We start from the raw sequence: 56,225 nt of genomic DNA, 5'->3' as shown, positions 1-56,225 counted from the left end.
CAATACTAGATTCATCTGAGAGCAGTACAGTGATTTTTGCCCGATTCGCTGTTGCAATATAAATAACGTAACCAGTTCTGGAGATTACCGTACGCCAGTTGCGGTCGAATTCAGAGCGCAGAACCCGATTGGAATACACTTGGTTTTCCACGCGGACAAGAGTTATAGGCAATTTCACTATTTTCGTTGCAACCACACAGGAAGCGTTCTATGATAACATCAAGGACGGTATTCATTGCAAGAGCCGTAAAAAGGAGTGAAAGACAATGGCAAAAAGCGCAGCACGCAAGCAACGGGAAAAGCTGGCCCGTGAAGGCAAAAGAAACCCAGAGCTCAACAGAAGTATCTTTGCATTCACTGACATGAGACAACGGACGACGAAGACTAAAGCAGAAAAACTGAATCAACAGAAGCACAAAAGGTCGTTATCCTACCAAAGTGATGATGGCCTTTTTTATTTGCGTGCGAAGCTTGCTGTGATCGTTTAACATGGAGGAAGATGGTGTATCTTGTGCTGGGTGGTGGGTGATGGATGAATCGTAAATGGCTTTTTGCCATCCTTTTCATGAGCGTTCTTGGAATTGGCAGTGCGGGCATGGGGATCGTCAAAATGGAAGACTCGATCAAAGCGCAACAGGCAACCCCTCTTCTTCCCACCATGGAAACTACAAATTTAGATTCGCAAGATGCCAATTGGTTTGAAAAATCAGAGGAAAGATCTTTTGAATACCTTGTTCATGATGGAATCTATTACGTTCCGATTGAAGAGGAGCTAAATGAAACCAATCTAGATAGCAAGCTTGGGGTAGTCAGCAGAATAGGCGAATGGGAGGAGTTCAGAGAGGGGGATACTCCCTACTACATCCCGGGCAGTACATACTACACGATAAAAGACGTACCAGATAAGAACAAAATCGCAATCGAAATCGTCAGGAAAGAAAGCAAAAAATATCAGGTGCTGGAAAAAAGTCATCCCGTACCAAAGTGAGGCATGGCATCATGAATAACACCATTCATTCTGAATGCGCGAGAGCCATTCAACATCTCCTCCAGCTGAAGGACCCAAAACGCGAAGACTTTTTGGCGCTGAAAACGTACGGTAATGACCGCTATTCGGCAATGGGCTGGGAGGAGCTGCAGACGTACATCAATGAAAAGACCTTCATCATTGTCGAGCAGTTTGAAAATGAACAAAATATTATGTCCGCCTTGCGTTGGGTAGCGAGAGGATTGCCGGTTTGGCTAGCGATTCGAAAAGTGCGGGCGGATTATTCTGTGTATGGATACAAGAAGTAGCCTGTCTTTGACTGACAGGTTTTTTCTATTCTCAAACAAGCGCTTTCAAAAAAAATATATGCAAATAATAGAAATAATACTGCACTAACGAAAAGATAGGTCTATTATTGTCAGTATCAGCAATATTGGAGGGAGACATCATGACAGAATACTTACTTAGCTTACTACAAATCATTATGATCAACCTGGTCCTGAGCGGCGACAATGCAGTCGTTATTGCTCTTGCCTGTCGCAACCTGAGTCCAGAGCTGCAGAAAAAAGCCACTTTTTGGGGGAGCTTCGGTGCAATCGGACTGCGGATCATCCTTACCTTCATTGCCATTTGGCTGTTGAAAATCCCGTTTGTCCAGGTCGTCGGAGGACTTCTGCTCATCTGGATTGCGGTCAAGCTGTTAAAAGGTGAAGATGAGGACAGTCACATTGGTGGCGGATCGAGCTTTATTGAGGCACTCAAAACCATTATTTTTGCCGATCTGATTATGAGTCTGGACAATGTCATTGCCGTAGCGGGAGCAGCGAACGGGAACCTGGTTTTGGTCATCATCGGTCTTGCCATCAGCATTCCGCTCATCATTTGGGGAAGCCAGCTGCTGATGAAGCTGATGAACCGTTTTCCCATCATCGTATTATTGGGAGCGGCTTTGCTTGGGTATACAGCTGGAGAAATGATTGTAGGAGACAAAGCAGTTGGCAGCTTCCTGGAGGGGGTAATGCCTTCGCTGCATATGATTTTGCCGGTAGCATTGGCACTTCTGGTGATCGTGATTGGAAACTATTTGAAAAGAAAGGAGAAAAATGTGTTAAATAAAGAAGTGACAAATAATCATGCGGAGACACTATAGCTATGGAATATCGCGATTGGTACATTCTCCAAACCTTGTACCAGGAACAAAACATCACAAAAACAGCCGAAAGCTTGTATTTGTCCCAGCCTGCGCTGACCAAAAGACTGCGGCAGATTGAAAAAGAATTTGGCGTTCAGATCGTGCAACGGGGGAGTAGAGGCGTTCATTTCACTCCTCAAGGCGAGTATTTGGCTAAATGTGCGGATGAAATGCTCCTCAGACTGCGCAATATCAAGGAGCATGTCTTGAACATGGGAGACGAGGTCAATGGTACGCTCCGGCTGGGGGTTTCCAACTATTTTGCGCGGTACAAGCTCCCAATGATCTTGAAAAAGTTCAAGGAAGCCTATCCAAACGTAGAGTACAAGGTGATGACCGGATGGAGCAAAGACGTCTACAAGTCCGTGTATAATCAGGACGTACACGTAGGCTTCGTACGGGGAAGCTACAACTGGTCCGATCAAAAATATTTGCTGTTCGAGGAATCGGTCTATGTCGTTTCCACGGAGCCTATTCATATCGACGACCTGCCCACCCTGCCGCGAATCGACTATGAGACCGATCCGATGCTGCGGGCCTTAGTGGACGACTGGTGGACCGAACGATTTTCCCAACCACCACTGATCGGCATGGAGGTCGACAAGGCTGATACATGCAGTGAAATGGTAGCAAACGGTTTGGGGTACGCTATCCTTCCACGAGGCGTGCTGAATGGCAAAGACGATCTGCACATGATTGAGCTGACCACAGCAGAAGGGGAACCGATCAAGCGAAGTACCTGGATGTTTTATCATGCCGACTCAATGGACCTGCAAATGGTCAAGGCATTTGTGCGCTTTATGGAGCAGGGTGAGATAGCATTCATCGATTAAGCAAGGAAAAGGAACTGCTGGGAACTCTCTGAATGGGAGCCGGCAGTTTTTTTGTTATTCACACAAGGAATCGCCAACGATAACCATTTTGTATTTTTGCTGCGAGAACAATTGTTTTACACTAGGTGTACCCCCACCCTAGAAGCTTCATACAACGTCGGATAGTAGGAGAGGGAACGCTTATGCTGCTGCGCATTCTGTTTACATTGCTGCTCGGATCACTGGGAGGCTGGCTGTTTGCTACCATCCACAGCCCACTTCCTTGGCTGCTCGGAGCGTTAGTCACGACAGTTATCTGTAATATGCTTGGAGTCAAAAATCTTTGGATTCCTCGTTGGTTTCGTCAAGTAGGGTTGACAGTGATCGGGATCACCCTTGGTCTGCGAATGACACCTGAAATCGTCAACACGATGACGGGTCACATCGGTTTGATGCTCATCACCACGATTTTGACCATCTTGATCAGTTTGGTAAACGCTTGGATATTTTACAAGGTCTGCCGAGTAGACGGGATAACCGCAATCTTCAGCAATATTCCCGGCGGATTATCGGAAATGGTGTCGGTGGGGCAAACGGCGGGAGGAAATCAACAAGTCATTACGATTTTCCACTCGATCCGTGCGATCAGCGTCGTACTTTGTACCCCTTATCTGGTGACATTTCTGCCTACCCATGCTGCCATACAGACGGCTGCTACAGAACACATGCTGGGGATTGGTCAGACAGTCATGATTCTTGTGGCTGGTGTCATTGGAGCGTTGATTGCGTCACGCTGTTATATACCTGCACCATTCTTGCTAGGTGCCTTGCTCGTAACCGCTTTGATTTCGATGAACACATCGCTTGTGGGAGAGAGTCCTGTGTTGCCAAGCATCTTGGTCCAAGGAGCGCAAATATTCATCGGGGTCAGCATCGGTCTTGGCTTCAAACGAGAGGACATCGCCCAAAACCGCCGATTCTTTCTGTTCGGTCTGATGCATTCTCTGTTCTTGTTCGTCATGGTGATTGCGCTTGCTATCGGTATTTCTTACGTGACTGCTACCGATATCGTGACGGCTATTTTGGCCACGGTGCCAGGTGGACTCGCCGAAATGAGCTTGACTGCCTTGGCGACAGGAGCCGATCCGCTCTTAGTGACGGCGTTTCATCTGTTTCGTTTGGTCCTTGTCCTTACGCTGTTTTCCTTCGGCGCTCGTGCATGGACGAACCGCCACAGCAGGATCAAACAGCCAAAGGAGACCAGCGCCTGACGCAGTGTTAGAGGTCGAATCAATGGCAAGGCCTGTACGTTCCTTGATCGGAACGGCAGGTCTTTTTGGCGTAAAAAAAATGAAAATAATCATAAATATGGTGTTTATCCAAATTATCTGAACAAACTAGGAAGCATTTTTATCGAATGCTATGATCTCCTTAACTTATTTGAAAGCGCTATCAATCGAGGGGGTTATAAAGATGAAAAAATCAAACAAATGGACAAAGTGGACTGGAGCACTCCTCACAACAGCAATGGCACTTAGCCTCGCAGCCTGTGGAGGCGGCGGTGGGCAGACAGCATCCTCTGGAGGAGCTTCTACCTACCCGGAAAAACCTATCTCGGTTATCGCTCCATCGGGGGCAGGCGGCGGCTTGGATAAAACAGCGCGTTCCCTCGCAAAGGTAATGTCAGCAACGAAGCTGGTAGACAAGACGATCTCCGTCGAAAACAAGCCAGGTGGCGGACAGGCTGTAGGCTTGGCTGATTTCGTGACGCAGGACAAGAAAAACAACTATAAGCTCCTGCTTCCCTCTACACCAATCGTCATCAACAATGTGAAAAAAGAAGGAAACAGCCCGCATTCCTACAATGATATGACTCCGTTGGCGCAATTGACCAAAGACTATGGAGCCATCGTGGTAAAGGCTGATTCTCCCTATCAAGATCTGAAATCGTTGATGGAAGCAGTCAAGACAGATCCAACAAAAGTAACTGTTGCAGGAGGATCAGCCCCAGGCTCGCTTGACCACTTGACCTTCCTGATGCCTGCCGTAAAAGCGGGCATTGATCCGAAAACAGTGAAATTCATTTCCTACGATGGCGGCGGAGAAGCAATCGCTGCACTCTTGGGTGGCAATGCTGACGTACTGGCTACAGATGTATCTGGTTCGGGTGAATACTTGAAATCTGGCAAAGTAAGAATCTTGGGCGTTTCTTCCCCTGAGCGCTTGAAAGGTATGTTCAAGGATATCCCGACGTACAAAGAATCCGGTTATGACACGGAGCTGATCAACTGGCGCGGTGTATTTGGACCAAAAGATATGACGCCAGATGCTGTTGCTTACTGGGAGCAAAAATTGAAAGCGATGACCGAGACTCCTGAGTGGAAAGCAGAGCTGGAAGCAAACGGCTGGGACGATGGCTACAAAAACGGTGCAGACTTCAAGAGCTATCTGGGTGAGCAAGAAAAAATGTTCAAGGAAATCCTGAGCTTGCTCGGAATGGCGAAATAAAAAGGTCTGATGGGGGATGGAGACGGAGCGATTCTTCTCCTCCTTCATTCTGGATTCTTGTACGAACAGGAGGGAACATACGTGAGCAAAACATTTGATCGCTTCGCCAGTCTGATTTTTCTCGTGTTGGGCGTAGCATTTGTGGTCGGGAGCCAAAACATCTCGGCGAGCGCTTACGGCAGCAATGTCGGACCAAACATTTTTCCGATGGGACTCGGAAGTCTGCTGATTCTGCTCAGCCTGCGATTATTTTATGAGACATTCACATACAAGCAAGAGGGCAAGATAGAGAAGGAAAAGTTCGATTACAAACGGTTCCTCATCATTCTTGTCGCAGCATTATTCTACGTATTGCTTTTGGAGGAAATCGGCTATGTGATCAGCACCTTCCTTTTCCTTATCGTTGGATTTCAGACGATGCAGAAAGGGAAATGGCTCAACAGCGTGCTTATTTCCGGTGCGTTTTCGTTCGGCGTCTACTTGTTGTACGTGGAAGTTCTCGATGGCACATTGCCCGGTTTACCAACATGGTTAGGCTTGTAGGAGGTGGATGAAATGGGTGCGATTGACTATTTGCTGAACGGATTTGCCACTGCCCTGCAATGGCAAAATATCATCTTTGCGTTTGTCGGTGTCTTGATCGGGACAGTAGTTGGGGTATTGCCAGGGATTGGGCCAATCAGTGGCGTAGCCTTGTTGATTCCGGTGACAGCTTCATTGACGAGTGGACTGCCGCCAGAAGCAGCGGCGACCAGCGCCATTATTTTGCTGGCAGGGGTTTACTACGGAGCGATGTATGGTGGCTCTACCACTTCGATTTTGTTGAATACACCTGGTGAGTCATCTTCTGTCGTTACCGTACTGGACGGATACCCGATGGCTAAGCAGGGAAGAGCAGGAGTCGCCCTCTCCATCGCTGCGATTGGTTCGTTTTTTGCAGGGCTTGTCTCGCTTATCGGTCTGGTATTTTTGGCAGAGCCACTCTCAGAAGTAGCGCTCAAGCTCAGTCCGGCAGATGAGTTTTCGCTGATGATCCTGGGGTTATGTGCACTGAGCGGGCTGGCAGGCAAGTCCGTGACCAAAGCATTGATGATGACGGTTTTCGGCTTATTGATCGCGACGATCGGGCTGGACAATGTATCCGGTGTGGCGCGGTTTACCTTTGATATGCCCGAGCTTTATTCCGGTTTGGAATTTTTGACGATTGCCGTAGGGGTATTTGCGCTTGGGGAAGTGTTCAAGACGATCCTCGAACGGGATGTGAATGAGGGAGAGATCGCCAAAATCTCCCGAATTGTACCGACCAAGCAAGACTTGAAGGAAAGTGCTGGACCGATTCTCCGCGGATCACTGGTTGGATTCTTTAAAGGAATTGTTCCTGGTTCTGGTGCTACACTGGCATCCTTCCTCGCCTATTTGTTGGAAAAGAAAATCAGTAAAACGCCTGAAAAATTCGGCAAAGGGGCAATCGCTGGGGTAGCGGCTCCAGAGTCGGCAAACAACGCAGCTTCTGGCGGGGCGATGATTCCGCTTCTGACCTTGGGGATTCCGGGTACAGGGACGACAGCGGTATTGATGGGCGCACTGATTATGTACAACGTGCAGCCAGGTCCGCTCTTGTTTGAAGATCATCCAACCATCGCTTGGGGCTTGATCGCCAGTATGTTCATCGGAAACGTGATGCTCTTGATCCTCAATATGCCGCTCGTAAAGGTGTTTGCCAAGCTGATTGAGACACCGCCGAAATATTTGATCCCGATGATCGTTGCCATTTCCGTGTTTGGTGTATACGCAGTCCGTGTCTCCGTATTTGATCTGGTCTTGTTGCTCTTCTGTGGATTGTTGGGTTACTTTCTGGCGAAAAACGATTTCCCAATGGCCCCACTTGTTCTTGGCTTGGTCTTGGGTCCGATGATTGAAAACAATTTGCGACGCGCGCTGACGACGTCCAATGGTGATTTTTCTATCTTTATTGAAAAGCCAGTTTCCCTGGTGTTTCTGATTATTGCGGTTCTCTGGATCACCGTTCCCTTGATCATGAAAATGAGAGGGAAGAAAGTAATCGTAAACGAAGAATAGAGGAGGGCGATTCTCATGCGCGATGACAAAAAGATCAAAGAGGAAGTCAAACAGCAGTTCGGTGCGAATGCCGAAAAGTATGTGAATAGCCAGACGCATGCTACGGGAGAGGATCTCGCTCTCCTGACACCTTGGCTGAATCCTTCGTCTGATTGGATGTTTCTCGATGTGGCAACGGGCGGCGGTCATCTTACCAAGGCAATCGCTCCACATGTCGGTCAAGCTTTTGCGACTGATTTGACACAGCCGATGCTTGCAGCCGCACGAAACCATCTGAAGTCTCACGCAAGCAATGTCTTTTATGTAGTTGCGGATGCGGAAGCACTTCCGTTTTTGAGTGAATCCTTTGATGCAGTCGGGTGCAGAATCGCGGCTCATCACTTCCCGAACCCAGAGGCGTTTGTAAAAGAAGTGGCCCGTGTCCTAAAGCCGGGTGGAAAATTTGTGCTGATCGACAATATCGCAGCAGAGGATGAAAAGCTCGATCAATTTGTGAATACACTGGAGAAACTTCGGGATCACAGTCATGTACGAAGCTACTCACGCTCCGAATGGTTAGCGTGGATAGAGCAAGAGGGACTAGTGGAAAGTCATTCGCGCATCCGTAAAAAGACGTTCCCGTATGCGACTTGGGTCAGACGTACGACTGAGACTGAGGAGCAGGTTGAGCAAGTAACGGCGCATATCACAAGCGCCGATGAGGAAATCCAAGCCTACTTCGCAGTTGAAAAAGAAGGAGAGCAAGTCGTTTCCATCCAAGTTGATGAGTGGATGGCGTTGTTTGAGAAACCAGAATGATAAGGACAATGCTCTAAGCTGGTCCCCGCTTATAATCGAGCGGGGGCTTGTTCTTTTTTGTATGGGTACCTAAGTAACGATTCGTAATGATAGAGGGGCTTTCACGACGGTTTTTGGCATTATTTTTTGGGGATATCTTACTCTGTATTTACTATTCGTTTGAATTCGGTCAATATAGAGTACGAATGGTCTATATGAAGGAAAATATGCTACTATAACCACAGGAGGTATGTGATGGATGAGGTTGACCTGAGAATTGTTCAATTGCTCGAGGAAAACGGAAGGATATCTCATGAGGAAATCAGCAAACTGCTGCACATCTCTCGACCGGCTGTCCACCAACGGGTTGCCAAGCTCGAAAAGAATGGCGTTATCAAGGGATACCGAGGCATCATTGACTGGCGAAAATTAGAGCAAAGGCTGAAGGTATTGATCTTCGTCAAAGCAAGATGTCAGGACTTCAAAGAAATCACAGCAAAGATTGTGAACGTTCAGGTACCGAACGTGACCATCATCGAATGCCAGCGGCTCGCGGGAGAGTGGTGTATGATGCTAAAAGTACGTGCGACGGCACCGGAAGATATCACCAATCTGATCGATGAAATGGTACAGTATGACGAAATACTGGAAACCTCCACGACTTTCATCTTGTCGACGATCTACGAGGATGGCTGGAAAGAAATTTGAAAACCAAGGTGGAAACACAATGACAGGAACAAAAGATTCGAAATTATTTGTCGTTACGCTTGCATTGCTAGCGGTCTACCTGTTTTGGGGAGGCACTTATCTCGGAATGAAGATCGCCATTGAGTCGATGCCACCCTTTATTATGGCGGGTTCTCGATTTTTTCTGGCGGGATCGATCCTGTTCCTGATCGGGCGTTGGAAAGGGGCAGAGCTGCCCAGTGCTGCAGAATGGAAGGGAGCAGGAGTTGTTGGGGCGTTGCTGCTTCTCGGAGGTAACGGTGTAGTTGCATGGGCACAGCTCAAGGTACCGTCAGCAATCGCGTCCTTGCTGATCGCTACGGTTCCATTATGGATTCTCGTTTTCAACTGGATCGGTGGCAGCAAGAAGAAGCCAACAGCTGGAGTCATGGGAGGCATCCTATTTGGCTTGGCGGGAATCGCTGTGCTGGTTGTCCATCCCGAGAGCACAAGCAATCAAGGGATGGACACGATCGGAATCTTGGCGCTCCTGTTTGCCTCGATCTGTTGGGCAGTGGGATCGTTGTATTCGCGCTATGCAAAGCTTCCAGCATCACCTGTGATGGCGACGGCCTTGCAAATGATCATCGGAGGAATTTTGCTGGGGATCGCGTCGCTGTTTCTCGACGATTGGACGAAGCTGCATCTATCGGAGATTACCCTGCGGTCCTGGATTGCCTTTGGCTATTTAGTTGGATTTGGTTCCATTGTCGCCTACACGGCGTACATTTGGCTTTTGAAAAATGCAGAGCCTTCCCTGGTCTCCACGTACGCCTATGTGAACCCGATTGTCGCAGTATTTCTGGGCTGGCTGATCGCTGATGAACAATTGACAAGCCAAACCTTGATTGCTGCTGTCATGATCATCGCATCCGTTGTCATCATCACAATGTTTCGGGAAAAGAGTCCAGGTGCGACACAACCGGTAGCAAGAAAAGAAAAAGGGGAGCTTCAGGTTCATAAATGAAGCTACCCCTTCTTTTTGTGATCAGGCATTATTTGGCCGTTTTTTGCGGCACCCAGCGGTATTTTCGTTCCGGACGCCCGACGGTTCCATAGAACGTCTCGACAGTCACTTCATTAACAGAGACGAGAAATTCGAGGTATCTGCGCACCGTCGAATGGCTCATGCCAGCCAGTGCAGCCAGATCATCGGCATTCATGCTTTGGGTGGTCTCCTGCATCTTGTTCCGGATCAGCTTTAACGTCAGCTTGTCGATGCCTTTCGGAAGCGTGGTGACAGTCTCCACGGTTTTGGCAGCAGGAGTGTGTGCGGCTTTTGTAAACAGCTTGTCCACTGCTGTTTGATCAATAGTGGTATGCTGCTGCAACTGGCGTCTCGTATTTGCATATTGCTCCAAGGTAGACATGAATTTATCGATCATAATCGGCTTGATAATGTAGCTGTACGCCCCGCCACGTATCGCTTCTCTCACGGTTTCCACATCGTTTGCGGCTGTGATCATAACCACATCGATCCCGCGAAAATGCTTCCGTACTTCACGCAACAGGTCAATCCCGTTCATATCTGGCAAATAAATGTCCAAGAGCAGAACATCCGGGGTAACGACGTGAAGCATCTCCAATGCCTGTTTTCCAGTCGTGGCCGTGGCAATAATCTGGAATCCTTCCAGTTTACTTGTGAATTGTTCATAGATTCTAGCTGCAATTTCGTCATCTTCCACGATCATGACGGTAATGGGTTTCTCAGACATCATGGATTGCCCCCTCTCTACTTGCTTTGTCCCACTTCTTGGGGACGACTACGGTGAAACGCGCTCCGCCAAGATCACTTTTCCCGAGTGAGATTTGCCCCTCTAACAGCTCGATGGCGTTTTTCACAATAGCCAAACCGAGTCCTCGATTTTCACCTGATTTCGAAGTGACACCGCTTTCAAAGATGTGAGGCTCCAATTCTTTTGAGACCCCATGTCCATTGTCTTCGATGTCAAAAATGATATCGCCACCTAAATCAGTAAAGGATACGTGAACCATTGCGTCAGAGCCTTTGTATTCGAGGGCAGCTTCCATCGCGTTGTCGATCAAATTGCCGAGAATCGTGACCAATACCTTTGTATCCAAGCTGTCAGGTACATTCCCCAAATAGCTGTCCTGATCAATTTCGAGTAATACCTTCAGCTCTTTAGAGCGATTGATTTTCCCTAGCAGACAAGCTGCGATGAAGGGCTCTTTGACTGAACTCATAATGAAGGCGAGAATATCCTGCCGTTCCTTTACTTCATCGCTGATGAGTTCGATTGCTTTGTCATACTCCCTTAGCTTGAGTAGACCGTAAATGGTGTTCAAACGATTTAAATATTCGTGATTTTGTGCACGCATATTGTTCGAAAAGGAACTGATCTTCGTAATTTCTTCGGTGAGCTGCTCGATTTCAGACTCTGGACGAAATGTGAAGACAACACCTCTGATTTCATTATTACTCAAAATAGGAGAGTAGTCGGTTATAAAAATTTCGTGCCCCAGCAAAATTTTGTAGTTCATTTCTTGCGTATTTCGATTGACGGAATGAATGATGTCACGCAATTGTGGACTAGCGATTGACTTCCCTACGGTCAAATCCTCTTGAAGGAGGGAACGAGCGCGTTTGTTCATCGAGACGACACGCCCTTGCATATCGACTGCTACCGTAGCATCGCGGATCGATTCAAGAATAGCTGCTTTTTCCGTAAACAAAAATGAGATTTCTTCTGGTTCCAGACCAAAGATCAATCGCTTGACTCGTCTGGCAATGATAATAGCACCAATAATTCCGATAACCAGCAGCACAAGGGATAAGGCGACGACCCTTTCCTTGTATTCCGCGACCTTTTTCTCTACATCACTCACAACATAGCCGACAGAGGAGACGCCGATGGTTTCGCCTTTCTTGTTGACGATCGGTGTTTTCGCTTTGATGGCTGGACCTGAAATGCCTGTCCCCCGATAAATGACCGAGCGGTTTTCTAAAAAGACGGGGTCATTGCTGGTTCCCATCGGTAATCCAATCTGCTTTAGGTCGTAGTGAGAGTACCGAATGCCGTCCTTGTTTCCAATCACCACATAGCTGGCACCCGTTTCCTTCCGAATGGTTTCGGCTATCGGTTGAATCACTTTAGAAGGGTGATCGTTTTCGAATGCTGCAATGATGCGTTCGTCCATGGCTGACAGCTTGGCGACCGTCATGGCTTGCTGTCCAATATAACGATCCAAAATGTCATCTAATATGAAGGAAAATAAGGCAGTCCCTATCCCCATACTGATCAGGACAACGATGGAAATGAGCAGAACCATTTGGGTCAAGAGGCTGATGCGGGCTTTTTTGGGTGTATGAACCATGGGCAAACCACCTTCGATGACAGATCAAGATGCGATAAATGTATGAAACCGTTTACTCTATTCATTATAACAATAACGCCTTCACATTTGTGACACAAAGTAAAAAGATAACAACACGACAGCCAATAGGTTTATGAAAAAAGTTTTGACAATTTTTTTATAAAAAATTGAACAAAATATGAACAACAAGTGAATATTATGTTACAATAAGAGCATAAAACAAAAACGGTCACGCAAAAAATCTATAATGATAGGGGTTTTGTGTTATGAATAACGATCGAAAAGCAGCAGATGTATTAAGATGGATGGCTTGGACAGTATTATTTGTTGGTGCTGTGATTATGGCTTTCACTGCAAGCGATTTCAGATCGCAGAATTTGCCGTTGATGGTGTCGATCGGATTTTTGATCGCTGGTATGAATATCTTCATTATGAGCACGGTGTTTCGCTTGATGACACTAAAAGGAACTGACGCCTAACAAGTTAAAAATAGTCCCATAGAAATCTCTCATTTTCTTTCTTATAAATGAGAGGTTTTTTTATTTATACGGAATTTTACCGTCAGCCAAATGCGCTGGCGTTTTTTTTTTTTTTTTTTTGATTTTTTTATTAAAAGTGAAAAGAAACCTTGACATTCCAGATTGGGTGAGATGACCAAAAATGGGTGGTGAACTTCATTAGAGGAGAATCCTAACAAGAATATGATCAACTCGTGAATGCTATGTGAACACTTTGTAACAGAAAAGCTACGAAATATTGAACGTCGTTAAAAACGAGTACAAAAGCTCGCTGACTCTGATAGTATGTATATGCGGCAAATAGTGAAGTTCACTTGTGTTAAAAAACCTCTATTGTGAGGAACTCTCGAAAAGTGTGAATACACGAGACCTCTCCATAGAGAGTGACTGCACTATCGACATATGTGAGGCGAAGTTCATCTGAAAGGAACTACGCTCTCAAAGTATTACATGCTCGTTGTTTGTGACTAGGAGGGATTAGGAGAATGAGCGGAGGAAAAATGCTGAGGCATATCCAATTTTGGATCTTGGCAGTGTTGGGCACCGTTCTGCTGACAGGCTGTGGTAGCGAATACCTCGTCTTGAATCCAAAAGGACCTGTAGCAGAAACGCAGTACAATCTCATTATTATTTCCACGATATTGGTCGCTGTCATTATCGTTCCGGTTATTGCGCTTACCGCTTTCATTGTATACCGCTATCGGGATACACCGGGCAATAAAGCAAGTTATAAGCCGGAGTGGGCACACAGTACAACCCTAGAGGTAATTTGGTGGATTATTCCTATTATTATCGTTGCATTGCTGGGTTACTTTACTGTCCGTGATATTTATGTGTTAAAAGAGAACCCAAATAAAGAAGTTGCTCCTATGACCATTCAGGTTACGGCTTTGGACTGGAAATGGATGTTCACGTATCCAGAACAAAATATCGCAACTGTTAACCATCTGGAGATTCCAGCAGGTGTACCGATTCGCTTCCAGGTATCTGCTGATGCACCGATGAACTCTTTCTGGGTTCCAGAATTGGGTGGACAGATTTATGCGATGGCGGGAATGGCTACCGAGCTGTATCTGCAAGCAGATGAACCAGGTACATTCGCTGGATTTAGCTCCAACTTCTCTGGTGAAGGCTTCGCCAAAATGCAGTTTAATGTAGTGGCAAAACCGAAAGAAGAGTTCGATAACTGGGTCAAAGAAGTAAAAGGCACGACACCAGCTATGACGAAGGCAGATTATGAAGAACTCCGCAAGCCTGGCGTGACAGATAAGTTTACGTACTCTGCATTCCCAGAAGGAATGTTTGAAGAGATCGTTGCTAAATATGGCCATGGTCACGATATGGACTATGTCATGGAGAATACCCCTGCGCCTGCAGGTGCGAAGTCTTCTAATGAGACTTCGCAAAATACGCAGCAAAAGACTGAATCGCACAACATGCCTGGAATGAATCATTCCAGTATGAACCACTAGGCGAGAGGGAGGAGGAATACCACGTGTGGGAGAACATTAAGGATTTTGCATCCACGTTCTTTGTAACAGGTGACCCACTGATTTACGGTGCGGACGTATCGATTGTACTGACCATCATTGCGATCGTATTCGTTCTGACTAAGTATAAAAAATGGGGTTGGCTATGGCGTGAATGGTTGACTACAGTTGACCATAAGCGTATTGGTATTATGTACTTGATCGCATCGCTTCTGATGCTGTTCCGCGGTGGGGTTGACGCCCTGCTGATGCGTTTGCAACTGGCATTCCCGAACGTAGAGTTCCTGAACTCGGAACACTATAATGCCATCTTTACAACTCACGGTACGATCATGATTTTGTTCATGGCGATGCCGATGATGTTTGCCTTGTTCAACATGGTAGTACCGCTTCAGCTCGGTGCTCGAGATGTAGCGTATCCGTTCTTGAACGCACTCAGCTTCTGGCTGTTTATGCTCGGTGCGATGCTGTTCAACCTTTCGTTCGTAATCGGGGGCTCCCCGGACGCTGGTTGGTTGTCTTACCCGCCACTGTCACAGAATGAATTCAGCCCTGGACCAGGTCAGAACTTCTATATTTGGGGGATTCAGATCTCCGGTATCGGTAGTTTGGCGACAGGGATTAACTTTATCGTAACGATTCTCAAAATGCGCGCACCTGGCATGAAGCTTTCCAAAATGCCATTGTTTAGCTGGTCCGTATTGTCCAGCTGCATTATGATTATCTTCGCTTTCCCAATTTTGACTGTAACATTGGCTCTGTTGTTCCTTGACCGTTTCGCAGGTGCCCACTTCTTCACAATGGACGGCGGCGGTAATCCGATGATGTACCTCAACCTCATCTGGATGTGGGGTCACCCTGAGGTATATATCGTAGTAGTTCCAGCTTTCGGTATCTTCTCCGAAATCGTAGCTACGTTCTCACGTAAAAAGATTTTCGGTTACAAATCAATGGTTTGGGCGATGATGATCATTGCCGTTGTATCGTTCTTTACATGGGCTCACCACTTCTTCACGATGGGTACGAGCGCAAGTGTTATCGCCTTCTTTGCGATATCAACGATGGTTATTGGGATCCCGACCGGGGTTAAGGTCTTTAACTGGCTGTTTACAATGTACCGTGGCCGGATATCCTTTAAACAACCAATGCTGTGGACCATTGCCTTTATCCCGTGCTTTGTAATTGGTGGAGCGACAGGGGTAATGCTGGCAGTAGCTCCGGCAGACTATCAGTATCACAACAGTTACTTCTTGGTTGCCCACTTCCACCAAGTATTGATCGGTGGGGTAGTGTTCGGTTACCTGGCTGGTATTTACTACTGGTGGCCAAAACTGTTCGGTTTCAAGCTCGACGAGAAACTGGGCAAATGGGGCTTCTGGTTCTGGAATATTGGTTTCTACGTGTGCTTTATGCCGCAATACGCGCTCGGTTTCATGGGTATGACTCGCCGTTACTATACGTACGGTTGGGATCGCGGTTGGGAAGACCTGAACTTGGTATCCACTGTTGGGGCATTTATGATGGGTATCGGTTTCATCTTCCAAGTATGGCAAATCGCTTACAGCATCAAGCATGGTGAGCGCGACACGACAGGCGATCCATGGAATGGTCGTACGCTGGAGTGGTCGATTCCGTCACCTGCACCGTTCTACAACTTTGCTGTTGTACCACAAGTGAAAGAAATGGATGACTGGTGGGCAACAAAAGAAGCAAAAGCAAATGGCACCTATAAAGAACAACCGGCGAAACTGGAGCCGATTCATATGCCGAAGAACTCTGGAATTCCGTTTATCATGTCGAACTTCTGGTTCTTGGTAGGCTTTGGTTTCACATTTGGATGGGTTTGGATGGCCGTTATTGGATTCATTGGAGTATTCGCATGCATGTGGGCACGCTCCTTCCAATACGACACGGATTATTACGTACCGGTGGAGGAAGTGCGTCGCACTGAGGCTTCACTGGGGAGGGTGGTGTAACGATGGCTACGAATCATGACCATGGTCACGGCCACGACCATCATGAAGAGCATGAGCAACTTAAGGTTCTTGGTTTTTGGATTTTCGTTGTAACAGACTGCGTGCTGTTCGGTACATTGTTTGCAACCTATGCGGTAATGATGAATAGCTTTGCTGGCGGACCAACTGGACAGGAATTGTTCCAGCTGCCAGGTGTTATTGCTTCGACCTTTATCTTGTTGACAAGTAGCTTTACCAGCGGTCTCGCTGTCTTGGCGATGAACAAAGGCAATGTCAAGCAGCTGATTGCTTGGCTGGCTGTAACTGGTCTTTTGGGACTGTCGTTCGTAGTGTTGGAAGTTACTGAGTTTATGCACTTGATGAGCGAAGGCGCAACCATGGCGACTAGCGGTTACTGGTCCGCTTTCTACACACTGGTTGGTACGCACGGATTGCACGTAACGCTTGGTCTGTTCTGGATGACTGCGCTGATCATGCAGTTGAAGCGTCGTGGAATCACCGCGGTTACTCGCCGCAAAATTACCAACCTGAGCTTGTACTGGCACTTCCTTGACGTTGTGTGGATCTTCCTCTTCACAGTCGTTTACTTGATGGGGGTGATGTAAGGTGGCACAACATCAAAACCATGGCGGACATCATAGTCACGGATCGATGAAAGAGTACGTGATCGGTTTTATCCTGTCGATCGTGCTCACCATTATCCCACTCGTACTGGTCATGAACCAGATTTTGAGTAAAACGGCGACCGTGATCGCGATCTTGGTAATGGCGGTCTTGCAGTTCGTAGTTCAGTTGGTCTTCTTCATGCACATCCGCGAAGGAGAAAAACCGCGCTACAACGTACAGACATTGATTCTTGGACTTGTGATTGTATTTACAATCGTTGCAGGTTCCCTCTGGATCATGTTGTTTAACAAATATTAATCAGTTAAGAGCGTGGCACAGGCGATTCGTTGCTTGTGCCGCGTTTTTTTTGTTTTTTTGATAGTAGCGGTAGTGAAGGGAAGAAGCGCATTTCCAGTCTACGCTTCGGCCTACGCCCCGCAAGGGGGATTGACTGTCCGCTTCGGAAAAAATGGCGGGAGCGCTTCAAACGTTGTAGTTTCGATGAAGGATTCCATAAATGAAGCTGAAATTCCCCGCCATTTTTACCGAAGCTGAGTTGGGCTCCAGAGGCGCTTGGACTGGAAATGCGCTTCTTCCTACGCGGCTTTTAGTCAACTAATGGAAGTAATTCAAGAAGGTAAAAAAGTGTTTAGCTGGTAACACTATCTTCTTGCAGCTATAATAGAAAGAATTTTACGCCAAAATATGCAAGGGGAGCGAGACGATGGCTGGGCAACTGTATGTAACGAAGCCTTGTGCAGAACTTCAAGCAGAGTATATTTCCTTTTACGAAGAGTGGAAAGAAAGTGGAGAGCCTATCGTACCGTGGGTGGTGGATCGAGAGCCCTATGATTTTGCTGCGTATCTGGAATTTCTGGAGGGGGAGAGCAACGAAGAAAATCTTCCGGATGGCTATGTTCCTCATTCAACGTATTGGCTCGTAAATGAGCATCAACGTATATTGGGTGTGGTCAATATTCGGCATCGTCTCAACGAGCGTTTACACAAAAACAGCGGGCACATCGGATATGGTATCCGACCTTCTGAGAGAGGCAAAGGATATGCGACGGAAATTTTAGCGCAAGCCTTAAACATCACGAGCGAGTTGGGTATCAACGAAGTATTGTTGATTTGTGATTATGATAATGTTGGATCGGAAAAAACGATTCGGAAGAACGGGGGCGTCTTTGAGTCGGAATGTACAGACGATGATGGTTTGGTCATTCGCCGATTCTGGATTACACGGTCTTCGTGAAAGAAGAGGGCTATCTCATTGTCCGTTTACAAGACGTTTGAGATAGCCCTTTCCCTATTTATTCATCTATCTTGTATGCAATCAACTTGCGTACCCATTTCTCCATCTCATCTAGAATATAGTCTGGGGGTGGGGTTTTTCCGTCTATTTTTGGGAGGACGAGCCATTGTAATGGTTTTGGTACATGGCAGATTTTCTCAAGAAGTTGTATTCCTTGATCGTCACTGATGATGTCTCGTAAAAAGATGAACATTCTTTTGTCTAACGTATGGATGAGCTTGCCTTCATATTTTGTATCTGAGATCGTAACGCAAGGGTGGCCATGCCGCTCAATACTGCCTAATACTTCAACCCATACAAAATCATACAACTGGGAAAGTTCAGCTTCAAGGAGATCGGGATCTTTAATAGGGACTGGACATGTGGAAGAGAAGGAACGATCTAAAAAAATCTCTGGGTCCATTTCCATATAGTCTAATACTACCTTGCAAGATGCAGCTTGTTTGTTTTCATAGGTGTATAAAATCTCCCGGACTTTGTTGCAATCAATTTTTTTGCCAATCACAAAGCCGATTCGCAGTTCGATTGTCATTCACTCCTTATTGAAGAAGAGAAAATCGAAGTACCTCAATTATCTATACATTAATCTTCTCCCCAATGTTCTGGAAATTGATTTTTTTCTCGTAATATTAATCTGGATTTACGCGAGATTCGTGAAAGAAGAGGGCTATCTCAACGTCAGCTTGTATGACGTTTGAGATAGCCCTTTCCTATTTATCATCTACCTCATATGCAATCAACTTGCGAACCCATTGCTCCATCTCGTCAAGAATATAGTCTGGGGGTGGAGTTTTTCCGTCCTTTTTTGGGAGGGCGAGCCATTGTAATGGTTTTGGGACGTGGCAGATTTTCCTAAGCAGTTCTCTCCCGTGATTGTCAATAATGATATCTCGTAAAAAGATTAGCACTCTATTGTCTAACGTATGGATGAGTTTACCTTCATATTCTATATCAGAGATAGTAACGGAAGGGTGCCCGTGCCTCTCAATGCCGCCTAATACTTCAACCCATACAAAATCATACAACTGGGAAAGTTCAGCTTCAAGGAGATCGGGTTCTTTAATGGATACCTGTTCTGTAGAAGAAAAGGGACGATTCAAGAAAATCTCAGGGTCCATCTCCATAAAATCTAATACTACCTTACAAGATGCAGCTTGTTTGTTTTCATGGGTGTATAAAATCTCGTCGATTCTTTTCAAATCCAATTTTTTTCCGATCACAAAACCTATTCGCAGTTCGATAGGATTCACTCCTTAGACCAAGTTCCATTTATCTGAAACTTCATGCTTTTAACCTTATAATAATAAATATTTTTCTAATAGACATCATAAACTTGTCAAAGATATTGCTACTTTTACCATACTTAGTATATAATTATGTTGTGAAAGTTATTTTGGAAGGGAGAGATTTCTTTGGTTGATATCGTAATTATTGGTGCAGGCCCGGCGGGAGGAAGTGCAGCGTTGTTTGCTGCAAAAGCAGGTAAGAAGACGTTGCTGATTGATAATGACAAAAGCATGACCAAGCGCGCGTGGATGGAGAATCACTACGGCATCATGGAAATCTCCGGCCCAGATCTCATTGAGATTGGTAAGAAGCAAGCAGCGAAATTCGGAGCGGAGCTGGTAGCCGATCAAGTGAGCAACATTACAAAAACAGAGCAAGGCTTTCTCGTAGAGACAGCGGAAAAAGGCAGCTTCGAGGCTAAGCATGTGATTCTTGCAACTGGAGCGCTCGTGACTTTGGCAGAAGCGATTGGGGTAAAAACCAAAGAAGGTACAGAGCCACGGATTAAAACCGTAGTCGATGTCGATGTACAAGGGAAGACGAACATCGAAGGAATTTGGGCAGCAGGCACGTGCGCGGGAGTTAGCGTACATACGATTATTACATCTGGTGATGGCGCCAAGGTTGCAATCAATGTCATCAGTGAACTGAATGGCGAGCGTTACGTCGACCACGATGTTTTGAAAACAAACTAAATCAGGTTAGAAACACCTTCTTACCATTGTAAAGAAGGTGTTTTCTTTTTTCTTCCAATTGACGAAAACTTGTATCGTGATCTCGTTTTTGACATAATGAAGCTAATTGTGCTATGCGAAGAGAAGAATCCTGTCAGGTTGAAGAGCGTTCCTGTTGCTCTGGAAATATTGATACGGATTCTATTTTTATCTAGATGGCCCTGTGTAAGAAGGGAGGGAGACAGGTAGCATGTTCGTCAACCATGTGGTGATAAGCGTGATCGTTTCTTCCTGCACGATCGCACTTATTTTCTTGATTCGAAAAGTATTTCGCTCCCAGCTGTCGGCTAGATGGAAGTACAATTTGTGGTTTCTCTTGCTGGTCGCTTTGACGCCAGCTTTTATCCCGAAATCCTTTTTTGATTTTGGAAATCTTTTTGTTTCAGGCATGAATCAGCGTCATGAAGCTGGCAGCTCGACGCTCGCTGCGCAAGCTACTGCCTTTGAAAATGCGAATTGGGTACAGGATTTAACGTTGTCGGTAAGTCGCTATACACCGGACTCCTTTTCTACGATTTTCGTCAGCATATGGGTAGTCGGCATGATCGTTTGTGCTTTAATCACGTCATCTGCCTGGTTAAAAATCCAGCAGATCAAGCGGACAGCATCTGTGATCACCAATCAAGAAATTATCGATTTGTTTGAACAATGCAAGCAGGATGTAAAAATAACGCGGCACATCGTGTTGGCAGAATCCAATCAGGTCAAATCTCCGATGACGTTTGGCGTTTTTAAGACGTATGTTGTCCTTCCCAGTCATTTTGATGAATGGCTGTCGATCAATGAAATGAAGTACATCTTTTTGCATGAACTCATGCACCAGAAAAACCATGATATCGTCATGAACTATGTGACCGTCGTGTATCAGCTTTTGTATTGGTTCCATCCATTGGTTTGGCTTGCTTTTCGGGAAATGAGAGTGGACCGTGAAATTGCTTGTGATGTAGCTGTGTTGAACTTTTTAGACAAGCGAAATTATGTGGAATATGGTCATACCATCATTAAGTTTTTGGATAAAGAAAGTCGAGCCGGCAATGTCGTTTTGGCCAATCAGTTAAACGGTTCCAAGAAGGCAGTTAAAAAACGAATCGAGAAAATCGCATCCCACAAGGCCGAATCAAAGCTGTTGCAGTTGAAAAGTACAGTCATTTTTCTCATGATGGTCGTTTTGGTTGCCAGTCAGGTTCTGGTTGGTTCCGCTCTAGCCGACGATCGCAGTCGCTATCATTTTCAACATGATCGAACCATTTACGAGGATTTGGACAACTATTTCGGTGGCTTCGAAGGCAGTTTTGTCTTATATGATTTGAAAGCCGACCAGTATCGGATCTACAACGAGGCAGGAAGTACACAACGAGTTTCACCGAACTCCACCTACAAGATTTTTCTCTCCTTGTTTGGTTTGGAGGCCGGTGTGATTTCGAGCGAAGATTCCTTGTTCAAATGGGATGGAATCCACTATCCATATGAGCAGTGGAACCGGGATCAAGATCTATTGACAGCGATGCGAAACTCCACGAACTGGTATTTTAAAGAGATGGATAAGAGCATCTCTCCGGATATGATTCAAGCTTTTCTGGAACAATTGAACTATGGGAATACCAATACATCTGGTGGAATCGGCGAATATTGGATAGAATCTTCCTTGAAGATTTCTCCGGTGGAGCAGGTACAAATATTAAAAGCGTTCTATACGAACCAGATTGGCTTTCAAGAAAACAATATCCAGGCGGTGAAAGACTCCATCCGGTTATCGGAAAAGGCGGGTTCGATCCTTTCCGGGAAAACAGGTACGGGCACCGTCAATCAAAAAGATGTGAACGGTTGGTTTGTCGGGTATGTAGAGAACAAGGAAGGCATCTACTTCTTTGCTACAAATATACAAAACGAAGATGACGCGAATGGACCTGCAGCAGCAGAAATAACCTTGTCTATTTTGAAAGCGAAAGGTCTCTACTAGCCTTTGCTCTTACAGTCATTATTTTCGAAAGGGGGAGACTTCCGTGTCTACATCCATGCCAAGTATTTCAGAAGCGGAATGGCGAGTCATGAACGTGCTATGGGAAAAGTCACCGCTGACGGCCAACGAGATTATTTCCTCCTTGCAAGGTCAAACGGATTGGAACCCAAAAACAGTACGTACTCTTTTGAATCGTTTGGTTCAAAAAAATGCCGTTGGAGTCAATCAAAACCAAAGAGTCTATACGTTTTATCCGTTGTACTCACAAAATGAATGCCAGCACGCCGAGGCAAAGTCATTTTTGGAGCGGATTTACAGCGGGGCTCTAAAATCAATGCTCGTCCAATTCATTCAGAAGGAATCTTTGTCGGACGAGGAGATTCAGGAGCTACGTTCCATTTTGGATGCGAAACAAGCATCGACCGATCATCCTAAAAAATAGAGTGCGCCCTTTCAAGCTGACTGGGAAAAACCATTTACGGTTATCCAGTTTTCTTGAAAGGGCGTCTTTTTTTCAAAAAAGGATGGATGCAGCACATTTCCTTGCGAGAAAAAGGAGATTGACACAAGTGGATTACGCGTGTAATATTATCGTGAAATCTGTTGATTACAAATGTAGTACTGTATTACGCATGTAATACCGGGGTTATATCTTCTTAGAAAGAGGTTTGTCATCCATGAAAGTTTATCAATCTAGACTGTTCGGATTCACAGTGAAAACGATTTTTCTCACGCTTCTCACGCTCACTGGTTGCTCTTCTCCAGAAGCACCTGTCGTAAAAACGGAAACGCCAGCATCTGCTATGGATATAAAGTTCGCTGCGCTGGAAAACAAGTTTGATGCGAGGCTCGGCGTATATGCGATTGACACCGAAACAGATTTGGCAGTTGCTTACCGTCAGGATGAACGATTCGCTTTTGCCTCTACGTACAAGGCTTTAGCCGCAGGTGCAGTCTTGCATCAGAAACCGTTGGAAGAGCTAGACAAAGTCATCACCTACACGAAGGATGATCTCGTGACTTATTCACCCATCACAGAAAAACACGTAGCGACCGGGATGACTCTTCGCGAGGTTGCAGACGCCGCGGTTCGCTATAGTGACAACACGGCGGGAAATCTGTTGTTCAAAGAACTGGGTGGACCTAAAGGCTTTGAATCAGCCCTGAGACAGATTGGTGATAGTGTGACGACATCCGAGCGCTATGAGACAGAATTGAACGAGGCTAAACCAGAAGATATTCGCGATACAAGCACACCGAAAGCACTTGCAACGAGCTTAAGAGCCTATACGGTAGGGGATGTGCTGCCGTCTGACAAGCAGACGATTCTTATCGAGTGGCTGCAAGGCAACACGACGGGAGACAAGTTGATTCGGGCGGGCCTCCCCAAAGACTGGAAGGTCGGAGATAAGACGGGAGCCGCAAGCTATGGAACGCGAAACGATATAGGTATCATATGGCCACCGAATAAAAAGCCCATTGTCATTGCAGTGTTGTCTAGCAGAGATAAGCAGGACGCCACTTATGATGATGCGCTCATTGCTGAAGCTACGAAGGTTGCTGTTGAAGCACTGACGGCTGCAAAACCGTAATAGATCAACCAGTGAGGTGATCACCAGATGATAGACAACGGTGCATACTTACTCGTAAAAAAAGGGGACCCCAGCCAATTTGCCACGCGCAAATATCTCACCAAGGATCGCTGTACAATCGGTCGGAGGGGGACTAGTTTTCAACTGGACATTACATTTAACAGTCCGTACATTTCGAGAATGCATGCAGCCTTTCAAAGGATCGGGAACGATTACAAGATTATCGATCTGGAAAGCAAGCATGGCACAGAGGTAAACGGGACGCCGCTTCATTATTCCTCTCACATTCTTCGTCACGGGGATCAAATAAGCTTGTCAAAAGGGGTAGCAGAGCTCGTCTTTTTACGAGAGGTCAATAGACTGGATGATACGGTAGAGCTCCCTTTCACGCAGCCAAAGAGCGATTCGCTTTTGCCAGGTTTAGAGATTCATCTGGAGAGAAGAGAAGTTCGTGTCGACGGGACCAGACTGCATTTGACCGGAAAAGATATGGATCTGCTGAAGCTTCTCTACCAAAAGGCGAACAATGCCGTTAGTTTTGAAGAAATTATGCTGACAGTCTGGCCGGAGCGAATGCTGCATGAAGGGAATGTCCCAGATGTTGGACGAGTGGAAGTCAATGCGCTCGTGTATCGATTAAGGAAAAAGCTTCGGCGCTACGGGCAGCAAATCATGACGATTCCGCGATATGGATATCGCCTAGATGTTTGAAACAGGGAAAAGTAAAATCCAATTTAGAAAGGTGAGATTCGTTTGAAGACTCATAAGGGTTGGATAGGGAAAGCTGTATGTAGTTTGTTCCTGACAGTCGCTGTTGCTCTGACATCTTTTTCTGATCAAACGGTTGCCCAAGCTACAACATCAAGTCCCACTCAGATTACCAATCCAGGGAAAAGCATTGTGTTAACAAAATTAAATGACAAAGTATGGTTACATACATCCTATCATGAGTGGAATGGCACAACCTATGACCACAATGGCGTAATCGTTTCTACTTCCAAAGGAGTCGTCCTGATTGATACAGCCTGGGGGGACAACCAAAAAACGGAAGAGCTATTACAGATGATCAAGAAGCATTGGAAGAAAGACGTTGTACTGGCTCTGATTACGCATGCACATGATGACAGCATTTCAGGTATCCGGGCTTTACTCGATCAAAAAATAGACGTACGCAGTACACGTTTGACGGCAAAACTAGCGAAAGAATATGGATATCCTTCTCCCAATCCGACACTTGATGAAAAGCCGGTAATAAAGGTAGGCGACACCATCTTAGAAGCCTATTATCCTGGGGAAGGGCATTCGAAAGATAACATTACCGTTTGGCTTCCCCAATCCAAAATATTATTCGGTGGATGCTTCGTCAAAGCATTGGGTGCTAACGACCTCGGAAATCTTTCAGATGCCAATGTAGAGCAGTGGGATGACTCCGTTCAGAAGGTAATCGAAAAATATCCACAGGTCGAAACCGTTGTACCTGGACATGGGAAAACGGGAGGCAAAAACTTACTTGATCACACCATGGAGCTAATCAAACAACATTCCCAGGAGCAAGAAACTGCTCTGAAATGAATCTCCTTCAAAACAAACTCCTTCTCAAGACCAACATGAGAAGGAGTTTGTTTATGTAAGGTGTTTTCTTTTTTCTTCCAATCGTCTAAACTTTTGATATAGGCCAGAAGTCATTGCTCTATTACCACAATCATTCAGTCATAGGAGTCCTTATTATGAAAAAAATCATAGGTATTGCTTTGATGGTCGCTTTACTAGGCTTCAACGCCTATTTGTGGCCGACACTGATTCACGCGGTAAAAACAGATGGACGAACGGATACAAAAACAGCATCTGTCTCGCAAAAAGCAGGGACTGCAAAGCCCGCTATGGATTTGGCCAATCAAGGTCCGCGCGCCGCAAACGCTTCCGCCTATCCGGTTGAAAAGCCTGAGGCTGTGTCAGCACCTGCGCCAGCGTCAGCGCAGAAACAAAGCGAAGGAAAGCCAAAAGCAAAAGCGGTAGCAGCTGCTAAAACGAGCACACCGAACAAGAAAACACAAAAGACGAAAACCGCAACAAAACCAGTCAAGAAACAGACTACACGTTCTCCGGTAAATAACGTACCAACGTATCCGGCCTGGGATGATAACGGCCTCTATGTCGTAGACGATGGAGGACCAGGAAGCAATTGGGTAAGGCTGTCGGATGGTTCTTTGCTGCGTAAGAGCGATGGGACACGGACGTTTAACCTGCCCTATGATAAAAATCCCTTCACTGGAGAGATTAAGCCGACAGTGGAGCCGATGTCAGAAGCGGCGTATAAAATGTGGAAGGGCAATCAAGCCCAACAGCCCCAGCAGCCATCCCCATTTAGCCCGTCACCATTCGGGCGATAATAAAGCGCGAAAAAATGCTCCGAGAAAAAGGAGCAGTTTTTTTCGATATATAGTCAAATTTGAATATAATAATGTATAGTACTTTGATGTGACCATTCAGGAGGGTGAAAGAATGATAGCAAGAGAAAGTAAAGTGAATATGGTGGTGGCGGGGCTGCTGCTTGGTCTCCTGATGGCTTCCATGGACAATACCATTGTCGCGACGGCGATGGCCACGATTGTCGGCGAGATGGGCGGCATGGATAAGTTTGTTTGGGTGACATCAGCGTACATGGTCGCTACGATGGCGGGGATGCCGATCTTTGGCAAACTCTCCGATATGTATGGGCGAAAACGTTTTTACGTATTTGGTCTTATTGTATTTTTGTTAGGGTCCATTTTATGCGGGACGGCAAACAGCATCGTCGAGTTGAGCATTTATCGCGCGATTCAAGGGATTGGCGGCGGAGCGTTGATGCCGATTGCCTTCACGATTATTTTTGACGTATTCCCGCCGGAGAAGCGCGGAAAGATGACGGGACTTTTCGGAGCTGTATTCGGTACTTCCAGTGTATTTGGCCCATTGCTTGGAGCGTATATTACGGAATATGTCAGCTGGCATTGGATCTTTTACATCAATGTGCCGATTGGGGCGGTGTCCCTCTGGTTGATCTCGATGTATTACAAGGAGTCGCTGGAATACCGCAAGCAGAGCATTGACTGGTGGGGAGCGATTACGCTTGTCGGTGCTGTAGTGAGTCTGATGTTTGCACTGGAGCTGGGCGGCAATCAATACGCGTGGGATTCGATGCAGATTATCGGCTTGTTCTCTTCCTTTTTCTTGTTGTTTGTGATTTTTCTATTTGTCGAGAAGCGGGCATCTGATCCGATTATATCGTTCTCCATGTTCAAGAAGCGGTTATTTGCTACGACAAATGCGATTGCACTGTTGTATGGAGCTGCTTTCATTATTGCTACGGTGTACCTGCCGATTTTTATCCAAGGGGTATATGGTGGTTCAGCGACGAATGCCGGATTGCTGTTGACACCGATGATGCTCGGCTCGGTTGCCGGCAGCCAGCTAGGCGGATTTCTGACGACGAAGACCAGCTTCCGCAATATTATGCTTCTGTCCGCAGTCTTTTTCATACCAGGTATTTTTCTTTTGAGTACACTGACGCCTGATATTCCTCGTTCGATCGTTACGCTTTATATGGTAATTGCAGGGTTTGGCGTGGGCTTTTCTTTCTCCACCTTGGGAATTTCAGCGATTCATGGCTTTGATATGCGACAAAGAGGCTCGGCCAGTTCGACGAACTCTTTTTCCCGTTCATTGGGGATGACATTGGGGATCACCGTGTTTGGGATCTTGCAACGCAACTCGTTTGAAAACGGCATGTTCTCTGCCTTCGGAGGTCAAGAGATGACGAATGCCATTACGGACCCGCGAGCGATTTTGACACCAGAAGCACGCGAATCCATTCCGGCTCCTGTTTTGGATCAAATGATCGATATTCTCGCTTCTTCGATTGCGAATACGTTTATGTGGGCGCTCGTTCCTGCTGTTCTTGCTCTCGTGTGCATTTTGCTGATGGGAAATGATCGGGCGCTGGCGAAATCGCCTTCCGCACCGAAACCGAAACTGGAACGCGGATAGAGGAGAATCGTCATGAGTCTAAAATTGCTTGTTCTGGGATTGCTGATGGAAGGGGAGAAGCATCCCTACGAGGTTCAGCAGCAGGTGAAGGCCAGGGGAATGGATTGTTACATGAAATACGCCAAAGGTTCCCTTTACTATGCCTTCGACCAACTGGAAAAGAGCGGGATGATTGAGGTCAAAGAAGTCATTCGTGAGACTAGCCGCCCAGATAAGACGATGTATGGGATCACGCCAAAAGGCGAAGAGCAATTTCAAGAGCTTCTCTTGGAAGAACTGCAAAAACCGATGCAGCTGACCAATCCGATCTACGCAGCTCTTACTTTTGCATCGTACGGTGATCCACAGAAAATGGATGAGGCCTTGGAAGTTAACATCCGGGAGGTAAGACGGTTAGCTGGATTATTGGAATCGATTCAGGAGCAAAAAAGAGAGAGGCTTAGTTGGGGAGCACGAACGATTCTGATCGGAGCCATTGAGCATTTGCAAGCAGAGATGCGCTGGATGGAACGCATCCGAGAAGATGCCTGGGGCCGTTGATTTTGAATATATTATGAACATTGGCCTATTTTCATCATTATGATAGTTTTTCGTTTATAATAGTGGTAATTTCAATGGCAAGGATGGTACCCGCACATGATGAAATCTGCCCTCGGACGCTTCCGTCTCATCGGCCTGATCGAAGGTATCTCGTATCTGGTACTTCTCGGGATTGCTATGCCGCTCAAGTATTTTTGGGATTATCCAGCCGCAGTGAAAATTGCCGGCTCGCTTCATGGATTGTTTTTTGTCCTGTATATTTTGGCGTTGGCACATGTTACAATGACCAATAAGTGGTCCTTCATGAAAGTGATCGGTGCTTTTATCGCTTCATTACTGCCGTTCGGCAACTTTGTTCTGGATGCACGCCTGAAAAAAGAGCAGTAAGTATTCACATCAAACATTAAGTAAGGCACTAGAAGGCGGGTCATTGTACCCGTCTTTCGTACATATTCAAAAGAGAAAAAATGGAGGGGATCTGTGTGGAGACCAGAATTTTAGCAGGAATTCTTTTGTGGGACGAAGAGGGGCAATATGTTCTCGAAACCGTGATGGAGGACCGTTACAAGCTGGTTCTGCCGCAGATTATCACGCTTGCAAGTACAGAAGAAAAGGTAGCGACAGATGAATTGAACGAACAATATTTCGGTCAAAATGTCATTGCCAGATGTTTTGTTTGATTTGAACAGATAATTCCGAAAAAAGGGTGTGGATAGGTGTGGAACTGCTTGACCGTTATACGGGAAGTCTGCTAGGGTTGGCCGTTGGTGATGCACTTGGCACTACTTTAGAATTTCGCAAACCGGGTACCTTCGAGCCGCTTACAGAAATGGTCGGGGGAGGACCGTTCCATTTAAAGGCGGGGGAATGGACGGATGATACGTCGATGGCCCTGTGCCTGGCTGAGAGCTTGATTACGAAAAACGGCTTCGATCCGGTTGATCAGATGAACCGATATGTAGCTTGGTTTCGAGAGGGGTATATGAGCTGCAAGGATCATTGCTTCGATATCGGGAATATCACCAAAGAAGCGCTGTGGCGTTTTGAGCAGACAAAAAATCCGTTCAGCGGATCTGACCATCCGATGTCGGCAGGGAATGGCTCCATTATGAGACTAGCACCTGTCGCGCTCTATTATGCCAAGCAACCGGCGCTCGCCATCGAATACTGCGCGCAAAGTTCTCGTACTACACACGCGACGGCAAAGGCAGTAGACGGCTGTCGGTTTTTCGGGGCATTGCTCATGGGGGCTCTACAGGGTATTTCCAAAGAGGAGTTGCTTGCTGATTCGTTCTCTCCAGTAGCCGATCTATGGGAAAAGCAACCGCTTGATCCTGATATCGCCCGTGTTGCAAATGGTTCCTACAAAAGGAAAACAAGGAAAGAGATCAAAGGATCGGGGTATGTCGTCGATTCGCTTGAAGTGGCGCTTTGGGCTTTTTATTCCAGTAGTTCTTTTGAAGAAGGCCTGTTCCTAGCGGTAAACCTCGGCGATGATGCGGATACGACAGGAGCAGTCTACGGTCAATTGGCAGGTGCTTATTACGGAGTAGAGGGCTTGCCTCAACGGATGCTTGCGCTGTTGGCCAAGCGAGAATTGATGGAGGAGTTCGCGCAGAAATTGTACGAGCACGCTACCCGTTAACCGACAGAATGGAATGGCTTATTTTGATTTAGTTCGCCTATACAGTAGCCATCCGATCCCAATTAGCAGAAGTGCAAAAAGATCGTAATAAATATCGAATAAAAATTGAGATGGGCCCGGCTTGACGTGGTGAATTTGCAGGAGATGGTGGTTAACGATTCCTTCCATCAAGTTAAATGTACCAGCTCCGAGGAAAAAACTGCTCCAGAAATAATACGCTGTTCCTACAGGGTTGCTTTTCCACAGAAGAATGCCCGAAATGAAAATGATGACCGTCACGAATAAATGGAAAAAACCATCACTCATGATTTGATGGTGTCGATCTCCATACATGTCTACACTATGCCACTGTAAAATTTGGTGAAAGATAATGCCATCCAGCATGCCAATGATGCCTACTCCAAAAAGAAAGGCACCGATCATTGTTTTTTTCAATCGAGTATCCCCCAGACTAAAATAGGTAAAAAACGATAAGCACTGCCAATCAGGCAGTGCTTATCACCAAGATTAGGCATGGACAAGCTCTGGCGCTTGCATATGAAGTGGCGGCGGAACCAACCAGCCTTTTTCTTTTAAAATCCGCAGCAATCTGAGACCAAATTGCGCTTTTGCAACATGGTACTGACCAAAAAGCATTCCGATATCTTCTCGGATGGATTGAGCCATCATTTGACTGCAAGTAAGCAATCCGGCTGCAATGTCCCTTGACACACCGGTAGCGATCTCAGGGTCATTAAGACGAGCACCGGCCGGAATGCTTTCCAGATTAGCTACCGGGCGATCCGGTGGTGTAGGTGGCAATCCAATCCCATTCACTTTGAGTAACTCTTCCAGTTGTTCCACTTCTTGTTTCATGCTTCGCGTAATGTCTTCGAGATAGCTTTTCAGATCATGATCACCAGTCTGGTTGAGTGCTGTTTGATAAGCAGCAATCAAGCCCTTTGTTGTTGCCAGATACATCCATACTCCAAAAACCTCACCATAATGCATGGGTTCATTTTGTGGATTGCCTGATAAAACACCCATTATTGTCCTCCCAGTACTCAGTAGAGTTTTCATATCCATACGGGTTCTCCTAACTTTGTAATGTAACCCAAAGATAAGGTTAACTAGTTGGACGGGATATATCCCTTCTTAGGAAGAGGAGAATTATTTTCCGGGTTCTTTCTTGATACGATTATGATCGTATATCCCCAAAAAGCGATGGTACACAAGTTCTGCCACACCTAAAAGGGCTACCGTAATCATTAACTCGCCAAAACTTAGTGGCCAATCCATCCAATTGGCAACTGCCCATAAGTAAAAAGCAGCGATCACTGCATCTGCAATCGTGGCCGTAATATTATTGGTAGCTCGTAATATCAATTGATCGCCAATCAGATAAGCGATGACGGTCAAGCCGAGTGCCGTTAAAATAGCGGATGTCCAGGATGCATTTGCAAACCACCATAAACAAGCGACAACAATAATGCCGTTAACAGCAGTCTTGATTAAAAATCGAGTCATTTTTTACTCTCCTTTATGACAGTCTGGGACAAAGAGTCCTTCATCATATAGTGCTTACTGTTTTACAAAATAGTTAGGTTTATACCAGTACCGTTTTCTTGCTCTTTCCGGTTAAAGTAGATCGTCATCATCCAAACTAAGACGTATCATTCATCTACTTTGGCAGGAGGTAGTGCATTTTGTATTTTTACAAAGAAGATTTGATTAATATGATCGTTCCTGATAAACCAGACCCGGCGGCAGCTAAAGTCATCCAGGAGATTTTGGGTGGTCGTTTTGGGGAAATGCGCACCATGATGCAATATTTTTTCCAGGCTAACAATTTCCGTGGGAACGCGATACCGTATCGTGATTTGCTTCGGGGTGTTTTTTTGGAAGAAATCGCGCATGTGGAACTCGTACAGCACACAATCAATCAATTGCTGACGGGGAGTGGTGAAGAGGTTCCCGGTAATGCTGGGGTTGACGGAGCACCGCTTGATGAGGCAGTCAAGCATGCGAACCCGCACCATTTCATCGTGGGTGCGCAAAGCTCATTGCCCGTCGATGCAGCAGGGAATCCATGGATGGGGAATTATGTGTATAATCATGGCAACTTGATTAGCGATCTTCTCGACAATCTAGTGCTGGAATCTACCGGTGTTCTGCAAAAGTCACGTATTTACGAAATGAGCTCAAATAAAACATTCCGTGAAACGCTTGCTTTCCTGATCGTTCGGGATAATGCCCACCAAAACGCCTTCGCAAAGGCACTGGAGACATTAGGTGTGAATTGGGGCAAGCTGTTTCCTATCCCCAACTACGACATAAACAAGTACCCAGAGTGCCGCAAGTATGTAGAAATGGGTTTCCACAATGCACAGTTCAATTTCCGATTGGATAACACGCAGATTGGACAAATCTTCAACGGACAGTCGCCAAGTAGAAATGGCGGCAGTCTGGAAGTAGTTCCGCCACCTGAGGGCTTCCCGGTTCCTTTAATGCCGGAACAGCCTAATGAGCACAGTCCAGGACTGTATGATCTGAATGCGTAATAGGTTAAATGGAAAAAAACCAGTCATCGCATGGAGAGCGTTGAACTGGTTTTTTTTATCTTTTTTTCCTACATACCCGAATTTTACCGCTGTTATAAAAATACCTTCAATTATATGATTATCACGTTTACAAAATCATCATGGTACCCGGTCTGGGTGGGGGTAGGAGAGCAATGGGCTTGGCGTTTATTTTAATCATCATCGGGATCAACATTTTGTACGTTTCGTTTTTTACGCTGCGACTACTGATGGTGATTAAAGGCTATCGGGTGTTGGCATCCCTTGTGGCGATGGTGGAAGTATTCGTGTATTTGAAAGGGTTGGCGATTGTTCTGGATAACCTGGATAATCCGATCAATCTCGCAGCCTACTGTATCGGTTGGGGAATGGGTGTATTCATCGGCAGCAAGATCGAGGAGTATTTGGCCTTGGGCTATGTCACGCTGCAAGTCGTTGTGGATTCCGTTGATTTGGAGGTTCCTGTGAAGCTCCGTGAACACGGCTTTGGCGTTACTTCTTGGGTAGCAGAGGGACGCGACGGACATCGTCTCATGATGCAAGTGTTGACGAAGCGCAGCAACGAGAAAAAACTGTGGAAGCTCATTCATGAGATTGCACCAAAAGCATTCGTGATCTCTTTTGAGCCGAAACATTTGAAGGGCGGCTTCTGGGTGAACCGCCTGCGGGGATAATTCCTTGTGACGAAAATAAAAAAGCAGCCAGTCCTCTTTTGCGGATACAAAGCAAGAGAGGACTGGCTTTTCACATTGTTACTGTTGGCTCGCTTTTGCAGCCTGGAGCAGCATTTCTTTGGAAACCGTTGGCGAATCGGTAGCTACACGATACATAATCGGTTGCTCGCCATCTCGATCCAGCCAAGACAGCTCTTGATACTGACCGGATTCGCTAAACAAGAACTGGTCGTTTTTCGTGTAATGCGCTTTTTTTCCGCTGACGGTTACTGCGTCGTATTTCGTTGTTTCTGGGGTGCTCAATTGTACATCTAGCTGTTCTTTCGGGAATTTCTCTACCGTGACAAAGATGCGTTCTTTTTGCTCGTTCTCATAAAGGCTCGTATAGGCTTCGATAGGAGAAGAAGCTTGTGGAACGACTTTCCATACCACACTTTTACCTGTTTCCTTGCTTTCTTCTTGAAGCTCACGCAGCCACTGCTGTCCTTCTTGACCCATCATGACACCGTAGGGGGTACCTTGTTTCCCCTCAAGGAATGAAAAGCTGTCAGGAAGCTGGTGTGGCAAGGCATGTGAAAGAGAAGCTTCTTCACTGAGAACGGCACTCCATGTTTTCCAATCTTTGACGACATCCGGCTTTTCTATGCCGATCATGGGGTTTTGCTGAAAGAGGGGGTGTTCCTCTTTTTCCAGTTCAGCGAAATAGACGATTGCTTTCTCGCCTGTGACCAATTTGTTCTCTACGTTTGCCAATTCCTGCCGTATTTCTTTAGGGGTTATTTGCGTCAATGTAAAATCCTTAAGAGCTTGAACTTCCATGCGGACAGAGCCTTCATCAATCTTGTACAACAAGCTGTGTGTCGCATAACCAAAACCAGTGAGCAGGGCGAACGCTGCTGCAACATGTACTAGCCTTGGGCGAAAGCGCATCCCTTTGTGCATACGCCACTTGCCAGCCAACTCTTTTTTGGCTACTCGTTCGATTTTGCTGTCCAGTGCAGGATCAATGTGGAGCTTCCCTGCTGCCCACTCATACTCATTTCTCAGTTTTTTTTCAATGAACATGAAAAGATGCCTCCTTACTATTTGTTCGATGCTCAAAATGCTCTCTTAACTTTTTCAACGCCAAGTGGTGTCTTGATTTCACCGTTACGAGCGGGATTTGGAGAATCGCTGCAATTTCCTCCAAGGAACAGTTTTGATAGTAGCGGAGTACGACGATTTCCTTGAGCTTGAAGGATAATTTCTCTACGGCGGGAATGACCTCCAGCTCATCACTGATCGCCCCCAGCTTATCCTCCATACCTGCGACAGGTGCTTCGTAGCCTTTTTGCTTTACCCGCTCCATCAGGCGGAACCTTCGCCAAATGCTTCGATTCCAGTTGCGAACCTGCCGCACAATCAATCCGTTGAACCATGGGATAAAGAGCTGCTCCACATCGTACCTGTCGATGCTTCGAATCAACTCCACGTACACTTCACTCATCATGTCGTCTGCATCCTGCTTGTGCGGCGCCAGAAAATAGATCAGGTTGTAGGCGTACGTCCGAGTTGCTCGATAGACTTCTTGAAAAGCTTCTTCCTCTCCTTGGCGCATCCGGATGAGCCAAGGCTTTACGTTTTCCTCTTTCATAGGCCGGCCTCCATTCAGGTCTTACATGATATATTGGCTCCTATTCGTCTAGTAGGTTCACTTCGTTTTTTTATTGTGTGTTATTAGAAAATTGTAAACAGAAAAACTTTTCTTTGTCTTTTTCAGTAGTTTTGAGTAGTTCGACATTAGTATACAAAATAAGACATAGAGCAAGGGGGGATTTAAGGTTGATCAGTTTTCATCAAGTAAATAAACATTACGGAAGCTTTCATGTCCTCAAGAACATCAACCTGCATATCAACCAGGGAGAAGTCGTCGTGGTCATTGGCCCGTCAGGATCGGGTAAAAGCACGATGGTTCGTTGCATCAACAGATTGGAAACGGTTACAAGCGGAGAACTGGTGGTAGACGGGGTAAAAGTGAACGATAAAAGCACCGATATCAACAAGCTGCGACGGGACATCGGCATGGTGTTCCAGCACTTCAATCTATACCCGCACAAGACCGTTCTGCAAAACATTACGCTGGCACCAACCAAGGTCCTGGGCGTATCGCAGAAGGAAGCTGAAGAAACGGCTCTCTACTATTTGGAAAAGGTAGGGATTCCGGAAAAGGCAGAAATGTTCCCAACGCAACTATCTGGCGGTCAACAGCAACGCGTAGCGATTGCACGCGGACTGGCCATGCGACCAAAAATCATGCTGTTTGACGAACCGACCTCTGCACTTGACCCCGAGACGATCGGCGAAGTGCTGGACGTCATGAAGAAGCTGGCGAAGGAAGGCATGACGATGGTGGTTGTAACGCATGAAATGGGCTTTGCCCGCGAAGTGGCAGATCGCATCGTGTTTATGGATCAGGGCACGATACTCGAAGATTCTACACCAGAGGAGTTTTTCGCAAGTCCGCGTGAAGAGCGTGCACGTTTGTTCTTGAGTCGGATTTTGAATCACTAAAAAAATAAAACGATAGAGAAAAGGGGTATTCAGATGAAAGCAAACAAGCTTTGGAAAAAAGTAGCAGGTATGGGTCTCGTTCTGATGCTGAGCGCAACTGCATTGGCAGGCTGTGGTGGCGGCAGTACAACAGAAGGCAGCGCACAAGGTACACCAGCTGCAGGCACATTGGCAAAAATCAAAGAAAGAGACAAATTCGTAGTCGGAGTTAAGTACGACCTGAACCTGTTCGGCTTGAAAGACCCGGCAACCGGAAATGTAGAAGGCTTCGATATCGATATTGCGAAAGCGATTGCAAAGAAAGTACTCGGGGACGAAAACAAAATCGAGCTGAAGGAAGTAACCTCCAAAACGCGTATCCCGATGCTGAAAAATGGAGAAATTGACGCGATCATCGCGACGATGACCATTACAGAAGACCGCAAAAAAGAAGTAGATTTCTCTGACGTGTACTTCCTGGCAGGTCAATCTCTCTTGGTGAAAAAGGACAGCTCGATCAACGGTCTGAAAGACATGCAAAAAGGCATGAAAATCGTGACCGCGAAAGGCTCTACTTCTGCGAAAAATATCAGAGCAAGCGCTCCTGATGTAGAAGTACTTGAATTCGAAAACTACGCGGAAGCCTTCACAGCACTCAAAGCTGGTCAAGGTGACGCGCTGACAACTGATAACGCTCTCCTGTACGGCATGGCGAAGCAAGATCCGAACTACCGTGTAACAGAAGAGACATTCACTGAAGAACCATATGGTATTGCAATCAGCAAGGGTGACGCTGAATTCGTGAAAACGGTGAACGATCTGCTGAAAGAAATGAAAGAAAACGGCGAATACGACAAGATTTATGAAAAATGGATCGGAACAAAACCTAAAAAATAATGCGGTTCGACTCCATAAAGAATGAGCGGTTTACTCTGCCGCTCATTCCCTTATATTCCTAACTGAATTTTGCACACAAGGAGGATCGCATAAGAGATGATCGATTTTTCTATCTTGTTTGATCACATGGATATGTATCTCGAAGGCTTTTGGAATACCTTGCAGGCGAGCCTGCTTGCTCTCGTCGGGAGCTTTGCACTGGGGACGCTCTTTGCGATCTTTCGGATTTCTCCGATTCGACCACTCAAGTGGCTCGCTACGGCTTACGTCGAGTTTGTGCGTAATATCCCGCTGATTCTCGTCGTTTTCCTCTTTTTTGTGGGTCTGCCGGCGATGGGTATCGTTCTGGAGCCTTTCATTGCAGGTACGCTCGGCTTGACAGTGTATACGGCAGCATTTATCGCTGAGACGATCCGCGCAGGCATTCTGGCGATTCCAAAAGGACAGACAGAAGCCGCTCGCTCCTCGGGATTGACGTACGGACAAACGATGCGTTATATCATTTTGCCGCAAGCGATCAAGGTCGTGATCCCGCCGATGGGCAACCAGTTTATCAATCTCGTAAAAAACTCCTCGGTATTAGGCGTGATTGCAGGTCTTGACCTGATGTATTTCGGAGACCTGATTTCCGCAGATACGTTTGTTACCTTTGATGTGTACATTTTTGTAGCTGTTTTCTATCTGATTCTGACCCTTCCGTTGAGCGCGTTCGTCAATTATTTGGAGCGACGCTTGGCTGGAAGCCGCTAAAAAGGAGGGGACATCATGGACTTTATCGGAGCCTATACGCCCAGTCATTTGACCTTCCTGCTCGAAGGCTTTTGGGTCACCTTGCAGGTCGCTTTCTTGTCAATTGTCCTCAGCTTTTCCATTGCGATTGTCGTCGGGGTTTTGCGTTACGCAAAAATTCCTGGAGTCTCACAAGCTCTCGGGACAATCGTAGAGCTGATTCGCAATTTGCCGCTCTTGTTGATTATTTTCTTTACTTATTTTGCTCTCCCGGAAGTGGGAATCAAGCTGGACAAGTTTTGGGCCGCTGTTCTGGCGTTGGTTATTTTCGAAGCAGCGATGTTGTCGGAAATCGTGCGAAGCGGTTTAAATTCGGTCGAAAAAGGACAGATTGAAGCTGCACGTTCTTCTGGCCTGAATTATGTCCAGACTCTGTGGCATGTTGTCCTTCCACAGGCTCTCAGAAGAATGGTTCCACCGATTGTGAGCCAATTCATTTCGCTCTTGAAGGATACGTCGCTGGCCGTCGTAATCGCTTTGCCAGAGCTGATGAACCATGCGCAAATCATCAACGGACGCAATGTCAACTATGTCATCCCGACCTTCCTGATGGTGGCAGTGATGTACTTTGTCGTCAACTACGCGTTGTCAGTCGTCTCCAAGCGACTGGAAAACAAGCACGCTTAATCGTTCTATCTTTGCAGATCTCCGATTCTTAGTAAAATAAGAATAGGAGATCTTTTTCCATGAGAAAGGAGCAGCTATGCGAGAACGCCTTTTGATCCTGTTTATTATCATGCTGGCAACTGCATTTTTTGGAGAGATGAAGGTAAACCCCGTAGGAGGGTCTTTTCGTTTTTCCTTGGGTATCGCTGCTTTCTTTTTCGGGTTGTTGTGGTTTTCGTCCGTACCTGTATTGCTGACGGGATTTTTAACGGGGACGTTTATCTTTGGATTTCGCGTCGGAATGGATGTCTTTTTTGCGTACCGTCCTTATATGGAGAGTGTGGCTGCTCATCTTCCCTCCGCCTTTTACTATTTCAGCTTTACCGTTCTGTTTTATTTGCTCCGTGCGCGTAGCTATCGCGAGTTCCCTCTATGGTTGGGGCTGATAGGTGCATCCATTGATTTCGTCTCCAATGTGGTAGAGATCCAAGTACGACAGTATTTCACAGATTTTCCTCCGATCACCTGGCATAGCTTTTTGATGCTTCTCTTCTTTGGAGTCCTGCGCAGCTTTTTTGCTGTCGGCTTGTACAACAGCTTTTCGATCAGGCAGTTGCGGGCAGTGGGAGAGGTGCGTCAGCAGGAGTTGGAGCGTCTGCGGATGATCAATACGGAGCTGTATGAAGAAGCCTTTTACTTGCGCAAATCAATGACGCATCTGGAGGAAATCACGCGAGAGAGCTACCAGCTCTACAGGCGTCTGCTCACCTCGGATCATGCGGAGTCCCCAACGGCCTTGGCGATTGCCGAGAATGTGCATGAGGTGAAAAAAGATTCGCAGCGGATGCTGGCGGGCATTTCCAAGCTGATTAATCAGGAGGGACTAGCACCACAGCTGCCGATCAAAGAGCTGTGTGAGTTGGTTGCTCGTGCGAATCAGAAATACGCTGAGATGTTGGGAAAAGATATACGAATAGAGTGGAGCTGTAACATCAACCTGTCGACCAGCCAAATCTATGCGCTGCTCTCCGTGCTAAACAACCTGGTAGCCAATGCGGTAGAGGCGATTCCCACGTCGGGACGGATTGAGCTGAATGTGAAGCTGATTCATCGTCATCTGGTGTTTAGTGTACTTGACAGCGGTCCGGGAATCCCGCTGGAAGAGCAGGAATGGGTGTTTCAGCCCGGGTATACGACCAAACACGATGAACAGGGAAATGCATCTACCGGAATTGGACTGACGCATGCCCGGGGAATTGTCCAAAGCTTGCAAGGAAGCTTGCGAATTTTACCTGATCAGAAGCAAATGACGCATTTAGAAGTGCAAATTCCGACCGATCAATTGCTCGGAAAGGAGGGAGTGTAAGCGATGATACGTTTCTTTTTAATTGAAGACGATGCTGTAGTGCGCCGCATGCTTGAACGGATTATCCAAGACAGCGGGTTGGGCGAAATTGTAGGACAAGCCAGCGACGGCAGTCACGTATCGATTGATCAACTGTACGGGGTCGATGTCATTTTGATCGACTTGTTAATGCCGGGACTTGATGGCATCCAAACGATCAAAAAGTTGCAGGCAGATGGCTTCGCGGGCCGCTTCATCATGGTGTCACAGGTGGAAAACAAGGAAATGATCGGGGAGGCTTATTTGCAAGGGATTGATACCTTTATTCAAAAACCGATCAACCGCCTGGAAGTCATGGCTGTACTGAAGCGGGTATCGGATTACTTGTCGCTGGAGGCATCTCTGCAAACCATCCGCAAATCGCTGCAAATCCTGGATGTCAAAGCAAAAGAACCGTATACCAGCGGCTTGAAAAGTCAGTCTTCCGCTCAGGACAACCTGGCACAAAAAGCGAGAAAACTGCTGTTGCAGCTAGGGATCGCGAGTGAAGCCGGTGCTCCCGATCTGCTATTGATCATGGAATGGCTCGTACAGGATGAGCGACAAGGAGACAAGCTGCACGAATTGCAGCTCAAGGAACTGTACACACAAATTTTGCTGAAGGTGCATGCCAGCTTGGATGAGCATGGGATTACCAAAGAGGTGCGTGCCATGGAACAACGGATTCGCCGGATGGTCCTTCAAGCCTTTACGCATCTTTCCTCATTGGGGTTGACCGATTATGCCAATCCTACCTTCGAACACTTTGCACCACGACTGTTTGACTTTCAAGAAATTCGCCAACGGATGCAAGAGCTGGAGGCGGGCGAAAAAACGACGAAGTGCCGGATTAGCGTGAAAAAGTTTTTATCTGTCTTTTATATGGAAGCAAAGGCGTTGTAAAAGAGAAAGACTATAAAGATGCAAGCTGGTTCCTGTTATGATAGGATCAGCTTGTTCTTTTTTAAAAATAGAGACAAACGGCATAGGAATAAAGTTTGGGTTTGATTAAGAAAACATTCAAAAAATACATAAATATAAGTAAAAAGTTTGACATTACTACAAATTATATGGTATATTTGGCACATATTAGCTAATATGAATATCAAGTATATTTTCTTACCGAAATACGGAGGGGAATTTTGATAAGGAGTGAGTGTTATTATCAATAGGCCACCTGCAGTAGCTGATGAGCGAGAAATTCTTTTAAGTAAAATTGAACCTAAGGTTATCCAAAGTCTTGCAGATTTTTTACATAATGCTAGATTTGGTTCTTTTACATTAATTGTCCATGAAAACAAGGTAATCGGTTACGACCAAATGATAAAAAATAGAATATGACGAGCTGTTTACCGGTATACGGGGCAGAACTTTTTTAAAAAGTTCTGTCCTTATTTTTTTTGTCACAATAAATGAAGAGGGGCATTATTAAAATGAAATTAATTCCAAGAAAATTAACGAGTATTGCATTGGCAACAGTTTTGGCTTTATCTAGTTCGATTCCTGCTTTAGCTGCTAGTAACGTAAATCCTGTTGTGAATGTAAATGCAAATAATGAGGTTAATCAAATAGATGTTGAAGGATTCAAAACTGCAGTAGGCCGTGCAGTGTTTACCATTGTGATAAGATCATTGTCACTTTATTCAAAGGGAAAGAAGATATCGGAAAGAGTAGAGGAATCTGAGATAGAAGACGCAATTAAAGAGTATTTTGATATTACTTTTTACAGTAGTGGTCGAGATCTTGCAACATGGAATGTTGGAAGAGGAAAGGACGTGATTTTAGAGGCTGGAGATGACTCCTCTTATGGTTTTGAGCATATTTTAGCAAAGCATGTTCCTAAGTATTTTAATCAATACGATGAAGCAGAAGAAGCAATGAATAATGGTGATGTAATTACATTCTTTGATAAAAATGATGACATAAAAGATGTTTATGAAAATCTTGATTACGTAATTAAGAAGTATAAAAGTAAAATTTCTCAAGATGGTTTTAAGAACAGGGAAGAAAGATTCAAAGTGAAAGGGAAGGATGGGGAAAATTACATTTTGATTATCAAAGGTGGAGAGGTAATCACATTCTATCCTGACAGATGGAATAAAGCTGATATTTTTGAAACATATCAAGGACCTGGGATTCCAGTTTAATTAAGGGGGGGAACTCCCCCTTTTTTATCGTAATATTAGATATGGAGGTGTATTATGAAGGCTATATCATTTATTCAATATCCTGACAAAAAGATTCGTCGTTTCCCAGTAGGGAATGAATCGGAATATTTCTTTGATATAAGTTCAAGTGATTTGAACAAGATCGCAGAGGTAAGTGGCGGAGTTAGAGGTTACATAGTGCTTACAGATGATGACAATAATGAGATGTTAGGTCCTAGTTTATTTGGTTGGATTGACAGTTTGTGGTTGGAGCTGTATTACATAGTAGAAAAGTTAATGCTTTATGGATATGGAACAACTTATACTAGGACTGGAAGCAAACGATTAGTGGTACAAACATACGCACGATCTTCAATGAAGCTTTATGTTACTACAAGCGAAGGATCGATAAAGGATGAGTTTACAATCCCATTTCAAAAGGAGTTTATAAAAACTGTACTTCATGGGGCGAATCATTTTTTTGTAAGGCTTAAGGAACAACTACATATAAAAGATTACGATGAGGATATCAGTAAAATACAGGACTTGTTAACGAAAGCCGAGAATTTTCAACCAATCGAGCCGTATTTCCAATTTCAGAATGAAGTGACGAGAATCAATACATTGCTTTTTCAGCATAATGAGAATTGGCGAGAAATGTTTGAAAAAGAGCAAGCGTATTTAAGGGAGATAATTACAGAGACCGATTTCGATATCCAGCACGTAGGAAGCACGGCTGTAAACACACTACCAGCTCGTCATGTCATTGATATTCTTATCGGTACAAAATCAAAGTGGTCATCTGAAATGATCGTTAACGACTTGCTCCGTGACTACTTCGACTATCCGACTTCTTTCCCAGTCGATGCGTTTAAAAAAGGCACTCCACCAGACTATCAGTACAACATTTACGTGACAGAGAAGAACGGCGAGTTTTGGAACAGTGTGATAACGTTTCGAGACAAGCTGTTATCGGATGAGGGCTTGGCAAAGGAATATGACGAGTTGAAGAGGAAAGCCTCCGATCGTGGTGACCTTCAAGAATACGAAAACCAAAAAAGCGCATTTATTGAAAGAAATGATTCGTTGAAATTGACTTAGGATAAACATTAAAAAAGCCCTGTTACCGAAATAAAATGGTAACAGGGCTTTTGCCATGCCAAACAAATCTTCATTTTTCATGCTTTTGCTTGATTAACAAGCTCAGAGAAGGCCCCGTACAAACCAATTGCCCCATACTGCTGCTGGTACTCCTTAATCGACCCATCCCGAACGATTTTCCCGTTCATCAAGAAAATCGCCCGATCCGCCACCGCATCTGCCACCTGCAGCTGATGCGTCGTAAAGAGGACGGATTGACCCGAGAGCTTTACTTCGCGGACGAGATCGACGAAGGCATCCATCCAATACGGATCGAGTCCGTTGGTTGGTTCATCGAGGACGACGAGTGCAGGCTTGGCCAATATCGCTTGGGCAAACAAGAGGCGCTGCTGCATGCCTTTAGAGAACTGAGACACCCGTTTGTTTCTCACTTCATGCAATCCCACCATTTTCAGCAGTCGATCCGCCTCTTCTGGGGTCCGATTGCGCAGGGAAGCGTAGAACTCGAGCGTTTCTTTCGCAGTAAGTCCGGCAGAAAACGTAAAGTGATCCGGCATATAACCGATTTCTTGAAGATACTCCACGCGATTGTCGTTCCAGTTCAATCCGTTTAGCTGAATGGTTCCCGAAGAAGGAGGGAGAATACCAACCAGCATCCGCAGGATCGTACTTTTCCCTGCACCATTACCGCCGCATAAGGCTACGACCTGACCGGGTTCAATGTTCATACTGAATGGGTGGACGATTGTTTTGCCATTGATTTCCTTGCTGACCTGGTCGATGGTAAGTCCTAACGTATTCATCGCATTACCTTCTTTCCCATACCCGGATGGCTATGAACAAGGTCGCACTGATCCAGAGCAGACTGAGTGCGACAAAGATGAGATCACCAAGCGGAGAGTCAGCCCAATACACCCATTTGTAGTATTCAGGTCCAAAGATCGAGCCTCCGCCTAACCTGGCAACGGAAAAGATTCGTACAAACTCCGCTGGATTGAGAAATGTTGCGAGCTGAAGCAGAGGCTTGATCCATGTATAAGGGACGAAGCTGAGCACAGAGATGAGCAGAGTAGGCCATGCAAGAATATAGAAGAACCAGACGCTGACCCCCATTGTCAAAGCCTGCCAACGGTTTTTACTGATGGCGCCAATCAGCATGGCGATACCCAAAAATAACAGAATGAGACAGATGGAAAAGGCAAGCAAAAACAAGAGAGTCGAAAATGCAAAGCTTTTTCCTAACAGCATGCCAGCCACACCAGACAACCCATACCCAAAGCTGACGATTGCGACTAACACGAGTGCTTGTCCCAAGTATTTCCCCAACAAGAAGGAGGAGGTTGTCATGGCGTAGGTGGAGAGGAGCTGCCAGCTTCCCTCTTCTTTTTCCGCTGTTAAGGAAAAAGAGGAGAGAAGCATCGTCATCAGTGGCAGCAAGTACAAAATCAGATTCAGCATGGTACCTGTCGTATACGTATAACCCTTCATGTAGGACTGCGATTGGATGATCAAGAGTCCCAAACTAAACAGGGAGAACAGAGCCATAAACGAGTAGGACCATGGATTGCGAAAGCCTACCTTCACTTCTCGTTTGGCAATCAGATTGATGTGCAAAGACTCCACTTCCTCTGTTAGTTGTGTGTGGTTGGGGTAGTGCTGTTGCTGCCGTGATCGGCTGGCTTGCTTTCGTGACCGCCATTATGTTGCCCTTCGGAAGACTGACCGTCTTTGTTCATGTGCTTGCTCATGCTGTTTTCCCAGCTATGATTTTTCAACTCTTCCGCACTCATGACAATGCCTTTCTTTTGTTCCTGAACGAAGCTGTCTGCAGCAGACTTCTCTTTGAAGGAATAGATGCCATACGTCATCGGCGTTTTGAAGTCTTTGTCGTAAGCGTAGGTAGCTTGCTCTGCTTTTGTCCATTCTGCTGTGTAGTAATCGCGGACAAATTGTACAGCCACGTTATCGGTTCCATTTTCTTTCGTCCAGTTGTGCATGCAACCGAGATCATCGAACTTCAGTGCTTTTCCATCTTTTAAGACGATTTCAGTAGCATTGTGATCATTAGGGACATGCATTTTGCAAAGGTCGCATTTGTCTACGCCTTCTGCGATATCTACAGGTTTTGGCTCTTCGCTTCCGCAGCCGACCATAAGCAGGCTAATGCCGATAATTGCTCCGATTGTTGTGCACCATGTTTTTATTTTGTTCATGATTTTTTCACTCCTATATAAATGATCGAACAGCTTCCTATTAACAAGATAAGTCCAAGAATGCCTGCACCCCAACCGCTCGTTTTTCCCGATTCAATTAGCACGGTGTCCGAGGGTTGCATTAAAGGAGATGCGTCCTTGATTGCTGAGCCGGCCCCACTTGTAAACAAGCCTTCCAGAAACACGAATCCCGGGGCTTGAAAAAACAGCTGGTAGGCAGGAACCGCATCGGTCAAACCCAAGTAAAAAGGATTCATCTCGTATGGCAAATCACTGCGGGAATCCCCGGTCACATCGAGTCCTTGCAGATTGTCCCAGTAGTTTTTGTTTAAGTTGTTGTTCTGGCTATCCTGGGCTTGCGCTTGGATGACGTTGGAGACAAATTGGTTATCGGTTAATACGTTGTCAGACGAGGCCAAAAACTGCATGCCGATAAAGTTGAGACTGAGTAAATTGTTTTTGACCGTAATGCCGGATGATTGCTCTAAATACAGTCCAACGCGGTTCCCCTCAATCGTGTTGTTCGCAACTAGCGTGTTCTGTACGGTAATCAGAAGAATTCCTTGCGAACCAGGATTTTTTTGCTGTTTCAAAAATTGATTCCCGGTAACCGTCAGATTGCGCGATTCCATGAGCTGGGAGCCCGTCACATTTTCCATCCCAATGTTGTTGATGACCGTTGTATCAGAGGTACCCATGAAGTGATAGCCGTACCGCGATTTCGTCACCAGATTTTGTTCCAGATGGTTTCGATCGCTATTTTCGACGTAAAAGCCATCTTCGACATTCGTCACCTGATTTTTAATGAAACGGTTATGATGCGATTCACGCAGGTCGATTCCGTTACCTCGTCTCGCTTTTTCCGTTTGCTTTGGCTTTACTTCGGGCTGTGCCCCGTGATTATGTCCAGTACTGGTCGTTGGGCTGCCATCGCCTTTGATTTTTCCGATGACTTGAACGTTGTGCAGCGTGTTGTAGTCTGCTTGCCGTAATTGAATACCGATTCCTTTCGTTTCAACGATGACGTTCTCCAGGAAGTTTTGATCGCCACGGATGACAAGAGCGGCAACATCACTGTTGATACGTTTGTCCACGATATGGATTCCTTGCACGCTCACATTGTCGCTTTCAATCGTGAGCGTTGCCTCCTCCTCGGTCGGATTGATGATCTTCACTTGACCACCGGCTACCAATTGAATCGGCTTGGTAATACGGATAGGACCTTTGTACAAGCCATATGGGATGGTAACGGTATCGTTAGGGCGTGCTTGATCAATCATCGCCTGCAAGGAGTCAGAATCCGCAAGCGTTGCCTTGGCTGTGATCGGCAGCTGTAGAGCAACGATACAAATGACGGAGACGAAAAGTAGCGAGAGAGATAATTTTCGATTAATCCATCGTAAAGACAGGGCGCATCCTCCCCTATTCCACTAGAGAGCTCTCTTGTTTATTGCCGGATAATCGGCTGCTAGCTACATTTAGGATAACAGCCTCTTTTCATTTTCGTATGACTCAACCGGGCTATAAAACGTGTCAAAAAACGCAACGATTATAAAAAATGGAAGGGTGTGAGAGCCAGACGTCTGAGGTGGCATTGTGCAATCAAAGCGGTCATACTAAATGGGAGAGAAGGAAGAGACGAAAAGGAGAGACGATAAATGGATACAAACATAGAGAAAGCACTGCGCACGACGCTGGAATATTGGGAGCGGATGAAAAAGAGCCACGAGGACGACGCGGAGGACGATGCGAATCAGTTTGAGGCTTCGTTTTACCGCATGATGGAGCAAATCCGCGAGTGGTACGATCAGCTGGAGAAGAAGCCTGATACGCTGGAGGATGCACTGCTTCTTCCGGACATGGCGGAGGTTGCGGAGGAGCTGCCTGTAGAGATCATGCTGAATTTTGAAACCGAGCTGGAATTGATCGTAGATGGGCAAATACGCGAGGATGATGAGAAATACGATTAAAAACAGGTGACTTGTTGCATCCTATCCTTGACATGATTTACTAGAATATTGTGTTTGGGGAGGGTAAGCACAAGTGGTACCTACTCTGTTATGCGTCATTATCTTCATCATACTTTTACCACCCATTGTATTTTTCGGGTACATGTATGCCCTGTCTAAACAGCCGAAGCACTCCATTATTCGATCCCATCCGTTTTTGGGGTGGATGCGCTATTTGCTGGAAAAGCTCGGGCCTGAGCTTCGTCAGTATTGGTTTGACGATGATACAGACGGGAGGCCGTTCTCCAGAGCTGACTTCGTGGGCCTCATGTATGCGGCAAAATACCGGACGGATCTGATCTCGTTCGGAGGGAAACGCGATTACGAGAAGCCCGGCTTCTATTTGTCCAATGCGATGTTCCCGAAGCTGACGAGTGAGCTGCGGGTAGATAACGAGAAAGTCGTCCCTGGCAAAAAGTATGAGATTACCCATGAGGGACTGTTTACAAGAAGAGAAAAGTTTATCGAGGAACAAGAGGTTAAGCCGTGGCTGCTGCATGACGAGGATGTCATTGTCGTGGGCGAAAACAGAAGGGAGCCCTGGCGGCTAAAAGGGATGTTCGGTGCTTCAGCTACCTCCTTTGGAGCAGTGGGAGAGAACTATATCATGTCCACTGGGTATGGGGCACGTATGGCAGGCGGTTCTTGGATCAATACGGGAGAGGGTGGCGTCGCAGAAGTGCATCTCTCCACGGGTGCGGATATCATTTCGCAAATCGGGCCGGGGATGTTTGGCTTCCGTGATGACAAGGGCAAGTTTTCGATCGAAGAATACAAAAAAAAGGCAAGCATCCCGAACATCAAAGCGTTCGAACTGAAATTTCATCAAGGGGCCAAAATACGCGGTGGGCACCTCGAAGGCTCCAAGGTCACGGAAAAAGTCGCGGCAGCAAGGCTGGTACCTGTAGGACAAACGGTCAATTCACCGAACCGCTTCGAATTCCTTACAAATCCGGATGAAGCATTGCGTTTCATCGGCAGTTTGCAGGAGGCGGGAGGCAAGCCGGTGGGAGTAAAAATCGTCGTTGGCGATCCAAAGCGGTTGGAGCATTTTTTTGAGAAAATGCTGGAGTTGTCCATTTACCCGGATTTCATTACGGTTGACGGCTCTGAGGGCGGTTCAGGCGCAATGTTTAAGGCAATGGCTGACGGCATGGGCTTGCCCCTTTTCGCCGCGCTGATCATTCTCGATGATACGATGAGGAAATTCGGCGTACGGGACCGCATCAAGATTTTTGCTGCTGGCAAGCTCGTTACCCCTGACAAAGTAGCGATCGCCATGGCATTGGGAGCGGATTGCGTCAACTCCGCGCGCGGCTTCATGATTGCCACTGGCTGCATCATGGCGATGCAATGCCATACGGGTAAATGTCCGACAGGAGTCACTACGACAGATTCCAAATACCAGGAGGCGTTGGTTCCGGCAGAAAAGCAGTGGCGTGTCATGAACTATATTTTGCAGTTAAGAGAAGGCTTGTTCTCGCTGGCGGCCGCATGTGGCTTGGAGAGTCCCACTGAGCTTCGGAGAGAGCATGTCGTGTTTACCAACGAAAGCGGGGAGACCATGCGTGTGGTGGACTTGTTTCCGTACCCGGTCGTGTCCAGATGAGTATTTACAAATAAGATAAATAATGGTATGGTGGATGAATCAGGCTATAGTACACCTTCCTTCTACAATTACTGGATATTAGGGGTACTGCTTTCCTGATTTTTTTATGCCTATTCTAAAATGAAAGAAGGCCGTATGATCCTGTGCAAGCGATCATGCGGCCTTTGTTTATGTTGATCGATTAGGATATCGTGTTTTGCCCAGGCTTCCAGTCCATAGGGCACAATCCGCCTGATTGCAGAGCTTCGATCACACGGAGCGTCTCATCTACGCTTCTGCCAACCTTGGAGTTGGAGATGACTGCGTATTGCAGGATGCCTTCTGGATCGATGATGAAGCTGCCGCGCAGCGGGGCTTTGGTTGCTTCGTCCAGTACACCGTATGCAAGGGTCGCTTCTTTGCTGTAATCGGAAGCGAGCGGGAATGAGAGTGGACCGATGCCTTCACCCGATCTCATCCATGCTTTGTGTGTATGTATGCTGTCGCCGCTAATGCCAAGCACCTCGACATTCAAATCCGCGAACTCCTTGATCCGGCGGTTGAGGCTGAGGATTTCCGTCGGGCATACTTTCGAAAAGTCAAACGGGTAAAAGAACAAAAGAAGCCATTTTCCACGATAGTCTACCAAGCTCTTTGGCAAGGGAAATCCGTTGTCAAACGTAACGGTGTCCATCGTAAAATCAGGTGCAGGAAGTCCAATACGCGCTGTCATAGATCAATCTCCTCGTTTCTGATACCGTATGTCAGGTACTGGTAACAAAGTATCACGAATGATAAGGAGAATCAATTAGTTCGGAATATCAGAAGTGTTGTGGAGCTTTTTTGCATCGTTCTTTTGTAGAAGGAAGTAAACGATTGGAATGAAGGCAACCAAGAAACAACAGGCGGCGAGAATCGGCAATACGGACATCTCCAAAACAGCACGACCGAGATAAGTTTGCCAGCCGATTGCAGCTAAACCGAGCAAGTAGGCGATACCTGTGAGATGGATGAATCCCGTACGGCCAGTAGACACGTGTTTTTTACGTTCAGCTAACCAAGCGACAAAAGGAACTGCTTGCAGAGCATGAAAACCAATACCGTGGAGCCAAATGATATTCCCCTGCTGCCCGACCACTCGACCATCATTGAATGAAATCCAGAGGCCTGCCGCAAACGAGAGCATAATCGCAATCATTGCATAGCGGATGCCAACTGCCAGCTCTGGGTGTAGGGAATATGCTTTTCTGCGGAAAAACTGAATGGCAATGAATACATAAAAGAGGACCAAGAGAAGAGCCACAAAAGTAAAAATGGAACCGACAGCGACGTCGAAGGGTGTGCCATTTTTGACAAACCTCGGGTCCACGCCGCGGAAGTTTTGTACAGTTTCCGCTCCGTACGAGTATAAAGCAAGCAAGATATAAGACCAGCGAAAGAAAGCTCTACTTCGCGTGCCCAGGGCAGATAACGGAATGATTGCGGCTGTCGACAATAAAAATATTCCGAGTGCGGCATTAAAGGAAAACGCTTTCGAGACATCGCCATTTGGAGCGACGGGTCCTCCGTGCAGCATGACCCAGATTGCACAAATGGCAGCCAATAAGAAGCCGAGCATGCCGGTATACACTAACCATTTCTCCCCTTGAAAGAAAGGGGGTGCTGTATGACTTTCCATAACAGATTGATTCATGAATCGAGTTCTCCCTCCTGTAAAGTTTTGGTACTCTGCTATTCACTTTACAGGGATGGAGAATACGGAATAACGGGCAGCGGAATGAAATCGAATTAGGACCAGGGACGGATTTGTTCTCGTTCCTGAGGGAGAGCTTTACCATCAGGAAAAATTGAAGTAAACTGTATAAAAATGACAAAAAGGAATAAAAAATCAGGCTATTGTACACCTTCCTTCTGAGCTAAAGGTTTGGTTCACCATTAGGGGTACTGCTTTCCTGATTTTTTTCGTGATGCCAATGAAAAATCAAATCTACCTTCGCCGGAAAAATAAAATCATCGTACATCAGGGGCAGCATGAACTGCCTACCTCTTATTTAGCTGCGGCTTTGCGCAATATTGAGAGCTTGGGCTATACCTTTTCGCTGGAATTGCTAGAAAGAATCCGGACGCTGTCGGAAGGAGAGTTTTTCGCGCTCTATTCGGATGTGATAGCTGTACTCAAGGTAAAGATCGGGTCATCCCGCCAGTACAAGCCGATGTATCCGAATTTTCCTAAGCAAGTCATGGAGGCTAGCGAGGGTGAGCTGTTTGTAAATGCGATCATTCATTATTTGACGTGGAACCTTCCTGTGCACGAAGTGAAAAAACGGTTGCCTCTGCTGAGAGAATCTCGCCTGAAGCTGATTCATTTGGGCACAGACGAAGAGCTGTTGCAGATAGGAATGAACTTGCTGCGCTCCAATAGCTCACTCTCTGCTACTGACAGGGATGACTTGGAGGGCTTGATTCAGGCCTATGAAGGAATCGCTGAAGCTCTGCCAGCGGAGATTCCCCAAAAGGAAAACGTGGCGATTGCTGCGAGCCTGTTGCTGAAGTATGACAAGCTTCCTGCTGCTTTTTTTGCCCACTATTGCAAGACCGCGACAGATGTGTTGCGTCTGGCAGTGGCGCTGTCTGACGGGGATGTGAGCTTGGCAGAGCCTGCAAAATTTCGCAAGTTCAAACGCGGGGAGAGAAGGCTGCTCCTTAGCCTGCTGGAAGCCAGCTCGAATATCGTAGAAGACATGAATCGTTACAAAAACAGATGGATTCGTCTCGGGGAAATCTTGCATCCGTTTGAATATAAGGATCGCTATCCGAAAGCGGCAGAAGCATTCGATATTTTGCGCAACAATCACAAGGTCGAGACGTTCAATAGCCAAGTAGAGCAGGCGCTGGTCCGTGCGGATGTGAATACGGCGATCAAGCTGCTCGAACAGCGTCCAGGGGAATTTGCCCGACGTCTGGATCATTTATTGCGTTTGACGGAGCAGGGGAGTTCAGTCCTCTCTGCCTTCGAGAAAATTGCGGGTGGTGTATCGACTCCAGTTCTTCTGCAAGTCATGAATCACTTCGACAAACGGGATAGCTACGGGGAATGGCGGACCTTTTTTCCGAAAGGGCAAGTGGCGAAAGTACAGGCAATCGAAAACCGAGTGCCAGGGCTTCCAGAGGACATCAGACAGAAGGCAGCGGATATTTGCCGGACATCGTTGTTGAACCGTTTTGCCCAATTGCCGGCGCTGGGCAACGTCTATATCGACCCGCGGCTGCAGGAGCATCTCGTTCCGTTTTCGATGCGATCTGCCAGCAAAGCACTGCGTACGATTGCACGCGGCTCCCGGCTAACGATCCCGGATGGAGGAACGATTCGCTTTTTCCTGTGGTGGAGAGAAGGGATTGTCAACGATGTCCCTACAGGCAGAGTCGATATCGATTTGTCTGCCGTGCTCTATAACGAAGACTGGAGATACATGGAGCATATATCCTATACCAATCTGCGTTCCGACAAGTATCAAGCGTGCCACAGCGGGGATATTGTGGAGGCGCCCAAAGGCGCGTGCGAATTCATCGACATCGACATGGATTCTGTCATCCGCTATGGCGGTCGATATGTCGTCATGAACCTGTATTCGTTTACGAGTCAGCCTTATTGCGATTTGCCTGAATGCTACGCAGGCTGGATGATTCGTTCGGCGCCACAGACAGGAGAAATTTTCGAGCCGCAGACGGTACAGGACAAGATTGATCTCGCCGCAAACACGCGGATTTGTATCCCGGTCATTCTGGATCTCGTGGAGAGAAAAGTGATTTGGACGGATATCGCCCTGAATTCCGATCCGCGGTTTGCCAACAATGTGGAGTCCAATGCCGGAGGGGTGGAGCTGATGGGAAGAGCGCTCACCTCGTTGGTGAAGCCTACCCTGCATGAGTTGTTCATGCTTCATGCACAGGCGAGAGGGACCCTGACTGATCAAGCGCAAGAGGCAGATACGGTATTTTCCTTGGAAGAGGGAATTACGCCGTTTGATACGGAGATCATCATGGCGGATTTTATGCAGTGATTGATTCATAAGGAATAAGTAAGACCGTCAGGCAGTATGGGCTGACGGTCTTTTTCTTGAATCTTATTTCTTACATCGACAAAACCCCGCCATAGATGGGCTCTTGCTGCGTTTTTTGTCCCCAGGTGCGCGTTCCGTATTCGAAATGCCACCATTCTTTCGGATAGTTGACGAATCCGGCATCGCTCATCAAATGATAGAGCAGTCGGCGATTGTCTCGAATCTCGATGTCTTTTTGTGTAGGCTGTACGAGTTCTTCATAATGGCGAGTCGAAGCCCTTTCACTGAAATCATCGAAGGCTGTCCCCATCTCCAGCCATCCATCAGGTCCTGCGATAGTCAGATCGACTGCGCCACCGGATAGGTGAGGGGACGGTTTGGAGAGGTCTGTTGTTGGATAAGCGACGAATTTGCTCAATTCTTCCGTGAGAGCGGGTCCTTCCTGCCAGCCTTGTAAAAGCAAGGCTTCACGAAAACGTTCATACAACGAGGCTTGTACTTCGAACGAGCGCCAGCCGTCCAACACGACGAGCTTGTAGCCAACAGGCAGTTGCGCGGCTGCCATGGCGAGCTTGCGTGCTGCCCCTTCTCGCAAAAAAGCTTCTGGCTGTGTTCCGGCATAGCCCTCGTGGTAGTAGGCTGGATAGACCGTGATTTGGGCAGAAAGGGAAGAGAGTGGGATCATCGGTTCGCCACATTCCTTGATGGGCAGTGGGCTGGGCAGGACCATGTCTGTTATTTTTGGAATCGGCGGAAATAGCATGACTGCACACCACTTTCGAGTGTTTTGCCAATAGGGTAACGAAAAACGTCAAGTAAGTAAACGGTCATTATCTTAAATTTTCTGCCAATAGACACCTGCGACGAATCGGCAGCTTTTGCTTGAATCCTCGGTAGCTTTTGCTATTATTAAAGCAAGTGCTTGTCAACGAAACGAATGACATTTACATATGGAAGAGAAACAGGTCCTTGTTTTTGCGAAACCGATTCGCAGGAGCAAGGTTAAAAGGGAAGTTTGGTGAAAAGCCAACGCGGTCCCGCCACTGTAAGAGAGTAGCTGTTCTTCAAGGCACCATGCCATCCACTGCCCATCCGGGAGCGGGAAGGAGAAGAAGAGCGATGATCCTCGAGCCAGGAGACCTGCCTGTTTTTATGTTTACACTGATTTCCTTCGGGTCAAAGGAAGAGGTGAGGATTGTGGCTTTTCAGCTATCCGCGCTTTGTTTTTCCTTACGTTCTGGGGAAACAGAGCGCTTTTTTTATTGGCTTCGGAAAGTATTTGGAGGAAACAGCGGAGTAAAATACATCACTTTTTGAGGTGGTCACGATGGAGAAAAACGATAAGAAGCGGGGCTTGACCCTCGTTTACACAGGAGACGGCAAAGGAAAAACGACGGCAGCCGTCGGGTTGGCTGTGCGGGCGACAGGGCGCGGGAAAAAGGTGCTGATGGTTCAATTCATCAAGTCGCCGGAGCGTACGTACGGAGAAAAGATTATTTTTGATAAATTGGGCATCGAAATTGTGCAAAAGGGTGTCGGCTTCACATGGACGAAGACACCGGAGGAGCATCGTCTGGCATTGAAAGAAGCTTGGGCGTTTGCGAGCGAAAAGCTCTCTTCCGGAGCGTACGATGTCGTCATTCTGGATGAGCTGAATAATGCATTGGCGATTGACCGCTTTCCGATTGACGATGTGCTGCCATTGACTGATGTGTTGAAAGCGATTCAAAACAGGCCAAGCCATATTCACCTCGTGATTACGGGACGGGCAGCAAAGCAGGAGATTTTGGACATCGCAGATTTGGTGACAGAGATGAAGCCAATCAAGCATTACTACGATGAAGGGATTCCAGCTGTGCTGGGGGTAGAGTTTTGACAAGCGCAGGTGTAATAGAGACGTACGGTCATGGTGGAGACTTGCTGACAGCAGCGCAACGCTTTGGTCGAGAGCCCGGGCAGTTTCTGGATTACAGTGCCAATATTAATCCGCTGGGAATGCCAGCAAGCGTCCGTGAGATGCTGCTGACTTCGCTCGCTGCTGTAGCGCATTACCCAGACCCTGGGCATCGTGTGTTTCGTCGTGTACTGGCGAAACGGCTGCAAGTGCCGGAGGAATGGTTGTTGCCTGCCAATGGTGCAGCGGAGGCAATGGCACTGGCCATTCTCGGTCTTTCGCCGCAAACAGTTGGTGTGGTGTATCCTTGCTTTTCGGAATACGCGCAACTTTCCGAGCAGTATGGCGCTCGTGTCATTGGCTGCTTCGGGAAGGAAGCGAACGGGTACAAGCCCGATCCTGAAGAGCTGCACGCTCTTTTTACGCAGTCTGATCTCGTCTTTGTCGGGTCGCCAAACAATCCGACAGGAATCCTGTATCAACCGGATGAGCTGCGCCAAATGGCGGAATGGACGAAAGAGACCAATACGTGGCTCATTGTGGATGAGGCTTTTCTCGATTTTGTGGACGAAGAGCGGCAGTATACATTGGTGATGCAGCTGGAGCGCTCTCCCCGTGTGATTTTGATGCGTTCGATGACGAAAATGTACGCGATCCCGGGATTGCGCCTTGGTTATGCGATTGCGCACCCAGATGTCATTGCGAGGATGCGCAAGAAGCAAGTGAGCTGGAGCGTGAATGCACTGGCCCTTTTGGCTGGAGAGCTGTGCTTGCAGGAGCAGGCATACGAGGAACAGACGCGCAGGCTCATAAAAGCAGAACGTGCATATTTGACCGATTGCATCAGCGGTGAGTTGGGCTGGCGGGTATGGCCAGGGGAGGCAAACTTTTTGCTGCTGCGCTCGCCAGAAGGATTGCCAGCAGAACAATTGCAGGCACGGCTCGGCAAAAAAGGCGTTCTGATCCGCAACTGTGCGATGTATCCCGGTTTAACGGCACATGATGTGAGAATCGCCGTGCGTGGACGAGAGGAAAATGAACAACTTCTGGCAGCGCTCCGCGAGGTCCATGCGGAAGGAAGTGAACAGCGATGAGCTTGGTGCTGGTAACAGGCGGTGTCCGCTCAGGAAAAAGCCGCTACGCAGAAGAGCTTGCGATAACGTTGAGCAATCGAGTCCTGTACGTGGCGACAGGCAAGGCCTGGGATGATGAAATGAAGCAGAGAATCGAGCTGCATCAGGCACGTCGTCCGCTGGAATGGGGCTGTGTGGAGGTAGGAGAGCGATTAACCGATTACCACGCATTCAGTGAGCAGTATGATGTAGTGTTGATCGATTGTCTGTCCACCTGGGTGAGTAATCGGTTGATGAGCGTGGATGAGTCGGAATGGAGAAGTGCATCACACACGCAAGCCCTTTTCCAGGAAGCAGAGGCATGGCTGTCCCTCGTGCAGAATTCCCCGCAAAAAGTCATTGCCGTCACAAGCGAGGTCGGATTGGGCGGTGTAGCCTTGAGTCGTTTAGGCAGATGGTTCGCGGATGTGCTGGGCGATGTCAATCAGAGAAGCGCGCGACAGGCGGACGCCGTCTACGCGGTTTTGTCAGGGATACCGTGGAGGATCAAAGGATGAATGCATTTTTACACGCGATCTCGTTTTTTACGCGTATT

64 protein-coding genes, 1 pseudogene and 1 riboswitch (2 of these 66 cut by a window edge) are annotated in these 56,225 nt (G+C 46.7%); of the genes and pseudogenes, 48 read left to right on the top strand and 17 right to left on the bottom strand.

All coding sequences use genetic code 11. The features are described from left to right. Positions 1 to 181: pseudogene (locus EL268_RS23920) on the bottom strand (hypothetical protein) (it extends 57 nt beyond the left edge of the window). Positions 182 to 266: 85 nt separating this feature from the next. Between EL268_RS23920 and EL268_RS23915 the strand changes: the two are divergent. The 12 genes from EL268_RS23915 to EL268_RS23860 all read left to right on the top strand — a co-directional run bounded on the left by EL268_RS23915 (position 267) and on the right by EL268_RS23860 (position 10,049). After that, positions 267 to 488 carry a hypothetical protein gene (locus EL268_RS23915; protein ID WP_106655881.1) on the top strand — a complete coding sequence of 74 codons (222 nt, stop codon included), beginning with the start codon at positions 267 to 269 and terminating at the stop codon, positions 486 to 488. Between the two features lie 44 nt (positions 489 to 532). Then, positions 533 to 988, top strand: a complete 456-nt coding sequence (locus tag EL268_RS23910) for a hypothetical protein (RefSeq protein WP_106655880.1) — start codon at positions 533 to 535, stop codon at positions 986 to 988. An 11-nt stretch (positions 989 to 999) separates the two neighbouring features. Then, positions 1,000 to 1,296 (top strand): hypothetical protein, encoded by a 297-nt coding sequence (locus tag EL268_RS23905; protein ID WP_232030038.1) that lies wholly within the window; start codon positions 1,000 to 1,002, stop codon positions 1,294 to 1,296. A gap of 140 nt (positions 1,297 to 1,436) precedes the next feature. Then, positions 1,437 to 2,138, top strand: coding sequence for a TerC family protein (locus EL268_RS23900; protein ID WP_106655878.1), 702 nt, complete (start codon positions 1,437 to 1,439; stop codon positions 2,136 to 2,138). A gap of 2 nt (positions 2,139 to 2,140) precedes the next feature. Then, positions 2,141 to 3,013 carry a LysR family transcriptional regulator gene (locus tag EL268_RS23895; RefSeq protein ID WP_106655877.1) on the top strand — a complete coding sequence of 291 codons (873 nt, stop codon included), beginning with the start codon at positions 2,141 to 2,143 and terminating at the stop codon, positions 3,011 to 3,013. Positions 3,014 to 3,195: 182 nt separating this feature from the next. Next, on the top strand, positions 3,196 to 4,263 hold the full coding sequence (locus EL268_RS23890; protein WP_106655876.1) for an AbrB family transcriptional regulator: 1,068 nt from the start codon (positions 3,196 to 3,198) through the stop codon (positions 4,261 to 4,263). Between the two features lie 202 nt (positions 4,264 to 4,465). Continuing rightward, complete coding sequence (locus EL268_RS23885) at positions 4,466 to 5,500, top strand: Bug family tripartite tricarboxylate transporter substrate binding protein (protein ID WP_106655875.1); 1,035 nt, start codon at positions 4,466 to 4,468, stop codon at positions 5,498 to 5,500. Positions 5,501 to 5,581: 81 nt separating this feature from the next. Continuing rightward, the gene (locus EL268_RS23880; RefSeq protein WP_106655874.1) at positions 5,582 to 6,043 is read left to right on the top strand and encodes a tripartite tricarboxylate transporter TctB family protein; all 462 of its coding nucleotides are present in this window, start codon (positions 5,582 to 5,584) and stop codon (positions 6,041 to 6,043) included. A gap of 12 nt (positions 6,044 to 6,055) precedes the next feature. Next, positions 6,056 to 7,579, top strand: coding sequence for a tripartite tricarboxylate transporter permease (locus EL268_RS23875; protein WP_106655873.1), 1,524 nt, complete (start codon positions 6,056 to 6,058; stop codon positions 7,577 to 7,579). Between the two features lie 15 nt (positions 7,580 to 7,594). Next, positions 7,595 to 8,377, top strand: coding sequence for a class I SAM-dependent methyltransferase (locus EL268_RS23870; protein WP_106655872.1), 783 nt, complete (start codon positions 7,595 to 7,597; stop codon positions 8,375 to 8,377). 234 nt (positions 8,378 to 8,611) lie between these two features. Continuing rightward, positions 8,612 to 9,064, top strand: a complete 453-nt coding sequence (locus EL268_RS23865) for an Lrp/AsnC family transcriptional regulator (RefSeq protein WP_106655871.1) — start codon at positions 8,612 to 8,614, stop codon at positions 9,062 to 9,064. A gap of 19 nt (positions 9,065 to 9,083) precedes the next feature. Continuing rightward, positions 9,084 to 10,049 (top strand): EamA family transporter, encoded by a 966-nt coding sequence (locus EL268_RS23860; RefSeq protein ID WP_106655870.1) that lies wholly within the window; start codon positions 9,084 to 9,086, stop codon positions 10,047 to 10,049. A gap of 28 nt (positions 10,050 to 10,077) precedes the next feature. On the opposite strand, the gene EL268_RS23855 is transcribed toward EL268_RS23860, so the two are convergent. After that, complete coding sequence (locus EL268_RS23855) at positions 10,078 to 10,797, bottom strand: response regulator (RefSeq protein ID WP_106655869.1); 720 nt, start codon at positions 10,795 to 10,797, stop codon at positions 10,078 to 10,080. After that, entirely contained in the window at positions 10,790 to 12,418 is a 1,629-nt protein-coding gene (locus tag EL268_RS23850) for an ATP-binding protein (protein WP_232030034.1), read from the bottom strand. The genes EL268_RS23855 and EL268_RS23850 overlap by 8 nt, the downstream gene beginning before the upstream one ends. 266 nt (positions 12,419 to 12,684) lie before the next feature. On the opposite strand from EL268_RS23850, the gene EL268_RS23845 reads away from it, so the two are divergent. From EL268_RS23845 to EL268_RS23815, 6 genes are all read left to right on the top strand, one after another. After that, the gene (locus EL268_RS23845) at positions 12,685 to 12,897 is read left to right on the top strand and encodes a hypothetical protein (protein ID WP_106655867.1); all 213 of its coding nucleotides are present in this window, start codon (positions 12,685 to 12,687) and stop codon (positions 12,895 to 12,897) included. Positions 12,898 to 13,421: 524 nt separating this feature from the next. Beyond that, positions 13,422 to 14,408, top strand: a complete 987-nt coding sequence (qoxA, locus tag EL268_RS23840; RefSeq protein WP_106655732.1) for a cytochrome aa3 quinol oxidase subunit II — start codon at positions 13,422 to 13,424, stop codon at positions 14,406 to 14,408. A 23-nt stretch (positions 14,409 to 14,431) separates the two neighbouring features. Continuing rightward, the gene (locus tag EL268_RS23835; protein WP_106655731.1) at positions 14,432 to 16,402 is read left to right on the top strand and encodes a cbb3-type cytochrome c oxidase subunit I; all 1,971 of its coding nucleotides are present in this window, start codon (positions 14,432 to 14,434) and stop codon (positions 16,400 to 16,402) included. A gap of 2 nt (positions 16,403 to 16,404) precedes the next feature. After that, the gene (gene cyoC, locus EL268_RS23830) at positions 16,405 to 17,007 is read left to right on the top strand and encodes a cytochrome o ubiquinol oxidase subunit III (protein ID WP_106655730.1); all 603 of its coding nucleotides are present in this window, start codon (positions 16,405 to 16,407) and stop codon (positions 17,005 to 17,007) included. Position 17,008: 1 nt separating this feature from the next. Beyond that, positions 17,009 to 17,326, top strand: a complete 318-nt coding sequence (cyoD, locus tag EL268_RS23825) for a cytochrome o ubiquinol oxidase subunit IV (RefSeq protein ID WP_106655729.1) — start codon at positions 17,009 to 17,011, stop codon at positions 17,324 to 17,326. 406 nt (positions 17,327 to 17,732) lie between these two features. Continuing rightward, complete coding sequence (locus EL268_RS23815) at positions 17,733 to 18,263, top strand: GNAT family N-acetyltransferase (RefSeq protein ID WP_106655727.1); 531 nt, start codon at positions 17,733 to 17,735, stop codon at positions 18,261 to 18,263. A 58-nt stretch (positions 18,264 to 18,321) separates the two neighbouring features. On the opposite strand, the gene EL268_RS23810 is transcribed toward EL268_RS23815, so the two are convergent. Both EL268_RS23810 and EL268_RS23805 read right to left on the bottom strand, forming a co-directional pair. Then, positions 18,322 to 18,855 carry a hypothetical protein gene (locus EL268_RS23810; RefSeq protein ID WP_106655726.1) on the bottom strand — a complete coding sequence of 178 codons (534 nt, stop codon included), beginning with the start codon at positions 18,853 to 18,855 and terminating at the stop codon, positions 18,322 to 18,324. A gap of 178 nt (positions 18,856 to 19,033) precedes the next feature. Continuing rightward, on the bottom strand, positions 19,034 to 19,573 hold the full coding sequence (locus tag EL268_RS23805; RefSeq protein ID WP_106655725.1) for a globin family protein: 540 nt from the start codon (positions 19,571 to 19,573) through the stop codon (positions 19,034 to 19,036). A 162-nt stretch (positions 19,574 to 19,735) separates the two neighbouring features. Between EL268_RS23805 and EL268_RS23800 the strand changes: the two genes are divergently transcribed. From EL268_RS23800 to EL268_RS23745, 12 genes are all read left to right on the top strand, one after another. Further along, the gene (locus tag EL268_RS23800; RefSeq protein WP_106655724.1) at positions 19,736 to 20,305 is read left to right on the top strand and encodes an FAD-dependent oxidoreductase; all 570 of its coding nucleotides are present in this window, start codon (positions 19,736 to 19,738) and stop codon (positions 20,303 to 20,305) included. Positions 20,306 to 20,534: 229 nt separating this feature from the next. Then, positions 20,535 to 22,304, top strand: a complete 1,770-nt coding sequence (locus EL268_RS23795; RefSeq protein WP_106655723.1) for a BlaR1 family beta-lactam sensor/signal transducer — start codon at positions 20,535 to 20,537, stop codon at positions 22,302 to 22,304. 43 nt (positions 22,305 to 22,347) lie between these two features. Then, positions 22,348 to 22,746, top strand: coding sequence for a penicillinase repressor BlaI (blaI, locus tag EL268_RS23790; protein ID WP_106655722.1), 399 nt, complete (start codon positions 22,348 to 22,350; stop codon positions 22,744 to 22,746). A 235-nt stretch (positions 22,747 to 22,981) separates the two neighbouring features. Next, positions 22,982 to 23,896 (top strand): BBI family class A beta-lactamase, encoded by a 915-nt coding sequence (blaBBI, locus tag EL268_RS23785; RefSeq protein WP_106655721.1) that lies wholly within the window; start codon positions 22,982 to 22,984, stop codon positions 23,894 to 23,896. Between the two features lie 27 nt (positions 23,897 to 23,923). Further along, positions 23,924 to 24,607, top strand: coding sequence for an FHA domain-containing protein (locus tag EL268_RS23780; protein ID WP_106655720.1), 684 nt, complete (start codon positions 23,924 to 23,926; stop codon positions 24,605 to 24,607). Between the two features lie 42 nt (positions 24,608 to 24,649). Further along, entirely contained in the window at positions 24,650 to 25,468 is an 819-nt protein-coding gene (gene bla, locus EL268_RS23775; protein ID WP_106655719.1) for a subclass B1 metallo-beta-lactamase, read from the top strand. A 155-nt stretch (positions 25,469 to 25,623) separates the two neighbouring features. Beyond that, positions 25,624 to 26,286: a hypothetical protein gene (locus EL268_RS23770; protein ID WP_106655718.1), complete on the top strand. Its 663-nt coding sequence runs from the start codon at positions 25,624 to 25,626 to the stop codon at positions 26,284 to 26,286. A gap of 112 nt (positions 26,287 to 26,398) precedes the next feature. After that, a complete protein-coding gene (locus EL268_RS23765) occupies positions 26,399 to 27,922 on the top strand; it encodes an MDR family MFS transporter (protein ID WP_106655717.1) in 1,524 nt (507 codons plus the stop codon). 12 nt (positions 27,923 to 27,934) lie between these two features. After that, positions 27,935 to 28,462, top strand: coding sequence for a PadR family transcriptional regulator (locus tag EL268_RS23760; protein ID WP_106655716.1), 528 nt, complete (start codon positions 27,935 to 27,937; stop codon positions 28,460 to 28,462). 96 nt (positions 28,463 to 28,558) lie between these two features. Further along, positions 28,559 to 28,849 (top strand): DUF3817 domain-containing protein, encoded by a 291-nt coding sequence (locus tag EL268_RS23755; RefSeq protein WP_106655715.1) that lies wholly within the window; start codon positions 28,559 to 28,561, stop codon positions 28,847 to 28,849. 95 nt (positions 28,850 to 28,944) lie between these two features. Then, on the top strand, positions 28,945 to 29,142 hold the full coding sequence (locus EL268_RS23750; protein ID WP_232030032.1) for a hypothetical protein: 198 nt from the start codon (positions 28,945 to 28,947) through the stop codon (positions 29,140 to 29,142). 38 nt (positions 29,143 to 29,180) lie between these two features. Further along, a complete protein-coding gene (locus tag EL268_RS23745) occupies positions 29,181 to 30,107 on the top strand; it encodes an ADP-ribosylglycohydrolase family protein (RefSeq protein ID WP_106655713.1) in 927 nt (308 codons plus the stop codon). Between the two features lie 18 nt (positions 30,108 to 30,125). Here EL268_RS23745 and EL268_RS23740 read toward each other — a convergent pair whose 3' ends face one another. The 3 genes from EL268_RS23740 to EL268_RS23730 all read right to left on the bottom strand — a co-directional run bounded on the left by EL268_RS23740 (position 30,126) and on the right by EL268_RS23730 (position 31,613). Further along, positions 30,126 to 30,530 carry a DUF2243 domain-containing protein gene (locus EL268_RS23740; RefSeq protein WP_106655735.1) on the bottom strand — a complete coding sequence of 135 codons (405 nt, stop codon included), beginning with the start codon at positions 30,528 to 30,530 and terminating at the stop codon, positions 30,126 to 30,128. A gap of 84 nt (positions 30,531 to 30,614) precedes the next feature. Next, complete coding sequence (locus EL268_RS23735; protein ID WP_106655712.1) at positions 30,615 to 31,133, bottom strand: DUF3231 family protein; 519 nt, start codon at positions 31,131 to 31,133, stop codon at positions 30,615 to 30,617. 123 nt (positions 31,134 to 31,256) lie between these two features. After that, entirely contained in the window at positions 31,257 to 31,613 is a 357-nt protein-coding gene (locus EL268_RS23730) for a DUF2512 family protein (protein ID WP_106655711.1), read from the bottom strand. Between the two features lie 179 nt (positions 31,614 to 31,792). Between EL268_RS23730 and EL268_RS23725 the strand changes: the two genes are divergently transcribed. Both EL268_RS23725 and EL268_RS23720 read left to right on the top strand, forming a co-directional pair. After that, entirely contained in the window at positions 31,793 to 32,647 is an 855-nt protein-coding gene (locus tag EL268_RS23725) for a manganese catalase family protein (RefSeq protein WP_106655710.1), read from the top strand. 173 nt (positions 32,648 to 32,820) lie between these two features. Continuing rightward, a complete protein-coding gene (locus EL268_RS23720) occupies positions 32,821 to 33,339 on the top strand; it encodes a DUF2179 domain-containing protein (protein WP_106655709.1) in 519 nt (172 codons plus the stop codon). Between the two features lie 78 nt (positions 33,340 to 33,417). Here EL268_RS23720 and EL268_RS23715 read toward each other — a convergent pair whose 3' ends face one another. Next, a complete protein-coding gene (locus tag EL268_RS23715) occupies positions 33,418 to 34,404 on the bottom strand; it encodes a hypothetical protein (RefSeq protein WP_106655708.1) in 987 nt (328 codons plus the stop codon). Then, entirely contained in the window at positions 34,394 to 34,972 is a 579-nt protein-coding gene (locus EL268_RS23710) for a sigma-70 family RNA polymerase sigma factor (protein ID WP_106655707.1), read from the bottom strand. Before EL268_RS23710 ends, EL268_RS23715 begins: the two co-directional genes overlap by 11 nt. 188 nt (positions 34,973 to 35,160) lie before the next feature. On the opposite strand from EL268_RS23710, the gene EL268_RS23705 reads away from it, so the two are divergent. The 9 genes from EL268_RS23705 (at position 35,161) to EL268_RS23665 (ending at position 42,792) form a co-directional block, all read left to right on the top strand. Further along, positions 35,161 to 35,889: an amino acid ABC transporter ATP-binding protein gene (locus EL268_RS23705; protein WP_106655706.1), complete on the top strand. Its 729-nt coding sequence runs from the start codon at positions 35,161 to 35,163 to the stop codon at positions 35,887 to 35,889. A gap of 33 nt (positions 35,890 to 35,922) precedes the next feature. Then, complete coding sequence (locus EL268_RS23700; protein ID WP_106655705.1) at positions 35,923 to 36,765, top strand: transporter substrate-binding domain-containing protein; 843 nt, start codon at positions 35,923 to 35,925, stop codon at positions 36,763 to 36,765. Between the two features lie 96 nt (positions 36,766 to 36,861). Continuing rightward, on the top strand, positions 36,862 to 37,515 hold the full coding sequence (locus EL268_RS23695) for an amino acid ABC transporter permease (protein ID WP_106655704.1): 654 nt from the start codon (positions 36,862 to 36,864) through the stop codon (positions 37,513 to 37,515). Positions 37,516 to 37,530: 15 nt separating this feature from the next. Next, the gene (locus tag EL268_RS23690; protein WP_106655703.1) at positions 37,531 to 38,181 is read left to right on the top strand and encodes an amino acid ABC transporter permease; all 651 of its coding nucleotides are present in this window, start codon (positions 37,531 to 37,533) and stop codon (positions 38,179 to 38,181) included. 76 nt (positions 38,182 to 38,257) lie between these two features. Then, the gene (locus EL268_RS23685) at positions 38,258 to 39,526 is read left to right on the top strand and encodes a sensor histidine kinase (RefSeq protein WP_106655702.1); all 1,269 of its coding nucleotides are present in this window, start codon (positions 38,258 to 38,260) and stop codon (positions 39,524 to 39,526) included. Between the two features lie 3 nt (positions 39,527 to 39,529). After that, positions 39,530 to 40,447, top strand: coding sequence for a response regulator (locus tag EL268_RS23680; RefSeq protein ID WP_106655701.1), 918 nt, complete (start codon positions 39,530 to 39,532; stop codon positions 40,445 to 40,447). A gap of 249 nt (positions 40,448 to 40,696) precedes the next feature. Continuing rightward, positions 40,697 to 40,885: a DUF2292 domain-containing protein gene (locus EL268_RS23675; RefSeq protein ID WP_106655700.1), complete on the top strand. Its 189-nt coding sequence runs from the start codon at positions 40,697 to 40,699 to the stop codon at positions 40,883 to 40,885. Between the two features lie 92 nt (positions 40,886 to 40,977). Continuing rightward, positions 40,978 to 41,691, top strand: coding sequence for a hypothetical protein (locus EL268_RS23670; RefSeq protein WP_106655699.1), 714 nt, complete (start codon positions 40,978 to 40,980; stop codon positions 41,689 to 41,691). 54 nt (positions 41,692 to 41,745) lie between these two features. Then, the gene (locus EL268_RS23665; RefSeq protein WP_106655698.1) at positions 41,746 to 42,792 is read left to right on the top strand and encodes a GrpB family protein; all 1,047 of its coding nucleotides are present in this window, start codon (positions 41,746 to 41,748) and stop codon (positions 42,790 to 42,792) included. A gap of 77 nt (positions 42,793 to 42,869) precedes the next feature. Here the strand turns inward: EL268_RS23665 and EL268_RS23660 are convergent, their stop codons facing one another. Genes EL268_RS23660 through EL268_RS23645 form a run of 4 tightly spaced genes read right to left on the bottom strand, consistent with a single transcriptional unit; the run spans position 42,870 to position 46,294 of the window. Continuing rightward, complete coding sequence (locus EL268_RS23660) at positions 42,870 to 43,595, bottom strand: ABC transporter ATP-binding protein (RefSeq protein ID WP_106655697.1); 726 nt, start codon at positions 43,593 to 43,595, stop codon at positions 42,870 to 42,872. A gap of 4 nt (positions 43,596 to 43,599) precedes the next feature. After that, on the bottom strand, positions 43,600 to 44,406 hold the full coding sequence (locus tag EL268_RS23655) for an ABC transporter permease (protein ID WP_106655696.1): 807 nt from the start codon (positions 44,404 to 44,406) through the stop codon (positions 43,600 to 43,602). A gap of 17 nt (positions 44,407 to 44,423) precedes the next feature. Continuing rightward, positions 44,424 to 45,005 carry a nitrous oxide reductase accessory protein NosL gene (locus tag EL268_RS23650; RefSeq protein WP_106655695.1) on the bottom strand — a complete coding sequence of 194 codons (582 nt, stop codon included), beginning with the start codon at positions 45,003 to 45,005 and terminating at the stop codon, positions 44,424 to 44,426. After that, positions 45,002 to 46,294: a right-handed parallel beta-helix repeat-containing protein gene (locus tag EL268_RS23645; protein ID WP_106655694.1), complete on the bottom strand. Its 1,293-nt coding sequence runs from the start codon at positions 46,292 to 46,294 to the stop codon at positions 45,002 to 45,004. The genes EL268_RS23650 and EL268_RS23645 overlap by 4 nt, the downstream gene beginning before the upstream one ends. A gap of 369 nt (positions 46,295 to 46,663) precedes the next feature. Between EL268_RS23645 and EL268_RS23640 the strand changes: the two genes are divergently transcribed. Both EL268_RS23640 and EL268_RS23635 read left to right on the top strand, forming a co-directional pair. Then, positions 46,664 to 46,975 carry a hypothetical protein gene (locus EL268_RS23640; RefSeq protein ID WP_106655693.1) on the top strand — a complete coding sequence of 104 codons (312 nt, stop codon included), beginning with the start codon at positions 46,664 to 46,666 and terminating at the stop codon, positions 46,973 to 46,975. Positions 46,976 to 47,048: 73 nt separating this feature from the next. Next, positions 47,049 to 48,623, top strand: a complete 1,575-nt coding sequence (locus EL268_RS23635; RefSeq protein ID WP_106655692.1) for an FMN-binding glutamate synthase family protein — start codon at positions 47,049 to 47,051, stop codon at positions 48,621 to 48,623. A 181-nt stretch (positions 48,624 to 48,804) separates the two neighbouring features. On the opposite strand, the gene EL268_RS23630 is transcribed toward EL268_RS23635, so the two are convergent. Both EL268_RS23630 and EL268_RS23625 read right to left on the bottom strand, forming a co-directional pair. Further along, positions 48,805 to 49,335 (bottom strand): peroxiredoxin, encoded by a 531-nt coding sequence (locus tag EL268_RS23630; protein WP_106655691.1) that lies wholly within the window; start codon positions 49,333 to 49,335, stop codon positions 48,805 to 48,807. Between the two features lie 75 nt (positions 49,336 to 49,410). Further along, positions 49,411 to 50,295 (bottom strand): hypothetical protein, encoded by an 885-nt coding sequence (locus tag EL268_RS23625; protein ID WP_106655690.1) that lies wholly within the window; start codon positions 50,293 to 50,295, stop codon positions 49,411 to 49,413. 280 nt (positions 50,296 to 50,575) lie between these two features. On the opposite strand from EL268_RS23625, the gene EL268_RS23620 reads away from it, so the two are divergent. After that, positions 50,576 to 52,663: a TerD family protein gene (locus EL268_RS23620; protein ID WP_106655689.1), complete on the top strand. Its 2,088-nt coding sequence runs from the start codon at positions 50,576 to 50,578 to the stop codon at positions 52,661 to 52,663. A gap of 70 nt (positions 52,664 to 52,733) precedes the next feature. Here the strand turns inward: EL268_RS23620 and EL268_RS23615 are convergent, their stop codons facing one another. Further along, positions 52,734 to 53,426 carry a M15 family metallopeptidase gene (locus tag EL268_RS23615; RefSeq protein ID WP_106655688.1) on the bottom strand — a complete coding sequence of 231 codons (693 nt, stop codon included), beginning with the start codon at positions 53,424 to 53,426 and terminating at the stop codon, positions 52,734 to 52,736. A gap of 183 nt (positions 53,427 to 53,609) precedes the next feature. Next, a riboswitch (cobalamin riboswitch) is annotated at positions 53,610 to 53,825 on the top strand. A gap of 165 nt (positions 53,826 to 53,990) precedes the next feature. On the opposite strand from EL268_RS23615, the gene cobO reads away from it, so the two are divergent. The 4 genes in view from cobO to cobS are tightly spaced (each overlapping or abutting the next) and all read left to right on the top strand, a layout consistent with a single transcriptional unit that may run on beyond the window. After that, positions 53,991 to 54,539 carry a cob(I)yrinic acid a,c-diamide adenosyltransferase gene (gene cobO / locus EL268_RS23610; RefSeq protein ID WP_106655687.1) on the top strand — a complete coding sequence of 183 codons (549 nt, stop codon included), beginning with the start codon at positions 53,991 to 53,993 and terminating at the stop codon, positions 54,537 to 54,539. Next, entirely contained in the window at positions 54,536 to 55,651 is a 1,116-nt protein-coding gene (cobD, locus tag EL268_RS23605) for a threonine-phosphate decarboxylase CobD (RefSeq protein ID WP_106655686.1), read from the top strand. The genes cobO and cobD overlap by 4 nt, the downstream gene beginning before the upstream one ends. Further along, positions 55,648 to 56,187 carry a bifunctional adenosylcobinamide kinase/adenosylcobinamide-phosphate guanylyltransferase gene (gene cobU, locus EL268_RS23600; RefSeq protein ID WP_106655685.1) on the top strand — a complete coding sequence of 180 codons (540 nt, stop codon included), beginning with the start codon at positions 55,648 to 55,650 and terminating at the stop codon, positions 56,185 to 56,187. Before cobD ends, cobU begins: the two co-directional genes overlap by 4 nt. Further along, on the top strand, positions 56,184 to 56,225 hold the beginning of the coding sequence (gene cobS, locus EL268_RS23595; protein WP_106655684.1) for an adenosylcobinamide-GDP ribazoletransferase. The gene runs 699 nt beyond the window's last position; the window shows 42 of its 741 coding nt (coding positions 1-42); its start codon is at positions 56,184 to 56,186; its stop codon lies off the right edge, out of view. The genes cobU and cobS overlap by 4 nt, the downstream gene beginning before the upstream one ends.

Source organism: Brevibacillus brevis (assembly GCF_900637055.1).
Lineage (GTDB): Bacteria > Bacillota > Bacilli > Brevibacillales > Brevibacillaceae > Brevibacillus > Brevibacillus brevis.
The sequence above is the reverse complement of the archived record's forward strand: the minus strand, read 5'-3'. Positions and strand labels throughout refer to the sequence as shown.

Excerpts from the sequence above, each read along its gene's own strand:
- EL268_RS23915 (WP_106655881.1), top strand. The coding sequence starts at position 267 with ATGGCAAAAAGCGCAGCACGCAAGCAACGGGAAAAGCTGGCCCGTGAA.
- EL268_RS23910 (WP_106655880.1), top strand. The coding sequence starts at position 533 with ATGAATCGTAAATGGCTTTTTGCCATCCTTTTCATGAGCGTTCTTGGA.
- EL268_RS23905 (WP_232030038.1), top strand. The coding sequence starts at position 1,000 with ATGAATAACACCATTCATTCTGAATGCGCGAGAGCCATTCAACATCTC.
- EL268_RS23900 (WP_106655878.1), top strand. The coding sequence starts at position 1,437 with ATGACAGAATACTTACTTAGCTTACTACAAATCATTATGATCAACCTG.
- EL268_RS23895 (WP_106655877.1), top strand. The coding sequence starts at position 2,141 with ATGGAATATCGCGATTGGTACATTCTCCAAACCTTGTACCAGGAACAA.
- EL268_RS23890 (WP_106655876.1), top strand. The coding sequence starts at position 3,196 with ATGCTGCTGCGCATTCTGTTTACATTGCTGCTCGGATCACTGGGAGGC.
- EL268_RS23885 (WP_106655875.1), top strand. The coding sequence starts at position 4,466 with ATGAAAAAATCAAACAAATGGACAAAGTGGACTGGAGCACTCCTCACA.
- EL268_RS23875 (WP_106655873.1), top strand. The coding sequence starts at position 6,056 with ATGGGTGCGATTGACTATTTGCTGAACGGATTTGCCACTGCCCTGCAA.
- EL268_RS23870 (WP_106655872.1), top strand. The coding sequence starts at position 7,595 with ATGCGCGATGACAAAAAGATCAAAGAGGAAGTCAAACAGCAGTTCGGT.
- EL268_RS23865 (WP_106655871.1), top strand. The coding sequence starts at position 8,612 with ATGGATGAGGTTGACCTGAGAATTGTTCAATTGCTCGAGGAAAACGGA.
- EL268_RS23860 (WP_106655870.1), top strand. The coding sequence starts at position 9,084 with ATGACAGGAACAAAAGATTCGAAATTATTTGTCGTTACGCTTGCATTG.
- EL268_RS23855 (WP_106655869.1), bottom strand. The coding sequence starts at position 10,797 with ATGTCTGAGAAACCCATTACCGTCATGATCGTGGAAGATGACGAAATT.
- EL268_RS23850 (WP_232030034.1), bottom strand. The coding sequence starts at position 12,418 with ATGGTTCATACACCCAAAAAAGCCCGCATCAGCCTCTTGACCCAAATG.
- EL268_RS23845 (WP_106655867.1), top strand. The coding sequence starts at position 12,685 with ATGAATAACGATCGAAAAGCAGCAGATGTATTAAGATGGATGGCTTGG.
- qoxA (WP_106655732.1), top strand. The coding sequence starts at position 13,422 with ATGAGCGGAGGAAAAATGCTGAGGCATATCCAATTTTGGATCTTGGCA.
- cyoC (WP_106655730.1), top strand. The coding sequence starts at position 16,405 with ATGGCTACGAATCATGACCATGGTCACGGCCACGACCATCATGAAGAG.
- EL268_RS23815 (WP_106655727.1), top strand. The coding sequence starts at position 17,733 with ATGGCTGGGCAACTGTATGTAACGAAGCCTTGTGCAGAACTTCAAGCA.
- EL268_RS23810 (WP_106655726.1), bottom strand. The coding sequence starts at position 18,855 with ATGACAATCGAACTGCGAATCGGCTTTGTGATTGGCAAAAAAATTGAT.
- EL268_RS23795 (WP_106655723.1), top strand. The coding sequence starts at position 20,535 with ATGTTCGTCAACCATGTGGTGATAAGCGTGATCGTTTCTTCCTGCACG.
- blaBBI (WP_106655721.1), top strand. The coding sequence starts at position 22,982 with ATGAAAGTTTATCAATCTAGACTGTTCGGATTCACAGTGAAAACGATT.
- EL268_RS23780 (WP_106655720.1), top strand. The coding sequence starts at position 23,924 with ATGATAGACAACGGTGCATACTTACTCGTAAAAAAAGGGGACCCCAGC.
- EL268_RS23770 (WP_106655718.1), top strand. The coding sequence starts at position 25,624 with ATGAAAAAAATCATAGGTATTGCTTTGATGGTCGCTTTACTAGGCTTC.
- EL268_RS23765 (WP_106655717.1), top strand. The coding sequence starts at position 26,399 with ATGATAGCAAGAGAAAGTAAAGTGAATATGGTGGTGGCGGGGCTGCTG.
- EL268_RS23760 (WP_106655716.1), top strand. The coding sequence starts at position 27,935 with ATGAGTCTAAAATTGCTTGTTCTGGGATTGCTGATGGAAGGGGAGAAG.
- EL268_RS23755 (WP_106655715.1), top strand. The coding sequence starts at position 28,559 with ATGATGAAATCTGCCCTCGGACGCTTCCGTCTCATCGGCCTGATCGAA.
- EL268_RS23740 (WP_106655735.1), bottom strand. The coding sequence starts at position 30,530 with ATGATCGGTGCCTTTCTTTTTGGAGTAGGCATCATTGGCATGCTGGAT.
- EL268_RS23735 (WP_106655712.1), bottom strand. The coding sequence starts at position 31,133 with ATGGGTGTTTTATCAGGCAATCCACAAAATGAACCCATGCATTATGGT.
- EL268_RS23730 (WP_106655711.1), bottom strand. The coding sequence starts at position 31,613 with ATGACTCGATTTTTAATCAAGACTGCTGTTAACGGCATTATTGTTGTC.
- EL268_RS23720 (WP_106655709.1), top strand. The coding sequence starts at position 32,821 with ATGGGCTTGGCGTTTATTTTAATCATCATCGGGATCAACATTTTGTAC.
- EL268_RS23715 (WP_106655708.1), bottom strand. The coding sequence starts at position 34,404 with ATGTTCATTGAAAAAAAACTGAGAAATGAGTATGAGTGGGCAGCAGGG.
- EL268_RS23710 (WP_106655707.1), bottom strand. The coding sequence starts at position 34,972 with ATGAAAGAGGAAAACGTAAAGCCTTGGCTCATCCGGATGCGCCAAGGA.
- EL268_RS23700 (WP_106655705.1), top strand. The coding sequence starts at position 35,923 with ATGAAAGCAAACAAGCTTTGGAAAAAAGTAGCAGGTATGGGTCTCGTT.
- EL268_RS23695 (WP_106655704.1), top strand. The coding sequence starts at position 36,862 with ATGATCGATTTTTCTATCTTGTTTGATCACATGGATATGTATCTCGAA.
- EL268_RS23690 (WP_106655703.1), top strand. The coding sequence starts at position 37,531 with ATGGACTTTATCGGAGCCTATACGCCCAGTCATTTGACCTTCCTGCTC.
- EL268_RS23685 (WP_106655702.1), top strand. The coding sequence starts at position 38,258 with ATGCGAGAACGCCTTTTGATCCTGTTTATTATCATGCTGGCAACTGCA.
- EL268_RS23680 (WP_106655701.1), top strand. The coding sequence starts at position 39,530 with ATGATACGTTTCTTTTTAATTGAAGACGATGCTGTAGTGCGCCGCATG.
- EL268_RS23670 (WP_106655699.1), top strand. The coding sequence starts at position 40,978 with ATGAAATTAATTCCAAGAAAATTAACGAGTATTGCATTGGCAACAGTT.
- EL268_RS23665 (WP_106655698.1), top strand. The coding sequence starts at position 41,746 with ATGAAGGCTATATCATTTATTCAATATCCTGACAAAAAGATTCGTCGT.
- EL268_RS23660 (WP_106655697.1), bottom strand. The coding sequence starts at position 43,595 with ATGAATACGTTAGGACTTACCATCGACCAGGTCAGCAAGGAAATCAAT.
- EL268_RS23650 (WP_106655695.1), bottom strand. The coding sequence starts at position 45,005 with ATGAACAAAATAAAAACATGGTGCACAACAATCGGAGCAATTATCGGC.
- EL268_RS23640 (WP_106655693.1), top strand. The coding sequence starts at position 46,664 with ATGGATACAAACATAGAGAAAGCACTGCGCACGACGCTGGAATATTGG.
- EL268_RS23630 (WP_106655691.1), bottom strand. The coding sequence starts at position 49,335 with ATGACAGCGCGTATTGGACTTCCTGCACCTGATTTTACGATGGACACC.
- EL268_RS23625 (WP_106655690.1), bottom strand. The coding sequence starts at position 50,295 with ATGAATCAATCTGTTATGGAAAGTCATACAGCACCCCCTTTCTTTCAA.
- EL268_RS23620 (WP_106655689.1), top strand. The coding sequence starts at position 50,576 with ATGAAAAATCAAATCTACCTTCGCCGGAAAAATAAAATCATCGTACAT.
- EL268_RS23615 (WP_106655688.1), bottom strand. The coding sequence starts at position 53,426 with ATGCTATTTCCGCCGATTCCAAAAATAACAGACATGGTCCTGCCCAGC.
- cobO (WP_106655687.1), top strand. The coding sequence starts at position 53,991 with ATGGAGAAAAACGATAAGAAGCGGGGCTTGACCCTCGTTTACACAGGA.
- cobU (WP_106655685.1), top strand. The coding sequence starts at position 55,648 with ATGAGCTTGGTGCTGGTAACAGGCGGTGTCCGCTCAGGAAAAAGCCGC.